Annotated in this window: 46 protein-coding genes (1 of these 46 running past the window's edge); 27 read left to right on the forward strand and 19 right to left on the reverse strand. The window is 70.5% G+C overall.

All coding sequences use genetic code 11. From position 1 onward, the window contains the following. Positions 1 to 123 precede the first annotated feature (123 nt). From BIU91_RS04500 to BIU91_RS04540, 9 genes are all read right to left on the reverse strand, one after another. Positions 124 to 1,488: an NAD-dependent succinate-semialdehyde dehydrogenase gene (locus BIU91_RS04500; protein ID WP_071404400.1), complete on the reverse strand. Its 1,365-nt coding sequence runs from the start codon at positions 1,486 to 1,488 to the stop codon at positions 124 to 126. 22 nt (positions 1,489 to 1,510) lie between these two features. After that, complete coding sequence (locus tag BIU91_RS04505; protein WP_051597034.1) at positions 1,511 to 2,923, reverse strand: APC family permease; 1,413 nt, start codon at positions 2,921 to 2,923, stop codon at positions 1,511 to 1,513. 133 nt (positions 2,924 to 3,056) lie between these two features. Beyond that, on the reverse strand, positions 3,057 to 4,067 hold the full coding sequence (locus BIU91_RS04510; RefSeq protein WP_071404401.1) for an agmatine/peptidylarginine deiminase: 1,011 nt from the start codon (positions 4,065 to 4,067) through the stop codon (positions 3,057 to 3,059). Next, entirely contained in the window at positions 4,064 to 5,098 is a 1,035-nt protein-coding gene (locus BIU91_RS04515; protein WP_071404402.1) for a nitrilase-related carbon-nitrogen hydrolase, read from the reverse strand. The genes BIU91_RS04510 and BIU91_RS04515 overlap by 4 nt, the downstream gene beginning before the upstream one ends. 448 nt (positions 5,099 to 5,546) lie before the next feature. Beyond that, positions 5,547 to 6,200, reverse strand: coding sequence for a DUF1345 domain-containing protein (locus BIU91_RS04520; RefSeq protein WP_071404403.1), 654 nt, complete (start codon positions 6,198 to 6,200; stop codon positions 5,547 to 5,549). A 43-nt stretch (positions 6,201 to 6,243) separates the two neighbouring features. Beyond that, positions 6,244 to 7,587, reverse strand: a complete 1,344-nt coding sequence (locus BIU91_RS04525) for an NAD(P)/FAD-dependent oxidoreductase (protein ID WP_071404404.1) — start codon at positions 7,585 to 7,587, stop codon at positions 6,244 to 6,246. Continuing rightward, a complete protein-coding gene (locus tag BIU91_RS04530; protein WP_071404405.1) occupies positions 7,587 to 8,951 on the reverse strand; it encodes an FAD-dependent oxidoreductase in 1,365 nt (454 codons plus the stop codon). Before BIU91_RS04530 ends, BIU91_RS04525 begins: the two co-directional genes overlap by 1 nt. A 2-nt stretch (positions 8,952 to 8,953) precedes the next feature. Next, positions 8,954 to 10,285: an aspartate aminotransferase family protein gene (locus tag BIU91_RS04535; protein ID WP_231495734.1), complete on the reverse strand. Its 1,332-nt coding sequence runs from the start codon at positions 10,283 to 10,285 to the stop codon at positions 8,954 to 8,956. Between the two features lie 122 nt (positions 10,286 to 10,407). Next, on the reverse strand, positions 10,408 to 10,878 hold the full coding sequence (locus BIU91_RS04540) for an Lrp/AsnC family transcriptional regulator (RefSeq protein WP_027466949.1): 471 nt from the start codon (positions 10,876 to 10,878) through the stop codon (positions 10,408 to 10,410). A 145-nt stretch (positions 10,879 to 11,023) separates the two neighbouring features. Between BIU91_RS04540 and BIU91_RS04545 the strand changes: the two genes are divergently transcribed. From BIU91_RS04545 to BIU91_RS04585, 9 genes are all read left to right on the forward strand, one after another. Continuing rightward, positions 11,024 to 12,478 (forward strand): gamma-aminobutyraldehyde dehydrogenase, encoded by a 1,455-nt coding sequence (locus tag BIU91_RS04545; protein WP_071404406.1) that lies wholly within the window; start codon positions 11,024 to 11,026, stop codon positions 12,476 to 12,478. Positions 12,479 to 12,502: 24 nt separating this feature from the next. Next, the gene (locus tag BIU91_RS04550) at positions 12,503 to 13,690 is read left to right on the forward strand and encodes an ABC transporter ATP-binding protein (protein ID WP_139196605.1); all 1,188 of its coding nucleotides are present in this window, start codon (positions 12,503 to 12,505) and stop codon (positions 13,688 to 13,690) included. Then, positions 13,687 to 14,907, forward strand: a complete 1,221-nt coding sequence (locus tag BIU91_RS04555) for a spermidine/putrescine ABC transporter substrate-binding protein (protein WP_216099642.1) — start codon at positions 13,687 to 13,689, stop codon at positions 14,905 to 14,907. Before BIU91_RS04550 ends, BIU91_RS04555 begins: the two co-directional genes overlap by 4 nt. After that, positions 14,904 to 15,854 (forward strand): ABC transporter permease, encoded by a 951-nt coding sequence (locus BIU91_RS04560; protein WP_139196604.1) that lies wholly within the window; start codon positions 14,904 to 14,906, stop codon positions 15,852 to 15,854. Before BIU91_RS04555 ends, BIU91_RS04560 begins: the two co-directional genes overlap by 4 nt. Next, positions 15,851 to 16,729: an ABC transporter permease gene (locus BIU91_RS04565; protein WP_027466954.1), complete on the forward strand. Its 879-nt coding sequence runs from the start codon at positions 15,851 to 15,853 to the stop codon at positions 16,727 to 16,729. Before BIU91_RS04560 ends, BIU91_RS04565 begins: the two co-directional genes overlap by 4 nt. 544 nt (positions 16,730 to 17,273) lie before the next feature. Continuing rightward, the gene (locus BIU91_RS04570) at positions 17,274 to 19,838 is read left to right on the forward strand and encodes a carboxylate--amine ligase/circularly permuted type 2 ATP-grasp protein (RefSeq protein ID WP_071404409.1); all 2,565 of its coding nucleotides are present in this window, start codon (positions 17,274 to 17,276) and stop codon (positions 19,836 to 19,838) included. Beyond that, a complete protein-coding gene (locus BIU91_RS04575; RefSeq protein WP_071404410.1) occupies positions 19,838 to 21,649 on the forward strand; it encodes an N-acetylglutaminylglutamine amidotransferase in 1,812 nt (603 codons plus the stop codon). Before BIU91_RS04570 ends, BIU91_RS04575 begins: the two co-directional genes overlap by 1 nt. After that, positions 21,646 to 23,592, forward strand: coding sequence for a prolyl oligopeptidase family serine peptidase (locus tag BIU91_RS04580; protein WP_071404411.1), 1,947 nt, complete (start codon positions 21,646 to 21,648; stop codon positions 23,590 to 23,592). Before BIU91_RS04575 ends, BIU91_RS04580 begins: the two co-directional genes overlap by 4 nt. A gap of 180 nt (positions 23,593 to 23,772) precedes the next feature. Continuing rightward, positions 23,773 to 24,690: a GNAT family N-acetyltransferase gene (locus BIU91_RS04585; RefSeq protein ID WP_216099643.1), complete on the forward strand. Its 918-nt coding sequence runs from the start codon at positions 23,773 to 23,775 to the stop codon at positions 24,688 to 24,690. A 20-nt stretch (positions 24,691 to 24,710) separates the two neighbouring features. Here BIU91_RS04585 and BIU91_RS04590 read toward each other — a convergent pair whose 3' ends face one another. Next, on the reverse strand, positions 24,711 to 25,520 hold the full coding sequence (locus BIU91_RS04590; protein WP_171907777.1) for an aminoglycoside phosphotransferase family protein: 810 nt from the start codon (positions 25,518 to 25,520) through the stop codon (positions 24,711 to 24,713). Between the two features lie 280 nt (positions 25,521 to 25,800). On the opposite strand from BIU91_RS04590, the gene BIU91_RS04595 reads away from it, so the two are divergent. The 8 genes from BIU91_RS04595 to BIU91_RS04635 all read left to right on the forward strand — a co-directional run bounded on the left by BIU91_RS04595 (position 25,801) and on the right by BIU91_RS04635 (position 39,477). Continuing rightward, on the forward strand, positions 25,801 to 30,306 hold the full coding sequence (locus BIU91_RS04595; protein WP_171907778.1) for an RHS repeat-associated core domain-containing protein: 4,506 nt from the start codon (positions 25,801 to 25,803) through the stop codon (positions 30,304 to 30,306). Between the two features lie 1,614 nt (positions 30,307 to 31,920). Then, a complete protein-coding gene (locus tag BIU91_RS04605; RefSeq protein WP_017887786.1) occupies positions 31,921 to 32,637 on the forward strand; it encodes a GntR family transcriptional regulator in 717 nt (238 codons plus the stop codon). A gap of 93 nt (positions 32,638 to 32,730) precedes the next feature. Next, positions 32,731 to 33,753, forward strand: a complete 1,023-nt coding sequence (locus BIU91_RS04610; RefSeq protein ID WP_071404414.1) for a TIM barrel protein — start codon at positions 32,731 to 32,733, stop codon at positions 33,751 to 33,753. Continuing rightward, complete coding sequence (locus tag BIU91_RS04615; RefSeq protein ID WP_071404415.1) at positions 33,750 to 34,703, forward strand: 3-hydroxyacyl-CoA dehydrogenase family protein; 954 nt, start codon at positions 33,750 to 33,752, stop codon at positions 34,701 to 34,703. Before BIU91_RS04610 ends, BIU91_RS04615 begins: the two co-directional genes overlap by 4 nt. Before the next feature lie 15 nt (positions 34,704 to 34,718). Next, the gene (locus BIU91_RS04620) at positions 34,719 to 35,504 is read left to right on the forward strand and encodes an SDR family oxidoreductase (RefSeq protein WP_071404416.1); all 786 of its coding nucleotides are present in this window, start codon (positions 34,719 to 34,721) and stop codon (positions 35,502 to 35,504) included. A gap of 120 nt (positions 35,505 to 35,624) precedes the next feature. Then, positions 35,625 to 37,016 (forward strand): MFS transporter, encoded by a 1,392-nt coding sequence (locus tag BIU91_RS04625; protein ID WP_071404417.1) that lies wholly within the window; start codon positions 35,625 to 35,627, stop codon positions 37,014 to 37,016. Next, a complete protein-coding gene (locus tag BIU91_RS04630; RefSeq protein WP_071404418.1) occupies positions 37,013 to 38,719 on the forward strand; it encodes a dihydroxyacetone kinase family protein in 1,707 nt (568 codons plus the stop codon). The genes BIU91_RS04625 and BIU91_RS04630 overlap by 4 nt, the downstream gene beginning before the upstream one ends. Then, the gene (locus BIU91_RS04635) at positions 38,716 to 39,477 is read left to right on the forward strand and encodes a triose-phosphate isomerase family protein (protein ID WP_071404419.1); all 762 of its coding nucleotides are present in this window, start codon (positions 38,716 to 38,718) and stop codon (positions 39,475 to 39,477) included. The genes BIU91_RS04630 and BIU91_RS04635 overlap by 4 nt, the downstream gene beginning before the upstream one ends. Here BIU91_RS04635 and BIU91_RS04640 read toward each other — a convergent pair. Continuing rightward, positions 39,470 to 40,312 carry an NAD(P)H-binding protein gene (locus BIU91_RS04640; RefSeq protein WP_071404420.1) on the reverse strand — a complete coding sequence of 281 codons (843 nt, stop codon included), beginning with the start codon at positions 40,310 to 40,312 and terminating at the stop codon, positions 39,470 to 39,472. The genes BIU91_RS04635 and BIU91_RS04640 overlap by 8 nt on opposite strands. 79 nt (positions 40,313 to 40,391) lie before the next feature. On the opposite strand from BIU91_RS04640, the gene BIU91_RS04645 reads away from it, so the two are divergent. Beyond that, positions 40,392 to 41,144 carry a TetR/AcrR family transcriptional regulator gene (locus BIU91_RS04645; protein WP_071404421.1) on the forward strand — a complete coding sequence of 251 codons (753 nt, stop codon included), beginning with the start codon at positions 40,392 to 40,394 and terminating at the stop codon, positions 41,142 to 41,144. Here the strand turns inward: BIU91_RS04645 and BIU91_RS04650 are convergent. Together BIU91_RS04650 and BIU91_RS04655 are read right to left on the reverse strand one after the other, a co-directional pair. Next, positions 41,141 to 41,812, reverse strand: coding sequence for a response regulator transcription factor (locus tag BIU91_RS04650; protein ID WP_071404422.1), 672 nt, complete (start codon positions 41,810 to 41,812; stop codon positions 41,141 to 41,143). The two genes, BIU91_RS04645 and BIU91_RS04650, sit on opposite strands and share 4 nt — an antisense overlap. Next, complete coding sequence (locus BIU91_RS04655; RefSeq protein WP_253183688.1) at positions 41,809 to 43,020, reverse strand: histidine kinase; 1,212 nt, start codon at positions 43,018 to 43,020, stop codon at positions 41,809 to 41,811. Before BIU91_RS04655 ends, BIU91_RS04650 begins: the two co-directional genes overlap by 4 nt. A 342-nt stretch (positions 43,021 to 43,362) precedes the next feature. On the opposite strand from BIU91_RS04655, the gene BIU91_RS04660 reads away from it, so the two are divergent. Next, complete coding sequence (locus BIU91_RS04660) at positions 43,363 to 44,244, forward strand: manganese catalase family protein (protein WP_071404423.1); 882 nt, start codon at positions 43,363 to 43,365, stop codon at positions 44,242 to 44,244. An 81-nt stretch (positions 44,245 to 44,325) separates the two neighbouring features. Here the strand turns inward: BIU91_RS04660 and BIU91_RS04665 are convergent, their stop codons facing one another. The 4 genes from BIU91_RS04665 to BIU91_RS04680 form a co-directional block, all read right to left on the reverse strand. After that, entirely contained in the window at positions 44,326 to 44,652 is a 327-nt protein-coding gene (locus BIU91_RS04665) for a hypothetical protein (protein ID WP_071404424.1), read from the reverse strand. 11 nt (positions 44,653 to 44,663) lie between these two features. Continuing rightward, positions 44,664 to 45,122 (reverse strand): Hsp20/alpha crystallin family protein, encoded by a 459-nt coding sequence (locus BIU91_RS04670; RefSeq protein WP_071404425.1) that lies wholly within the window; start codon positions 45,120 to 45,122, stop codon positions 44,664 to 44,666. Positions 45,123 to 45,231: 109 nt separating this feature from the next. Further along, positions 45,232 to 45,885, reverse strand: a complete 654-nt coding sequence (locus BIU91_RS19155) for a helix-turn-helix domain-containing protein (RefSeq protein WP_253183689.1) — start codon at positions 45,883 to 45,885, stop codon at positions 45,232 to 45,234. Continuing rightward, positions 45,882 to 47,399 carry an APC family permease gene (locus BIU91_RS04680; protein WP_071404426.1) on the reverse strand — a complete coding sequence of 506 codons (1,518 nt, stop codon included), beginning with the start codon at positions 47,397 to 47,399 and terminating at the stop codon, positions 45,882 to 45,884. Before BIU91_RS04680 ends, BIU91_RS19155 begins: the two co-directional genes overlap by 4 nt. Before the next feature lie 193 nt (positions 47,400 to 47,592). On the opposite strand from BIU91_RS04680, the gene BIU91_RS04685 reads away from it, so the two are divergent. From BIU91_RS04685 to BIU91_RS04695, 3 genes are read left to right on the forward strand one after another with little or no spacing between them, the layout of a single operon-like run. Next, the gene (locus BIU91_RS04685) at positions 47,593 to 49,086 is read left to right on the forward strand and encodes an APC family permease (protein ID WP_027466974.1); all 1,494 of its coding nucleotides are present in this window, start codon (positions 47,593 to 47,595) and stop codon (positions 49,084 to 49,086) included. Between the two features lie 49 nt (positions 49,087 to 49,135). Continuing rightward, complete coding sequence (locus BIU91_RS04690; RefSeq protein ID WP_071404427.1) at positions 49,136 to 51,175, forward strand: primary-amine oxidase; 2,040 nt, start codon at positions 49,136 to 49,138, stop codon at positions 51,173 to 51,175. A gap of 1 nt (position 51,176) precedes the next feature. Further along, complete coding sequence (locus BIU91_RS04695) at positions 51,177 to 51,737, forward strand: hypothetical protein (protein WP_071404428.1); 561 nt, start codon at positions 51,177 to 51,179, stop codon at positions 51,735 to 51,737. A gap of 42 nt (positions 51,738 to 51,779) precedes the next feature. On the opposite strand, the gene BIU91_RS04700 is transcribed toward BIU91_RS04695, so the two are convergent. Next, positions 51,780 to 52,514, reverse strand: a complete 735-nt coding sequence (locus BIU91_RS04700) for an alpha/beta hydrolase (protein WP_071404429.1) — start codon at positions 52,512 to 52,514, stop codon at positions 51,780 to 51,782. Between the two features lie 50 nt (positions 52,515 to 52,564). Between BIU91_RS04700 and BIU91_RS04705 the strand changes: the two genes are divergently transcribed. The 5 genes from BIU91_RS04705 (at position 52,565) to glgX (ending at position 56,661) form a co-directional block, all read left to right on the forward strand. Next, entirely contained in the window at positions 52,565 to 53,026 is a 462-nt protein-coding gene (locus BIU91_RS04705) for a MarR family transcriptional regulator (protein ID WP_071404430.1), read from the forward strand. 70 nt (positions 53,027 to 53,096) lie between these two features. Next, on the forward strand, positions 53,097 to 53,279 hold the full coding sequence (locus BIU91_RS04710) for a hypothetical protein (protein ID WP_071404431.1): 183 nt from the start codon (positions 53,097 to 53,099) through the stop codon (positions 53,277 to 53,279). An 18-nt stretch (positions 53,280 to 53,297) separates the two neighbouring features. Beyond that, positions 53,298 to 53,834, forward strand: a complete 537-nt coding sequence (locus tag BIU91_RS04715; protein WP_071404432.1) for a MarR family transcriptional regulator — start codon at positions 53,298 to 53,300, stop codon at positions 53,832 to 53,834. A gap of 134 nt (positions 53,835 to 53,968) precedes the next feature. Then, positions 53,969 to 54,583 (forward strand): TetR/AcrR family transcriptional regulator, encoded by a 615-nt coding sequence (locus BIU91_RS04720; protein WP_027466979.1) that lies wholly within the window; start codon positions 53,969 to 53,971, stop codon positions 54,581 to 54,583. Positions 54,584 to 54,642: 59 nt separating this feature from the next. Next, complete coding sequence (gene glgX / locus BIU91_RS04725) at positions 54,643 to 56,661, forward strand: glycogen debranching protein GlgX (protein ID WP_071404433.1); 2,019 nt, start codon at positions 54,643 to 54,645, stop codon at positions 56,659 to 56,661. Between the two features lie 107 nt (positions 56,662 to 56,768). Here glgX and BIU91_RS04730 read toward each other — a convergent pair whose 3' ends face one another. After that, positions 56,769 to 57,671, reverse strand: partial view of a Gfo/Idh/MocA family oxidoreductase gene (locus BIU91_RS04730; RefSeq protein ID WP_071404434.1) — the 3' portion only. 213 nt of this gene lie beyond the right edge of the window; the window shows 903 of its 1,116 coding nt (coding positions 214–1,116); its start codon lies beyond the right edge, outside the window — the gene reads right to left on this strand; its stop codon occupies positions 56,769 to 56,771.

Raw genomic sequence — 57,671 nt, forward strand, 5'->3', positions numbered from 1 at the left:
CGCGCCTCCCGTCCGTCGTGGGCCGGCTGCAACACACCGGCGTCTTGATCGGACGCCGTCCCGTCAGCGAGACGCCGTCGTATTCGGCGGTGTCTGGCGGAGACGCCGGCGTCTCCGCGCCGGTCAGCCGATGCGGATCAGCTTCTTGTTCACGAACTCGTCGGCCCCCAGGGGGCCGAGCTCGCGGCCGAAGCCGCTGCCCTTGACGCCACCGAACGGCAGCTCCGGGCTGTCCGCGCCGACGATGTTCACGTAGACCATGCCGGCCTCGATCCGGTCGGCGACCCGGAGTGCCTGGTCGGCGTCGGTGGTGAACAGGTACGAACCGAGGCCGTACGGGGTGTCGTTGGCCAGGGCGATCGCCTCGTCCTCGTCGGCGACGCGGTACACGGTGGCGACGGGGCCGAAGAACTCCTCGCGGTAGGCGTCGTTGTCCGGCGTGACGTCGGTCAGGATCGTCGGCAGGAAGGCGTTGCCCTGGCGGTCGCCGCCCGTGACGACGGTCGCACCCTGCTCGACGGCGGACGCGAGCTGTTCCTGCAGCCGATCGGCTGCGGCCGGGGACGACAACGGACCGAGTTCGGCACCGGGCACGCTCGGGTCCGTCGGTTCGACCGCCGACATCGCCGCGGTGAACTTCGCCAGGAACTCGTCGTACAGGCCGTCGACCACCAGGAACCGCTTCGGGGCGTTGCAGACCTGACCGTTGCCCTCGAGCCGGGTGGTGACGGCGGACTCGACGACGGCGTCCAGGTCGTCGGTGGACAGCACGATGAAGGGGTCCGAGCCGCCCAGTTCGAGCACCACCTTCGTCAGGTTCCGGCCGGCGATCTCGGCGACCGCGGCACCGGCGCGCGCCGAACCGGTGAGCGAGACGCCCTGCACGCGCGGGTCGGCGATGACGTCGGCGACCTGGTCGTTCGTCGCGAACACGTTCGTGTAGGCCCCGGCCGGGAAGCCGGCGTCGTGGAAGATCCGCTCGATGGCCAGGGCGGACTCCGGGCACTGCGGTGCGTGCTTCAGCAGGACGGTGTTGCCGATGGCCAGGTTCGGGCCGGCGAACCGGGCGATCTGGTACGCGGGGAAGTTCCACGGCATGATGCCGAGCACGACGCCGATCGAGGCCTTGCGGATGAACGCGGACCCCTCGGACCCGTCCGCCAGGGTGATCGGCTGGTCCGCCAGGAACTCCGACGCGTGGTCGGCGTAGTAGTCGTAGATGTCGGCGCAGAAGTCGACCTCGCCCTCGGCCTGGTCGATCGGCTTCGCCATCTCGCGCACGATCGTGGCGGCGAGTTCTGCGTGCCGCTCCCGGTACAGGTCCGCGACCCGGTGGAGCAGGGCTGCGCGGTCGGCGACCGTCGTCGTCCGTGACCACTCGGTGTGCGTGCGGTCGGCGGCTGCGACGGCGTCGCGCAGCTCGGCGTCCGTGATGGTCGGGTAGGTCTCGAGGGTCGTGCCCGTGGTGGGGTCGGTGACGGCGTACATGGCGTCCTCTCGTGGTGGCCGGTCAGGCCTGGTCGGTCAGCTGCTTGTTCACACCGGTGACGGGCTGGTTCTCGTCGAAGCCCTTCGGTGCGACCCGGAAGCCCTTGGTGATGACGAGCAGGTAGACGAACCCGATCGCCGCCCACACTCCTCCTGCGATCAGGGCGTCGGCATGGAGCTGTGACCAGAGCACCCCGGTCAGGAGCATCGCGACCCCCGGGAGCACGATGTAGCGCCAGCGGTCGCCCGCCGTGTGACGGCGTCCGTTCCGGATCGCGAAGTGCACGATCACGGTGGCGTTGACGAAGGTGAACGCGATGAGTGCGCCGAAGTTGATGTAGGCCGCGATCGTGTCGAGCGAGAAGCTCATCGCCAGCAGGGTGACGGCGCCGACGAAGACGACGTTGAACACCGGGGTGTGCGTGCGGGGGTGCACGTAGCCGAAGACCCGCTTCGGCAGCACGTTGTTCCGGCCCATCACCATGAGCATGCGGGCGACGCTGGCGTGCGATGCGAGACCCGAGGCGAGTGCGGCGACGAACCCGGCCGACACCAGGACCGCCTGGAACACCGGGCCGCCGACGAGCAGGCCGATCTGGGGGAGCGGGTCGTCGGTGAACTCGCCGAACGGTGCGTTGGTGGGGAAGCGGAGCTGGGCGAAGTAGGCGGAGACCAGGAAGATCGCGCCGCCGAGCAGGACGGTCAGCATGATCGCCTTCGGCATGATGCGGATCGACTTCGCCTCTTCCGTGTACATCGTCACGGCGTCGAAGCCGATGAACGAGAAGCACACCACCGTCGCCCCGGTGAGCAGGGCGGACATCGTCACGCCGTCGTGCACGAAGGGTTCTGCGCTGACGATCGTGCCCGCACCGGCACCGTGGGTGAGCTCGATGACGGTGAAGACCACGAACGCGATCATCGCCAGGACCGCACCGATGAGCAGCACCATGTTGAGGTTCGACGTGCCGCGCATCGACAGGCAGATCACCGTCGTCACGAACACCGTGTACACGACGACGGTCACCCACGGGGGCAGCCCCGGGAACACCTGCTCCAGGTAGAGCCGGATGATCAGGGCGTTCACCATCGGCAGCAGCAGGTAGTCGAGCAGTGACGCCCAGCCGACCATGAAGCCGAGGTTCGGGTGCATCGACTCCCGGACGTACGTGTACGCCGAACCGGCGGCGGGGTAGACGCGCACCATCTTCCCGTAGCTGATCGCGGTGAGCGCCATGATGACCAGGGCGATCAGGTACGCGCTCGGCACCGCGCCGTCGGTCTGCCCGGAGACGATGCCGAAGGTGTCGAACACGACCGTCGGGGTCATGTAGCCGAGGCCGAGTCCGACGATCGCCCAGAGCCCGAGGCTCCGCTTCAGCGACCCGCCGCGCACCGGTGCTGCCGGCGCGGTGACCGCGATCGGTGATGCCATGTGACTTCCCTGCTCTTCGGGGCCGGGCAGCGTCGCCCGGATCAGTTCGGAGCACCATACCGACGGGTCGGCAGTGGGCGGACCGGCCGCGGTGTACAGGTGATCGGCACCCGCTGTACACCGCGGCAGTGGTTCAGGCAACCGGTTGCTGCTGCGTGATGCAGTGCAGCCCGCCACCGCGCGCGAACACCTGTCGCGCGTCGATCGAGCGGACCCGTCGGCCCGGGTACGCCTCGGCGAGGATGCCCCTGGCGCGGTCGTCAGCGACCGGGTCGCCGAACGAGCAGGCGATCACGGCACCGTTCACCACGACGTGGTTCACGTAGTTCCAGTCCACCGGTCCACCGTCGTCCGACAGCGTCGACGGGGCCGGCAACTCGATGATCGTCGCGTCGGTCGCCTGCTCGAGCGCTCGCCGGATCTGGGGCATGACCAGGTGGTCCGGGTGGCCCGCATCCGTCTGGGCGTGCAGCAGGACCGTGCCCGGATCGGCGAAGGTCGCCACCATGTCGACGTGGCCCCGGGTGCCGAAGCCGTCGTAGTCGCGCGTCAGGCCGCGGGGCAGCCAGACCACCCGCGTGGCGCCGATCGTGCGCGCCAGCTCCAGCTCGACGCGTTCCCGGTCGGCGTACGGGTTCCGGCGCGGGTCGAGCTGCACCGTCTCCGTCACCAGGACGGTGCCGGCGCCGTCGACGTGGATCGCCCCGCCCTCGTTGACGAGCAACGACGGGATCCGCGTGGCTCCCGCAGCACCGGCGACCGTGGCGGCGACCTCGGCGTCACGCGTCCAGGTCGACCAGGAGTTCGCGCCCCAGCCGTTGAAGACCCAGTCGACGGCGCCGAGCGCACCGGTCACGTCGTCGACGACGAACGTCGGGCCGATGTCGCGCATCCAGAAGTCGTCGAGCGGCGCCTCGAGCACGTCCACGCCGGACGACAGCAGGCGCCCGGCATCCGCCCGTGCGACCGGGTCCACGACGACGGTGACCGGCTGGTGCTCACTGATCGTGTTGGCCGTGGTCGCCCACGCCTTCCGCGCGGCCTCGGCACTCGCCGCGTCGTCGCCGAGCGTTAGGCCGGGGCGCGGGAACGCCATCCACGTGCGTTCCTGCGGAGCCGTCTCGGGAGGCATCACCCACGTCATGCGCGCGCCCCGCGTCCGGTGGTGGCCGGTTCCACGGCCAGGGCTGCGTCGATCGCGTCGCGTGCGCCGTACGCGTGGCGTTCCTCGTCGACGGGGTCGACGAGCCCGGCGTACAGGTCGGGTCGCCGGGTCAGGTAGAAGGGGAACAGCCGGAGCCACTCCGTCCGGGCGTCGAGGTCGAGGTCGGCGACGAGCACCACGCTCGCGTCACGGGGAGCCTCGACGAGCACGCGGCCGAACGGGTCCGAGATGAAGGACGAGCCGTAGAAGGTGATGTCGCCCTCGTCGCCCCACCGGTTCGGCACGACCATGAACTGTCCGGCGGTGATGCCGTTCGCCACGATCACCCGCTGCCAGATCGGCGCGGTGTCGAAGTCGGGGAAGGTCGGTTCGGAGCCGATGGCCGTCGGGTACACGAGCACCTCGGACCCGGCGAGGCCGTAGGACCGGGCCACCTCGGGGAACCACTCGTCCCAGCAGGTCGGCAGCCCGAGGCGCGCGCCGAGTCCGGCCGGCTCGTACACCGGGAAGGCATCGTCGTCGGTCCCCGGGCGGAAGTACGTGTCCTCGTGGTAGCCGGCGCTGATCGGGATGTGGGTCTTCCGGGTCCGGCCGACCAGGGTGCCGTCGGGGGCGACGAGGACGGCGGTGTTGTAACCGCGGGGGTCGTCGGGCTGGTCGTCGTCGTCCGGTCGCTCGTACAGCGAGGCGTGCACGAGCACCCCGTGCTCGATCGCCTGGGCACGGGCGAAGGTGATTGTCGGGCCGTCCTGCAGCGACTCGGCGAGGTCCTTCGGGGTCCCGCTCGCCGGGGTGTCGCCCGGGTAGCGGCGCAGCGTGAGTTCGGGCAGGAACACCGCGGTGGCTCCGTGCGCTGCGGCGGTCGCGATGCCGTCGGCGAGCTCGGCCAGGTGCTCGTCCGGGTCGGGGAGCCACCGCATCTGCACGAGGGCGACGCGGAGTGATCTGCGGGGTGCGCCGGTGTCGGCGTGCAGCGGCGACGGGAGCGAGGGTGTGGTGACGACGTCCATGCCGCCATTGTTGATCACGCGGTCAATTGAAGCAAGACCCCGGATCGGTCGTCGAATATCAGTATGCTGGTTCCGGGTTCGTGTCGTCGCCGGGACGTGGGCCCGGGCAGAGAAGAAGCCCACCACTGCAGCAACAGTGGTGGGCTTCGATTTGTCCTCCGAGTGGAGAACGAGGGACGAACTGGGTCCCGAGCCTGAAACTCGGAGCCAGTGTAACGCGCTCGTCGAGCGAGTTGCATCCCTCGGCCTGCACTTCTCGTGTCCGCCGGCGCTGACACGAAGGTGGTCCGATGTCGAACGACACCGAACCGCGTCGCGGCCGTCCGGTGCCGTGGCTGGGGATCGCGAGCTTGCTCGTGACCGTGGCCCGGTTCCTGGTCGAGCTGTGGCGCAAGGGCTGAGCCCCAGGGCACCCCGCGCATCTCGCGCGGGGTGCCCGTCGGGTGGGTCAGCTGATGATGTTGACCGCGCGCGAGATGACCAGCGCCAGCAGGATGAACCCGCTGAGCGCCTGGTAGGCCATGATCATCTTCGCCCGGACGGTCATCGGCATCGTGTCCGTCGGGCTGAACGCCATCATGTTCGTCATCGCCACGTAGAGGTAGTCGAGGTAGACCGGCCGCCAGTCCGCGGTCTTCGGGTCGGTCTCCTGCGGGAACTGGAAGTCCGCCTCGGCCGTCGACCACAGTTCGGGGCGCCGCCGTGCCACCGGACCCCCGCGGTCGAGCTCCCAGTAGACGAGCCCGAACACGATGATCGTGCTCACCCAGACCTGCAGCGCGGTGAGCAGCACGGCCGCACCGTCCGCGTGGCCGCCGAGCAGCTCGGTGATGGTCCGGATGACGGTGAGCTGACTGGCGACGGTGAGCAGGGCCGCCAGTGCGAACGACAGCCACCGTGACCAGGTGGTCTCGCGCGTCAGACGCCGCGGGTTGAAGACGATGAGCGGCGTGAGCAGCAGGACGCCCAGGACGGGCACCACCCACGACGGGAAGAACAGCACCTCGTCGGGCAGGAACAGGCTCAGCGCCAGGTTCACCAGGACCGCGACGGCGACCGGTGCCCGGTGTTCGTGTCGCGGTCGGGTCCTCGTCGGGGTCACGGAGCGAGTGTCGCACGGGCCGACACCCGCGGGGGTGTGGCGCTCAGGGCGTGGACAGCGGGTCGGCGAGCGAGAGCGGCTCGACCTGGGTGCCGAGCAACCGCCCGGCTGCCCGCAGCCCGGACAGCAGCGCACCGTGCACCGTCGCCGGGTCGTCGCTCCAGGTGGCCTCGCCGGCGAGCTGCACCCGGCCGGACGGGGTGCCGAGCAGGTCGTGGTCGTCGGGTGACGCCCCGACGTGGAGGTACGAGTACGAGCCCCGCGAGAACGGGTCCTCGGCCCACCGGGTGATCCGGAACGCCTCGGGCTGGGGGACGGACGGGCCGAACATCTTCCGCAGCGCCGCCACCCCCTCGTCGACGACCATGGCGTCCGGCAGGGTCTCGAGCCGACGGGCTCCGGCGCCACCGACCAGGGCGGCGAGCACCGGCGCACCGGTCACCCGGGACATGTCGTACCAGGAGTGCCAGTCGACGCCGGCGGACCCCTGCTGCCGGACCACCCACGAGTCGCCCCAGAACCGTGTGGGGAACCGCAGGAACACCTTGTCGTAGGTGCCCATCCCGAGCCGGTCGAGCGCTCCGGTCACCGGCGTGGACAGGGGCGGGTCGAAGACCACGTCGCCGGCCTGCAGCACCCCGAGCGGCACGGTGACGACCACCTGCGGGGCGGCGACGGTGGTTCCGTCGGCGAGCCCCACGGTCACCGAGTCGCCGGCTTGGGTCACCGACCGCACGACCGACGACAGCCGGACGTCGAGACCCTCGGCCAGCGCGTGGGCGTACTGGGCGTAGCCGCCGGGGAACACCACCTCGTCACCGGGGACGTGCTCCTCGTCGAGTCCGTGCGCGTCGAGGACGGTCACGGGGGCACCGCAGAGGTCCTCGGAGCGGTGGGCCGCGTACTCGCGGACGCGTGCCGCTCGGTCGCCCTGCCACCGCAGCGAGCGGAGCACGGTGTCGACGGCGGCCGCGTAGGTCGAGGGCGGGGGCGCTTGCGCGACGACGGCGTCGAGGGCCGCGTCGACGGTGTGCAGGTCCGCGACGAACGCCGACGTGTCCTCGGCGGAGAGTGCGGCGCCGGACGGGTCGTGCCACGCGATCGGCCGGCCGTCGAACTGGAAGCTGCCGACCGTGAACTCGACGGTCTCGATGCCGAACCGGGGTGCCAGGGCCCAGAGCGGGTTGCCGTCGACCCCGTGGATCCACGAGGCGCCGAGGTCGACCGGCACCCCGAGTGACGAATCGGTCCAGGTGCGCCCGCCGATCCGGTCGCGGGCCTCGAGCACGACGACCCGCTGCCCGCCCAGTGCGAGCGCCCGGGCGGCGGCGAGCCCGGCGACCCCCGCCCCGACGACCACGACGTCGGCGTCGAGACCAGCAGCCATCAGTGCCCTCCGGTCAGCGGTGCCATCAGCCGAGCGGCCAGACTCGGCCGCCCGGTCAGCGCTTCTTCGCGGTCGGCCAGGTCGGTCGCGACGAGTCCCGCGTTCGCGCCGAGGAACCGCAGCGGCTCGGGCTCCCAGTCGGGCGACCGGTGGTTCACCCACGGCAGCGCGGTCAGTGCCGTCGACTCCCCGCGCACGAGGTCGGCGAGGGTCCGTCCGGCCAGGTTCGTCGTCGACAGACCGTCCCCGACGTACCCGCCGGCGCTGCCGACGTGCCCGTCCCAGGTCACCGAGGCGCACCAGTCCCGCGGGACCCCGAGCGGTCCGCCCCACGTGTGGGTGACCGGGGCGTCCGCGACGACGGGGAACAGGTCCACCAGGGCACTCCGCAGGTGCTCGAACACCCGCGGCACCCGGTCGTACCCGGGCGTGATCGAGGACCCCCAGTGGTAGCGGGCTCCGCGGCCGCCGAACGCCAACCGGTCGTCGGCCGTGCGCTGCCCGTACACGAGCAGGTGCCGGTAGTCGGAGAACGTCTGCCCGTGCTCGAGCCCGATGCGCTCCCACGCGGACGCCGGCAGCGGGGCCGTCGCGATCATGAGCGAGTACAGCGGCAGGATCCGCCGCTTCGTCTGCTCCAGCTGGGCACCGTAGCCCTCGACCGCGATCACGACGGCGCCCGCCGTCACGGTGCCACGCGACGTGACCACACGCCCGCGGTCCCAGGACGAGACGGGCGTGTGCTCCGCGATCCGGACGCCACGGGCCTCCAGGGCGGCCGCGAGGCCACGCACCAACGCGGCGGGCTGCACGCGCGCGCAGTCCGGGGTCCACGCGACCCCCGCCGATCCGGCGGCGTCACCCGGTCGAGCGGCCCGCCACGTCATGTCGTCGCCCCAAGTCGCGGAGGACGCGACCTCGTCGTGGGCGGCGCGCTCCTGCACGGCGGAGCGTGCGTACAGGACGGTCCCGCCCTTCACGTAGTCGCAGTCGACCTCGGCTTCGGACGCTGCGCGGCCGACCTCGTCGACGGTGTCGCGCATGGCGGCCCGCAACGCGAGCGCGGCGTCGCGCCCGTGCTCCTCGGCGATCGCCGAAGCTGACCGCGGGAACAGCGCCGAGCACCAGCCGCCGTTCCGACCGGACGCGCCGAAGCCGGTGATCTCGCGTTCCAGGACGACGATCTGGAGGCCCGGGTCGGCCTGGTGCAGGTACCACGCCGTCCAGAGACCCGTCAGTCCACCGCCCACGATTGCGACGTCGGCCGTCGTGTCGCCGTCGAGCGGCGGCCGGGGTGTCAGGTCGTCGCGTCCGGTGGACGCGAGCTGGTCGAGCCAGAACGAGACGCCCCGATAGCCGCTCACGGTCAGATCTTCGTCCAGGCCTCGGACAGGACACTGCGCAGGATCGACGTCATCTCGCGGAACTCCGGCTGCCCGATGGTCAGCGGCGGTGCGAGCTGCACGACGGGGTCACCGCGGTCGTCGGCCCGGCAGTACAGCCCCGCGTCGAACAGCGCCTTCGACAGGAACCCGCGCAGCAGCCGCTCGGACTCGTCGTCGTCGAAGGTCGTCTTGGTGGCCTTGTCCTTGACGAGCTCGATGCCGTAGAAGTAGCCGTCTCCGCGGACGTCCCCGACGATCGGCAGGTCGAGCAGGGTGTCGAGCTCGGCGCGAAAGAGCGGGGCGTTCTGCTGCACGTTGGCGAGCAGCCCCTCTTCCTCGAAGATGTCGAGGTTCTCCATCGCGACGGCGGCCGACACCGGGTGCCCGCCGAACGTGTAGCCGTGGTAGAAGGTCGTGTCCCCCTTGGAGAACGGCTCGAACAGCCGGTCGCTGATGATCGTCGCGCCGATCGGGGAGTACCCGGAGGTCATCGCCTTGGCGCACGTGATCATGTCCGGCACGAAGCCGTAGGTGTCGCAGGCGAACATCGTGCCGATCCGGCCGAAGGCGCAGATGACCTCGTCCGAGACGAGCAGCACGTCGTACTCGTCGCAGATCTCGCGCACCCGCTGGAAGTACCCGGGCGGCGGGGTGAAGCAGCCGCCGGAGTTCTGCACCGGCTCGAGGAACACCGCGGCGACGGTGTCGGGGCCCTCGAACTCGATCATCTCGCGGATCCGTTCCGCCGCCCAGAAGCCGAACTGCTCCTCGGTGCCCCCGGGGAAGCCCATCTCCTCGGCGCGGTACGAGTTCGTGTTCGGCACCCGGAAGCCGCCGGGGGTCAGGGGCTCGAACATCTCCTTCATCGCCGGGATACCGGTGATCGCCAGGGCGCCCTGCGGGGTGCCGTGGTAGGCGACCGCACGGGAGATCACCTTGTGCTTCATCGGCTTGCCCTGGAGCTTCCAGTAGTACTTCGCGAGCTTGAAGGCGGTCTCCACCGCCTCGCCGCCGCCCGTGGAGTAGAAGACCTTGTTGAGGTCACCGGGGGCGTGCTCGGCCAGCCGGTCGGCGAGCTCGATCGCGGCGGGGTGCGCGTACGACCAGATCGGGAAGAAGCTCAGCGTCTCCGCCTGCTTCGCGGCCATCTCGGCCAGGCGCTTCCGCCCGTGCCCGGCGGCGACGACGAACAGGCCGGACAGCCCGTCGATGTACTCCTTGCCGTGGCTGTCGTAGACGTGGTGGCCCTCGCCGCGCACCATGATCGGCACGTCGGCACCGGCCTGGTTCGCGCCGTGCCGGGCGAAGTGCATCCACAGGTGGTCCCGGGACTTCCGCTGCAGGTCGGCGTCGTCGACCGGTGCGAACGGGTCGTAGGAGTGGAGGCGGGCGGCCGGGCCCGTCGTGGTCCGGCCTGTGGCCTGTTCGGAGATGGTCATCGCGTTCCCCAGTCGTAGAGCTGTTTGCGGAGTTGCAGGTAGACGAAGGTCTCGGTGCCGGCGACGCCCGGGATGGCCCGGATGGTGCCGTTGAGCAGTTCGATCAGGTCGTCGTCGTCCTCGCACACGACCTCGACCATCAGGTCGAAGCTGCCGGCGGTCATCACGAGGTAGTCGACCGCCGGCAGCTGCTCCAGGGCATCGGCGACGGTTCGGGTGTCGCCGCTGACCCGGATGCCGATCATCGCCTGGCGGTGGAAGCCCAGTTGCATCGGGTCGGTGACCGCGACGATCTGCATGACGCCGGTCTCGGTCAGCTTCTGCACACGCTGCCGGACCGCCGCTTCACTGAGACCGACGGCCTTGCCGATCTCGCCGTACGGGCGGCGCCCGTCCGCCTGGAGTTGTTCGATGATCCGCTTCGAGGTGTCGTCGATCGGTCCCGGACGTCGTGGTGCTGCCGCCATGCCGGACAGCATGGCAGCGCGGTTCGGGGTGCGCAAGGGATTCCGTTGTGAACTCCGTGTTTCGCGACGATTTCCGTTGTTACAGTTCTCCACAACCTCCGGATCCTTCTTCCGCACCGCCGGAATCCGTGTCAGTATCACCGCCATGCTGGACGCACAGAGCACGGCGACGGCGGACACCGACACCCGGGTCCTGCGGAACTTCGTCGGGGGCGCCTCCGTCGAGTCGACCGCCGACACCACGTTCGACCTGGTCGACCCGACAGACGAGCACGTCTACGGCACGTCCCCGGTGTCCACCCCCGCCGACGTCGACGCCGCCTTCGGTGCGGCCGCGACCGCGTTCGAGACCTGGCGCCGCACCACCCCCGGCGAACGGCAGCTCGCCCTGTTCCGGATCGCCGACGCGATGGAGCAGCGGGCGTCGGAGTTCGCCGACCTCGAGTCGCTCGACACCGGGAAGCCCCGCGCCACCCTGGTCGAGGACGAGATCCTGCTGTCCGTCGACCAGATCCGCTTCTTCGCCGGGGCCGCCCGGAACCTCGAGGGCCGGAGCGCCGGCGAGTACATGACCGACCACACCTCGTTCGTCCGGCGTGAGCCCATCGGGGTCGTCGCCCAGGTCACCCCGTGGAACTACCCGCTCAACATGGCGGTGTGGAAGTTCGCGCCGGCGCTCGCCGCGGGGAACACCACCGTGCTCAAGCCGAGCGACACGACGCCCCTGTCGACCCTGCTGCTCGCCGAGGTCGCCGCCGAGTTCCTGCCGCCGGGGGTCCTGAACGTCGTGGTGGGGGACCGCACCACCGGCGCCGCGATGATCGACCACCCCACTCCGCAGCTCGTGTCCATCACCGGGTCCGTCCGCGCCGGCATGGAAGTCGCCCGTGCCGCCGCCGGTGACCTCAAGCGCACCCACCTGGAGCTCGGCGGCAAGGCACCCGTGATCGTGTTCGACGACGCGGACATCCCCTCGGCGGTGGCCGGCATCGTCGCCGCCGGGTTCTTCAACGCCGGACAGGACTGCACCGCCGCCACCCGGCTGCTCGTGCAGGACGGCATCCACGACGAGTTCGTGGCGGCGCTCGCAGCAGAGGCACGCGTCAACGCGAGAACCGGGACGGACGGTTCCTTCGGCCCCGTCAACAACGCGAACCAGCTCGCGCACGTGCAGTCGTTCCTGGACACGCTGCCCGACCACGCGACGATCGAACTCGGCGGCGCTCGACAGGGCGACCGCGGGTACTTCCACGAGGCCACGATCGTCGCCGGCCTGCGTCAGGACGACCGTGCCGTGCAGCAGGAGATCTTCGGCCCGGTGCAGACCGTGCAGCGGTTCTCGACGGAACAGCAGGCCCTGACGTGGGCGAACGGCGTCGAGTACGGCCTGGCGAGTTCGGTGTGGACGACCGACCACGCGCGGGCGATGCGCTTCGCCCGCGACCTGGACTTCGGCTGCGTGTGGATCAACACGCACATCCCGATCGTCGCCGAGATGCCGCACGGCGGGTTCAAGCACAGCGGCTACGGCAAGGACCTGTCCCAGTACGGCTTCGACGACTACACACGCATCAAGCACGTCATGTCCTACATCGGCTGAGGCCGACCACCCCCTGGAGGCACCATGGCAATGACCGGAACGTTCGCCGAATCGGGAGCCGATCTCCGGCTCGACCAGATCACGAAGTCCTTCCCCGGCCACACCGCGGTGGACAGCCTCGACCTGACGGTGCCCGCCGGCTCGTTCTTCGCGTTGCTCGGCCCGTCGGGCTGCGGCAAGACGACGACCCTGCGGCTCGTCGCCGGGCTCGAGGAACCCACGAGCGGCACCATCACCATCGGCGGCCAGGACGTCACGGAGACGAAGCCGTACCAGCGGCCCGTCAACACGGTGTTCCAGAACTACGCGCTGTTCCCGCACATGAGCGTGCTCGACAACGTCGCGTTCGGGCTGAAGCGGCGCCGGATCCCGGACCCGATGACGAAGGCGAAGGAAGCGCTCCGGCTCGTCGAGCTCGAGGGGTCGGCGTCGAAGCGCCCCGCCCAGCTCTCCGGTGGCATGCAGCAGCGCGTCGCCCTGGCCCGCGCGATCGTGAACCGGCCGGCCCTGCTGCTGCTCGACGAGCCCCTCGGCGCCCTCGACCTGAAGCTCCGCCACCAGATGCAGCTCGAGTTGAAGACGATCCAGGCCGAGGTCGGGCTCACGTTCCTGCACGTCACCCACGACCAGGAAGAGGCGATGACGATGGCCGACACGGTCGCCGTCATGAACGGCGGCCGGATCGAGCAGATGGGCAGCCCGCAGGACCTGTACGAGCTGCCGCGCACCGCGTTCGTCGCGAACTTCCTCGGCCAGTCGAACCTGCTCGAGGGCGAGGTCCGCGGCACCGACGCAGGCCTGCTCGTCGTCGCCACCGCGGCCGGCTCCATCGCGGTGCCGGCCGACCGAGCCGTCGCCACCACCGGTCGCGTCGTCGTCGGCGTCCGGCCCGAGAAGCTCAAGATCCGCACCGCCGAACCGACCCCCGAGGCCGGACGGAACATCCTCGGCCCCGGTCGCGTCGTGGACGTCTCGTTCTCCGGCGTCAGCACCCAGTACCTGGTCGACGTGCCGGGCGCCGGTCGCGTCTCGGTGTTCGCGCAGAACTCGAAGGGCGGGCCGCGGATCGCGACCGGTACCGAGGTCTGGCTCACGTGGGGCGTCGACCACGGTTTCGGTCTGGAGGCGCACCCCGCGTCCGACGCGACCGTCACCACCCAGGACGACCCGGGCCTCCAGGCCGTCCCCGCCACGGCAGGATCTCTCGCGTGACCGGCGCGGTGCCCGGTCCGGACCTGCTGCGCGGGCTGACGTCGGCCCGCGTCAGCCGACGCGGCCTGCTGGCCGGCGGCGGGGCCGCCGCGCTGGCCGCCCTGCTCACCGGGTGCAGCATCAAGGGCTCCGCCGCCGCCGGCGCCGAGGACACCGTCGACTGGGCGGCGTTCTGGAAGGACGCGAAGGCGACCGGCACCCTGAACTTCGCGAACTGGCCGCTGTACATCGACTCCGACCACGGCAAGTCCGAGTCCCTGGCGCTGTTCAAGAAAGAGACCGGCATCGCGGTCGACTACCAGGCGGTGATCCAGGACAACGCGACCTTCTACGCGACCGTCTCACCGATCCTGCGGGCGCACGGTGCGACCGGCTACGACCTCGTCGTCATGACGAACGGGTTCGAGCTGACCCAGATGATCAAGAACGGGTTCGTGTGCGAGCTCGACCACTCGCGGTTGCCGAACTTCGCCGCGAACGCCTCGGATTCCGTGAAGGACCCCATCTACGACCCGGGCAACAAGCACTCCGTCGTGTGGCAGACCGGGTTCACCGGGCTCGCCTATAACCCGAAGTACACCGGGCGGAAGATCACCTCGCTCAAGGACCTGCAGGACCCGGCGTTCAAGGGCCGCATCGGGCTGATGAGCGACAACACCGAACTCGGGTCGCTCGGACTGCTCGCGCTCGGCATCGACCCGGAGACCTCGGCGCCCGCCGACTGGCGGAAGGCCCAGGCCTGGCTGCGCGAACTGCGGCCGAGCGTCACCGGCTTCTACGACCAGAGCTACATCAACCGGTTGGAGAACGGCGACACCTGGATCACCCAGGCGTGGTCGGGCGACGTGTTCCAGGCGCAGCAGTCCGGGTTCCCCGACCTGGAGTTCGTCACGCCGGAAGAGGGGCAGATGACCTGGCACGACAACATGCTCATCCCACGGCAGGCCGAGAACCCGGTGTCGGCGCTCGAGTGGATGAACTTCTACTACACGCCGAAGATCGCCGGGATCGTCGAGGACTGGGTCAACTACGTCTGCCCGGTGCCCGCTGCCGAGGACTACGTGCGGGACGAACTCGACGACGCCACCGTGGCGGACAGCCCGCTCGTGTTCCCCTCTGCCGACGTGCTGGAGCAGTCGCACGAGTTCCGGGTGTTCGAGAACTACGACGAGTACTCGGAGTGGAACGGCATCTTCAACGCGGTGGTGCAGTCGTGAGCGCGGTCGGAGTGGCACCGGGGCTCGGTCCCGGTGGTCCCGGTGGTTCCGCCGGTCCTTCCGGTTCCGCGCCGGTGCGGCGGGGACGCCGTCGGAGCACACCGTTCTTCCTGGCGCTCGTCGGCACCGCGTACCTCTGCGTGTTCTTCGTCATCCCGCTGGTGTCCGGGCTGATCGTCTCGCTCATGACCGGCAACCCGGACGACGGCTACACGTTCACCTGGAACTTCGGGATCTACGGCTCGCTGTTCGTCGACCCGCAGGTGCCCTACCTGACGTTCCTGCTCCGGTCGCTCTGGTACGGCGCCGCCGCCACGATCGCCTGCATCGTCGTCGGGTACCCGGTGGCGTACTTCATCGCGTTCCGGGTGTCGCCGCGGTGGAAGAACCCGCTGCTCATGCTGGTGTTCATCAGCTTCCTGGTGTCGTTCATCATCCGGACCGACATGTGGGCGTTCGTGCTCGCGTCGCAGGGGCCGGTCGTCACGACGCTGCAGGCGCTCGGGCTGGCCGGCAAGGACTTCCACATCCTCGGCACCGGGGGCGCGGTGATCTTCGGTGACGCCTACAACGACCTGGCCTTCATGGTGCTGCCGATCTACGCCGCCCTCGAGCGCATCGACCCACGACTCGGCGAGGCCGCGAACGACCTGTACGCCGGCAAGTTCCGGGCGTTCTGGCACACCACGCTGCCGCTGTCCCGCTCGGGCATCTTCGCCGGGGTGTTGCTCGTCTTCATCGACAGCGTCGGCGACCCGGTGAACTCGGCCCTGCTCGGCGGCACGAACACGTACACGATCGGTCAGGCGATCCAGGACGCCTACTCCGGCAACCAGCAGTACAACGTCGCCGCAGCCCTGTCGACCGTGCTCATGGTCGTGCTCGGCATCATCCTGTTCATCTACGCCCGCGTCTCCGGCACCGACGACCTCGAGGACCTCGTATGACCGCCGTCGCACCGTCCCGATCCGCCGCCGCTCCGGCCTCGCCCGTGACCGGTTCCGTCGCCGGCCGTCCGCGTCGTCACGGCGTGAACCGTCGTGGGCCCTGGCTCGCCATCGTGTACTGGGTGACGATCGCGATCACCCTGGTGCCGATCGTCTACATGATCGTGTACTCGTTCAACGACGCCCCCACCAACCGGCTGTCGTTCGCCTGGAACGGTTTCACGACCTACTGGTACGCGAACCTGGTGAACGTGTCCGGGCTCGGGGCGGCGTTCGTCACCTCGGTGCTCGTCGCGTTCCTCGCCGCGATCATCTCCGTCGCGATCGGGCTGCCCCTCGCGCTGGCGCTGGAGCGGTACCGGTTCCCGGGTCGCGGTGTCGTGAACACCGTCGTGTTCGCCGACATCGCTGCGCCGTCGATCGTCGTCGGTTCCGCGTCGCTCTCGTTCTTCCTGTCGGTGGGGCTCGGCACCGGGTTCCTGACCGTGCTCATCACGCACGTGGCGTTCGACGTCGCCTACGTGGTGGTCGTGCTGCGGGCCCGGATCGCGGGGACCTCGCGGGCGCTCGAGGAGGCCGCGGGTGACCTCGGGGCGACACCGTTCCAGGCCTTCCGGCTCGTCACCCTGCCGCTGCTGGCGCCGGGCATGCTCGCCGCCGGGTTGCTGGCGCTCGCCATGTCGATCGACGACTACGTGATCACCTCGTTCGTCGCCGGGCCCGCGGTCACCTTCCCGCTGTTCGTGTACGGAGCCGCGAAGGCCGGGATGCCGCCGCAGGTGCTGTGCTTCGGGACGCTCGTGTTCGCGGTGGGGCTGCTCGTCGCGCTGCTGAACGGGGCGCTCAACCGGCGGTTGGCGCGCACGCGGGGGTAGGGCTCCGCGCGCCGGCGCTCTGGTGCGAGGTTCCGTCCTCGGTGCGAGCCCGCGCGCGTCGCACCGAGCACGGAACCTCGCACGGGATGACGAGGCCGGGTGATCAGGACGCAGTGTCGGCGAGCTGCGGGCCGAGTGACCGGCGTCGGGCCTGCAGCACGGGGTTGACGGTCGCGACGAGCATGATCAGCAGGCCGATCGCGATGACGAACGGCACCGGCCGGAGTGGGGTCGCGGGCGGGCACCGGCATGGCGTCGGGTGCGCGCTTGTAACCGGGCACGGTGCTTGGAAGCTCGCACGGGGTGAATAGGTACGCACGGTGCGGACGGGAGGCGCGTGGCGGGCTGGCGCCGTGCCTCCAGACTGCGGGTGGTGCGTCCACAGCACGGTGCGGCTTTCGCGAGCCGGTGCGCGATCGGCGCGCCTCGCACGGTGCGGGCGGGAGTTCAGTGCTCGTGACGACCGGTGGACGGGAGTGTTACGGGCACGAGTCGGGCGGTGTGCCGCGGTGCGCACCACAGCCGCCGCGCGTAGGTTCCAGCCATGAGTGCAGAGCTGACGCTCGGCGCCGAGGAAGAGCTGCACCTCATCGACCTCGAGTCCGGCCGACTTTCCGCGAAGGCCCCGCGCCTTCTGCCCAAACTGCCCACCGACCGTTTCGGCGCCGAGCTGCAGCGCACGACGATCGAGACGAACACCCCGGTGGTGCGGACCCTCGACGACCTGCGGCGGGTGATCGTCGACCTGCGCAGTGAGCTCAGCGCCGCGATCGCCCCGGCCGGCGTCACCATCGCGGCCGTCGGCACCGCGCCGAGGTCGGAGTACGCCGACTTCGAGCTGAGCTCCGGCGGTCGGTACGGCCGGATGCAGGAGCAGTACCGGATGCTCGTCGACGAACAGCTCATCTGCGGCCTGCAGGTGCACGTCGGGGTGAGCGACCGCGACCTGGCGGTGCTGATCGCCCAGCGGGTGGCGCCGGTGCTCCCGGTGCTGCTCGCCCTGAGCGCGTCGAGTCCGTTCTGGAACGGGCAGGACACCGGGTACGCCTCGTTCCGGAGCATCATCTGGCAGCGGTGGCCGTCGGCCGGCAGCTTCGGGCCGGTGGAGGACGCTGCCGAGTACGACCGGGTGCTCGACGACCTGATCGCCTCGGGCGTGATCGCCGACAAGAAGATGGCCTACTTCGACGTGCGGCCGTCGTCGCACGCTCCGACGCTCGAGCTGCGGGTCTGCGACGCGACCCCGGTGGTGGACGACGCCGTGCTCATCGCCGGACTCTTCCGCGCTGCCGTACGCAAGGCGGAGAAGTCGGTCGTGTCGGGCGCCGAGTGGCACCCGCGCAGCGAACCCCTGCACCGTGCAGCGATGTGGCAGGCCGCCCGCTCCGGGTTGAGCGGGGAACTCGTCGGCCTCGGACAGCACCCCGAACGGCTGCCCGCCGAGGTCGCGGTGCGCCAGCTCGTGTCCCGGCTGCGTCCGGAGCTCGAGGAGCTCGGCGACTGGGGCACGGTGACGGAGCTGCTCGACGCGACCCTGGCCCGTGGCAACTCCACCGACCGGCAGCGCACCGCGTACGCCGAGCGCGGGGAGATGGACGATGTCGTCGCCCTGGTGGTGGAGGACACCGCGGGGCTCCCGTCCGGACGCGACGAGGACCCGGTGGTCCCGATCCCCGGGTACCGCGTCCGCGCCGGCGACGAGGCCGTCGGCCCGGGGGCGCGCCCTCGTCCGGCGTTCCGTGACCTGGCGGCGTTCTTCGACGGCTGGGACGCCGAGACCGCGATCGAGCGCTGCACCGCCCGCGACGTCTGGACCCGCGAGCACCACGTCGGCTTCGTGGTGGACGGCGGTGCGCAGGCGTTCGGCTGCGACCTGGTGCCCCGGACGATCAGCGCGTACGAGTGGTCGCAGCTCGAGCGTGGCCTGGGGCAGCGTGCCCGCGCGATCGAGCTGTTCCTGCGTGACGCGTACGGCGACCGGCGGATCGTGGCCGACGGCGTGCTGGACGCGGAGCACTTCGTCGGCGCGAAGGGCTGGGACCCGGATGCCACCCGGCTGCCGGCGACCGCCGTCCGTGCGCCGGTGCTCGGGTTCGACCTGGTGCGCAACGAGTTCGGCGGCTGGCGGGTGCTCGAGGACAACGTCCGCTCGCCCTCGGGCGTCGCGTACGGCATCGCCCTGCGCGAGCTGATGGACGACGTCGTGCCGGACGCCCCACGCCCGGCGCACCTGCGCGACCCGCACGGCGTGATCGACCGGCTGCACCGGACCCTCTGCGCGAACACCACCGCGGTGACGGGCGCGACCGATCCCGTGATCGCGCTGGTCAGCGACGGCCCCGCCGCCGGCGCGTGGTTCGAGCACCGCAGGCTGGCCGACGGGGCCGGGTTGCGCCTCCTGTCCGGGTCGGACCTGGACGTCCGTGACGGACGCGTGGTCGACGCGACGACGGGTGACGTGCTCGACGGGCTGTACCTGCGGATCGACCGCGACGTCAGTGCGCTGACGGCGGAGCACGCTCCCGACCTCGGTGCGCGGATCCTCGACGCGGCGGAGGCAGGCCGCGTCTACCTGGCGAACGCGCCGGGCAACGCGCTGGTCGACGACAAGGCGATGTACGTCACCGTGCCGGACCTGATCTGGTACTACCTGGACGAGAAGCCCCTGCTGGCATCGGTGCCGACGTACCGCACGAGCATCGAGGTCGAACGGCTGTCGGTCCTGGACCGCGTCGGGGAACTCGTCACGAAGCCGGTCGACGGTGAGGGCGGACGCGGGGTCCTGATCGGACCGAGCGCGAGCGCCCCCGAGGTGGCCGAGCGACGGCGCGAGATCGCGGCCGACCCCGCCGGGTGGGTGGGGCAGGAGGTGGTGCAGCTGTCCTCGCACCCGACGATCGGACCGGCCGGACTCGACCCGCGGCACGTGGACCTGCGGGCCTTCGTCTACGCGACGGGGACCGGACCGGACGACGTGCACCTGGCCGACGTCGCCCTGACGCGTGTCGCGCCCGAGGGCAGCATGGTCGTCAACTCGTCGCAGGGCGGCGGCGCGAAGGACACGTGGATCGTCGGGAACGCCCCGGCGGACACCGAGGGAGAGCGCTGATGTGTGGACTCGCGGGTGAGATCCGGTTCGACGGCCGAGCGCCGGACGTCGGGGCGGTCGCCCGGATGACCGGCTGCATGACGCACCGCGGCCCGGACGGCGACGGCCTGTGGGCTCGCGGCCCGGTCGCGCTCGGGCACCGACGGCTGTCCATCGTCGACCTGTCCACCGCGGGCGCGCAGCCGATGGTGCTGGCCGAGGCCGGGCTGACGATCGCCTACAACGGGATGGTCTACAACTACCGGCAGCTCCGCGACGAGCTGCACGGCAAGGGGCACCGGTTCGCGTCGACGTCGGACACCGAGGTCATCGCCCTGGCGTACGCCGAGTGGGGCACCGCGTTCGTCGACCACCTGATCGGGATGTTCGCCATCGCCATCTGGGAGCACGGCAGCGGCCGGCTGGTGCTGGCGCGGGACCGGCTCGGCATCAAGCCGCTCTACGTCGCACCCGTACCCGGCGGGCTCCGGTTCGCGAGCTCCCTGCCCGCGATCCTGGCGGGGGACGGCGGCGCGAGCGGCACCGGCACCAAGGAAGTCGACACGTCCATCGACCCCGTCGCCTTCGCCTCGTACATGAGCTTCCACTCGATCGTCCCCGCACCCCGCACGATCCTGTCCGGCGTCGGCAAGCTCCCGCCCGCGACCGTCCGCGTGATCGACCCCGACGGCGCCACACACGACACCGTCTACTGGGAGCCGCGCTTCGAGCGCGACCCAGCCAAGTCCGACTGGTCCGAGCGGGACTGGGAGCAGGCGTTCATCGGCTCGCTCCGCACCGCCGTCGAGCGCCGGATGGTCGCCGACGTCCCCGTCGGGGTGCTGCTCTCCGGCGGGATCGACTCCTCGCTCGTGGTCGGGCTGCTCGCCGAGGCCGGGCAGCAGGACCTCGCCACGTTCAGCATCGGGTTCGAGGCGGCGGGCGGTGAGTCCGGCGACGAGTTCGAGTACTCCGACCAGGTGGCGAAGCACTTCGGCACCGACCACCACCGCATCCACATCCCCTCGTCGCGCCTGCTCGACGGCATCGACGGTGCGGTCGCCGCGATGAGCGAGCCGATGGTCAGCCACGACTGCGTCGCCTTCTACCTGCTGTCGCAGGAGGTCTCGCAGCACGTCAAGGTGGTGCAGTCCGGCCAGGGCGCCGACGAGGTGCTCGCCGGGTACGACTGGTACCCGCCCCTCGCCGACGTGCCCCGCGACCAGGCCGCCGAGGCGTACCGCTCCGTGTTCATGGACCGCCGCTGGCCGGCGCTGCAGGGCCTGCTCGGGGAGCGGTGGAAGAGCGACGACGACACCCCGTCGGCCTTCGTGGACCGCCAGTTCGCACGGCCGGGCGCGGAGACGAGCGTGGATGCCGCGCTCCGCAGCGACACCACGATCATGCTCGTCGACGACCCGGTGAAGCGCGTCGACAACATGACGATGGCGTGGGGGCTCGAGGCCCGCGTGCCGTTCCTGGACCACGAGTTCGTCGAGCTCGCCGCCGCGATCCCGCCGTCGATGAAGCTCACCGACGGCGGCAAGGGCGTGATGAAGCGCGCCTCGCGCGGGATCGTGCCCGACGCCGTGATCGACCGCAGCAAGGGCTCGTTCCCGGTCCCCGCCATCCGGCAGCTCGAGGGCCCGTACCTGGAGCGCGTCCGCGACGCGCTGCACGCACCCGAGGCGCGGGAGCGCGGGCTCTTCGACCCCGCCACCGTCGAGCGGATGCTGCAGGACCCGAACAGCACCAGGACCGCGATCGGCGCGAACGCGCTCTGGCAGCTCGGCCTGATCGAGATGTGGCTGCAGCAGCAGGGGGTGCGGTGACCGTGGGTTCCGTCCGGACTGGAGGCACGCAGGGCGTCGCGTCGTCGGCCACCGTCGAGCCGTCGGTCACCACCAGGGCCGCGGCCGACCTGGGTGCGCGGCTCACCGCCGCCTGGGGGTCGTGGGGACCGACCATGACCCGGAACGCCCGGCGGGTGGCGTTCGTGAGCGACCGGCACGGCACCCCCGAGGTCTTCGTGCAGGACGTCGTCGTCGACGGCGAGCTGCCGGAACCGGTGCGGATCGCGCTCTCCGACGACCCCGTGATCCGGGTGTCGTGGTCGTCCGACGGGGAGTGGCTCGCCGTCGCCATCGCGACCGACGGCGGCGTGAAGCAACAGGTCTGGGTGGTGCGGCCGGACGGCTCCGACGCCGCGCAGATCGCCGGCTCGCGGTACCAGCACGCCGAACTCGGACCGTGGAGCCGCAGCGGACACCGGGTCGTCATCACCCTGCCCTCGACCGAGCCCGAGCAGCCGGCCCGTGCGTACCTGGTCGACCCGGTCACCGGTGATCGCGACGACCTGGCCGTGGGGGAGCTCATCCACATCCTGGACCTGTCGGTGGAGGAACGGCTCGTCGTGCTGAGCGACGGCCAGCGCGGCCAGGAGTTCGTCGTGGTCGTCGACCGGCTGACCGACGAGAGCCACGCCCTGTTCGCCGACGACCCCGACGGGTCCGCCGAGATCGCGTTCCTGCGACCCTCGCCCGCGAGCGAGACCAGTCCGCTCGTCGCCTACGTCGCCACCGAGGCCGGACTGCCCCGCCGCGGCCTCGTCGCGCAGCCGGTCGGCCCGCACGGCTGGCGCGGCACACCCCGGCGGATCGTCGAGCGCGACGACGCCGAGCTCGAGTACCTGGACGCCGACGACGCCGGCCGCACGCTGCTGCTCGTCTGGAACGTCGACGGTCGCAGCGAACTCGACCTCATCAACACGCACGACGCCTCGCGCACCCCCGTGCCGGACCTGCCCGGGTACGTCGTCACCGACCCCGTGCTCAGCCGTGACGGCCGGAGCGTGCTGCTCGCCGTCGAGGGACCGACCCGGCCGCGCGAACTGTGGCGGCTCGACACGAACGCGCTGACCTGGAGCCGGGTCACCGACGTGCCGGTGCTGCCCGACGTGCAGCTGGTCGAGCCGACGCTCGAACGGTTCGCCGCCCGTGACGGGCTGGAGCTGACCGGGTGGCTGTACCGGGCCGTGGAGCCGACCGCGTCGGTGGCGGGAGCCGACCCTGGTGCTGGTGCCGTGCCTCCCGGCCGCGCAGCGCTCGTCCACCTGCACGGCGGACCGGAGTCGCAGGAGCGACCCACGTTCTCGCCGCAGCACCAGGCGCTCGCCGCCGCCGGGGTGACCGTGTTCGCGCCGAACATCCGTGGCTCCAGCGGGTACGGCCACGAGTTCGTACACGCCGACGACCTGGCGCTGCGGTGGAACGCGCTCGCCGACGTCGTCGACTGCGCGCGGTTCCTGGTGACCAACGGGTACGCCGATCGCTCCCGCCTCGCCGTCGAGGGGCGCTCCTACGGCGGGTACGCGACCCTCGCGTCGTTGGCGTTCACGCCCGAGGTGTTCGCGGCCGGGGTCGCGGTGTGCGGGATGAGCGACTTCGCGACCTTCTACCGGGACACCGAACCGTGGATCGCGGCTGCTGCCGCGACGAAGTACGGCCACCCCGTCGAGGACGAGGCCCTGCTCGCAGCACTGTCGCCGATGCGCGCGATCGACGACGTCACGGCGCCGCTGCTCGTCGTGCACGGGGAGCTCGACACGAACGTGCCGATCGGTGAGGCGCACCAGGTGGTCGCGGCGCTGCGGGAGCGGTCGCACGACGTGGAGTACCTGGAGCTCGAGGGCGAGGGGCACGAGTACCGGCGGGCGGCGTCGCAGGCGCTGCTCGTGCGGCGGATGGTGGAGTTCGTGGCGGCGCGGCTGGGGTGAGGCGGGGCGGGGCGCTCGGTCTGGTGCGAGGTTCCGTCCTCCGTGCGGCGCACGTGCCCCCGCACCGAGTACGGAACCTCGCACGGGCCGTGGGCCCCCTCGCACCGTGCGAGCCGCGGCACGGCGTCACCGGGTGCAACGATGCGCCGGCGGCGCTCGCCGCAGGCGGAGAATGGTGGGATGACGACGACTGCGCCGACCTCGACCGCGCTGCCCCGACCCGGAGAGGTCCTCGTGGCCTCGGCAGCGGACGTCGAGCTGGTCGTCCACCGTGCCGCGAACCACTACGCCTCCGGTGTCGTCGCGGACACCGCCGGGTGGGCGGACGGCGATCGACGGCGGATCGAGGACCTCGGGTTCCGCGGCGGAGACTCCCGCGGCGAGGCACTCCGGACGCTCGACCTGACCATCGCCGACGACGGCACCCCGACACGCATGCTCGACGCACCCGCCATGGCCGCGCTGAACAGCCACCACGCGCGGTTCGCCGAGCGGCGCGGCGACGTCGTCCGCTACCAGACCGACGTGTCGGTGTGGACGGGCATCCCCGAGCGACCCACCGCGCAGGACTGGGAGGACGTCCGGTCGCTGCTCGGGTCGGGAGGGATGCTCGGCGTCGGTGCGGCTGCCGTCCTGCCCGAGGGGTGGGAGCTCGTCGAGGGTGCCGGCGGCGTGCAGCTGACCGGCGAGGCGATCGAGGGTGCGCCGGATCCCGAAGCCGTCGTGCTGACGCCCGACGACGTGCCGGAGATGACCGCCCTGGTGGAGCGGACGAAGCCGGGGCCGTTCCTGCCGCGGACGATCGAGCTCGGCACGTACCTGGGCATCCGGCGGGACGGACGGCTCGTCGCGATGGCGGGGGAGCGCCTGCACCCGCCGGGGTGGGCCGAGATCAGCGCGGTGTGCACGGACGAGGCGTACCGGGGGCAGGGGTTCGGTCGGCGGCTCGTGCTCGCCGTCGCGCACGGGATACGGGAGCGTGGGGAGACCCCGCTGATGCACGCGGCCGCCGGGAACACCGGGGCGATCGGGCTGTACCAGCACCTGGGGTTCCGGTTGCGGGACCGTGGGGCGCCGCGGTTCGTGCGGGTGCCGTGAGCGGCGTCCGGGCCTGACCGTCAGAAGGCCGCGAGGGCGCGGCGGAGCATGTCGTGGCCCTGGGCCTCGAAGCCCTCGTCGCCGACCGCGTAGGCCCAGGTCGCGGTGCCCACTGCTTCGCGGAGTTGCAGCCAGCGCCACGCGTCCGCAGTGCGCGGGTCGTCGCCGTACCCGTCGAAGAACGCCGCTCCGAGGGCGGGATCGTGCTGCCAGTGGAGCACCGCGAGGCGGGTGAGGTCGAAGGACGCCGGGCGCCAGCCGAACCGGCCGAAGTCGATGACGCGGAGCCGTCCGTCGTCCACGATCCAGTTGCGCGGGTGGAAGTCGCCGTGGGTCGGGACGAGGGACTGCGTCGTGTGGTCGGTCGGGAGTGCGCGCAGTGCTGCTCGCGCGCGGGCGACCACGTCGTCGGGGATCCGGTGCGGGGCGTCGAGCGCGGCCAGTGCCTTCGCCTGCTCGTGCTGCAGGAACGTCGGGTCGTGGCGGGTGTCCTGGTCGTGCAGCCGTCGGAGCAGTGCTCCGGCCTGACGGTGGACGTCGGTGTCGTGCTCGTCCGGGGTCCCGAGGGCGAGGTGCCCGGGGACGCGTTCGAGCACGAGGACGCGGTGCTCCTTGTTCGCGGCGACGAGGGCACCGGTGTCCCCGCTGGCTCGGAGTGCGGCGGTGGCGGTGCGGTGTGCTTCGAGCTCGCGGGGGAAGTGGGTGTTGGTCGGGCCGGAGGCCTTCACGGTGAAGCCGTCGTCGCCAGCGCGGACGTGCAGGACCCTCGTGTCGAGGAGCCCCCAGGAGTCATCGGCCACGACGACGGCATCGGGGAGCGTCTGCTGCACGAACGCGATCTGCTCGTCGTCGAGTCCGGTGTCCCCCCAGTGATGGCGGCACGCTACCGTCCTGCTCCGCAGGGGGGTGGGGTGCAGGACCGCATCGGTTTCGTCCTGCAACTTTCGACCCCCCTATCTGGGGGAGCGAGCGTGAGGGATGCTCCGTACCGTTCTGATTGGTTGCACAGCGCCGTCATGGGGACTGCTGAGCTGGTGTGGCCATGAGGGGTTTTACCGCGTGTTCGCTGCGTCGTTGTCTGGTCGTGTTCGTGGAGTGATGCTGGCGGTGGTGACGTTGGTCGCGCTGCTGGGTTCGTTGCTGGTGGTGGTGTCACAGCCGACGCCAGCGCAGGCGGCGGTGACCGGGACGGGCGGGCAGTACGTGCCGATGCCCTCCAACGCCCGCGTGTTGGGTGGTGCGACGGAGAAGGGCGTGTTCCGCACCGTCAAGGTCGCCGGAGTCGCCGGACTGCCGTCGTCGGGGATCGGCGCGGTGACGATGATGGTCACGATCGCTGACCCGTCGGGGTCGGGGCAGCTGCAGATGCGCGCCGACGATGCCGACACGACGACGCTGATGATGATCTACAACTCCGGTGTCGGCGGGAACACGTCGAACACGGGTCTGCTCGCGGTCGCGGATGACGGCACGATCCAGGTGCGGACCGAGACGGCGCAGTCGAAGGTCATCATCGACGTCACCGGGTACTACACCTCGACGAAGAACGGTGTCTCCGCCGGTGGGTTCGTGGCGATGTCTCCCTCCCGTGTCCTGGACTCGCGTGGCGGCATCGGTGCCGCGCCGGGGCTGATCCCTGCTGGTTCGCAGCGCACCATCCAGGCGACCGGCTCGAACGGTATCCCGGCGGGTGCTGCGGCGGTCGCGGTGAACATCATCGTGATCAACCGTGAGGCCAAGGCCGGCTACGTCCGTCCCACCCCGACCGGTGAGACCCGCAGCACGGGTGTCCTCAACTACAACTCGAACGAGGGCCAGACGACCGCGATGAACGCGCAGGTCGCGTTGAGTGCTGACGGCAGGTTCAGCATCGACACTGCCGCGGAGGGCGGGAAGATCGACCTCGTCGTCGACATCCAGGGCTACTTCCTCAAGTCGAACCCGGGCGGTGGGTTCACCCCGCTGAACGGTCGCCTCATCGATACCCGCAACGGCTCGAGCATCGCCTCGGGCGCATCGTTCACGATCCAGGTCGGCGGCGTCCAGGGCGCTCCCACGGTCGAGGGCGGCCTGTCCGCGGTGGCCGTCACGTTCACCGCGGTCAACGACAGCGGTGCTGACTCGTACGCGAAGATGTGGGCCGACGGTGCGGCGGAGCCGGAGTCGTCTGCGATCAGCAGCGACGCGACGTCCAAGATGACGAACACGGTGGTCGCTCCGGTCGGTGCGAACGGGAAGATCCGCATCAAGAACATGGGCACGGCGGCGATGAACTACCTCGTCGACCTGCAGGGCGCGTACAACTCGCTCCCTGGTGGCCCGGGCAACACGAACCGGACCGGTCAGCGGACCTCGGCGACGACGTTGCCGTTCCCGATCACGGACCAGACCAACGCTTCCGTCGACGTTGGAACCGGCAACCTGCTGGTCACCACGTCGGCTATGTCATTGCCTGGGGCGACGAGCTCGACGCCGATCGGCGTCGCGTACAACTCGCGCAGCACCACGGTCGGGGACGTCAACACGATGGATGCGAACCGGTGGCAGTACAGCCTCGCCGGGGCGGGGGATCTCACCGCGAACGCCGACGGTGTCATCTACACCGACGCCGTGGGGACAGCGTGGCAGTTCCGGCCGTCGGGGGCGCAGGGTGCGTTCATCAGCCCGGCCGGTTTGCAGCAGACCCTGACCCGGGTGACGCCGGCGGGGGAGAGCTCGCAGTACCAGCTGAAGGGTTGGACGACGAACCAGGCCACGGTGTTCAACCTTGCGGGGCAGCCCACCAAGGTGAAGGACCGTAATGGCAACATCGTCGACTTCACGTTCGACACCGATGACCGCTACAAGCTGACCAGCCTCGTCTCCACCGCTGGCACGGCGGCGCAGAAGACCGCGACGTCGTCGTACGCGAACCGAACGCAGACCTTCACGCAGGGCTCCGGGTCGAGTGCCCGGTCGGTTTCATGGGCGAAGAACAGCACCGGCGACATCGCCACCTACACGGACGCCACCGGCAAGCAGACCACGTTCGGATACACCAACGGCGACCTCACCTCGATCACCGCACCCGAGGGTGGCGTGACGATGTTCACGTACGACTCGTCCGACCGGATCACCAAGGTCGAGCAGCGCAACACCACAGCCGGTTCCCCGGGCACCGCCGTGACACGGTTCTCCTTCAAGGACGACAACACGACACTGGTTGCAGACCCGCGCTCTGATCAGTCGGCAGCGATTGCGGACGCCAAGCACACCACGTACACGCTCTACGAAACCGACCTGGTGAAGAAGGCCGTTGATCCGGCGGACCGGGAGCGGGGCCGCGAGTACAACTCGGCGAACAACGGAGTCACCACTGCAACCGTCGGTAAGGAAGACGGCACGGGAGACTCTGCGCAGTCGGAGTCGACGAACGAGTACGGCAAGAACGAGAGCCAGTCGCTGACGAAGAGCACGAGCAGCTCCGGTTCGTCGTCGTCGGCGACCTATGACGCGCCGGGGGCTGCCAACAAGTACCTTCCGTCCTCGACTACCGATTCCGCTGGCGACAGCACGTCGTATGAGTACAGCGGTGTCGGCAATCAGACCTCGACCAGCACCGGTTCGGGTGCGGATGCGGCGAAGGCGGAGCTTGAGTACAACTCCGACGGAACCGTGAAGACCGCGACGGCACCCGGCAATGGCGGTAACCCTACGAAGTACGAGTACGAGAACAAGCAGCTCAAGAAGGTCACCGCACCGAACAACCCCTCGAGCAACACTGACATCGTCGGCGCGAAGGAGTACACGTACGACGCGTTCGGACGTGTCCGGACCCAGACCGACGGGCGCGGCAACACGACCACCTACGGGTACGACAACGACGACCGGACCACTTCGATTGCCTTCAGTGACGGCACCGCAACGGTGACCAGGTCGTACGACGGCAACGGCAACCTCCTCTCCGAGACTTCCGCAACCGGCACCATCACCAACACGTACGACCAGCGGAACCGCCTCACCTCCACGGTGAACACCGCCGGTGGCGGAACGGTCTCCTACGCTTACGACCTCGCGGGCAACACCGTCACGGTGACGGACGCGCAGGGGCAGGTGACCCACGAGTACGACCCGTCGAACGTGCTCACCGCGACGACGTACCCGACCACTGCGGGCACGGCGAAGCAGATCTACAAGGTCGACGACCACGGCCGACGCACCAATACATGGCTCGGCGCTCCCAGCAACGCGACCCCCGGTGTGGAACCGGCGTCGTGGACGGGGCACCAATGGGTTGAGTACGACTCCTCCGGCAAGATCACCCACATCAAGGCGTGGACCGGTAAGGACACCACGCTCGAGGTGAACACGAAGTACTGCTACCAGTTCGAGGCACCCTCTGACGGCACCTGCGACGACAGCGACAAGTCCAAGGACCGCAGCAAGCTGCAGTGGATCCGCGACGGTTCCGGGCAAGCCACGAAGTACGAGTACACCTCCGGCCGACTGACGAAGATCACCCAGTCCGGCGGCGACACCCCCACCAACTGGGCCTTCACCTACGACAAGGCCGGCAACCGCACCCGCGTCACCGCAACCAACGCCACGACGGAGGCGACGGTCAGTGACCAGCAGCTGAGCTACAACGCGCTCGGCCAGATCACCACCACCGGGTACGCGTATGACAAGACCGGCAACATGACTGCTTCGCCCGGTGCGACGTACACGTACAACGGTGCGCAGCAGATGACGTCCTCGACGAAGGACGGCAAGAAGACCACGTACGAGTACGCCGGTGCGGACATGAACAAGCTGCTTCACCAGGCGACTGAAGGGGGAGCGGAGTACGGCTATACCTATGGCACATCTGACTCGAACGGTGTCCCCGTGATCAGCAGCCGCGAGCTCGTCGGCACCGGTACGGCCGCGGTGATCAGTGACCCGACTACCGGTCAGCCGCTGGACTTGCGGACCACGGACGGTACGACGAGCATGTACGTCCTCGACGGGATCGGGAACCCGGTTGCATCCCTCAAGGACACTGGGACTGTCGCGTACAAGGTGACGTACGACGCATACGGCAAGGAGCAGGTCGCCGCCGACGGCGACAGCAGCGCGCAGTGGCAGCAGAACCCCTACGGGTACAAGGCCGGCATCCGCGCCAGCAACACCGACACCGGACTCACCAAGTTCGGTTACCGGTGGCAGTCCGCCACCACCGGCGCCTGGATCGAACGCGACACCCTCGACGCACCCCTCAGCCCGAGCAACGCGAATCGTTACGCATACGCAGGCGATGATCCGATCAACTCGATCGATCCGTCAGGCCGATTTGCATTCACAGGGGGAGTGACGGGTTGCTATTACGCCTGCCTATCGTTGGGCGTGGAGTTTGACCCGCAGGGTAACGTCGCTCTAACCGGCGGGTTCGGCGTCGGCTCTCCCGGTGTCTCAGCTTCAGGTGGGGCAACCAGCGGTGACGTCGGCACCGGGCATGGAGCCAGCGCTTCATGCTCCCTGGGGATCGGAAGCGCTAGTGTCTCTGAGAGTGGAGATGTCTCCGCGTCGTTTGGATCGAGTTACTCAACAGGCTTCTGTGCAGCGGAGTACGGTGGCAGTGTTCAAATTGCTGGCTGAGACTTGGGAAGGTTGATATGTATAGCGGAGATGGCGTCAATCCCATTGCTATGGCAATAATCGTGATTGTAGTGATTGGGATTATTGGCTATTTCATAACAAAGGCGCGTAGTAAAAAGTAGGCTATGCCTTCCGTTATGGCAATAGTAATTGCAGGATGGGCTCTTGGGGTAATCCTCCTGGGTGTTTCTGTCGTGTCCTTTGTGGTCGACTACCGGCGCACCGGTATCCTTTTTCGAAAGAAGATGCCAATGATGCTTGTTGGTGCTTTGGGTGGGTTACTAGGAGTCATAAGCGTATTCTCAGGAATCGCGTTGCAGGGCATGTGAGTGAAGCCCCTACCTTGTTGGGAGGGGCTTCGTCTCTTCTAACTAGACTGGCGCTCCGGCAGTTATTTAATTTCAGAGGCTGTCTGGTCCCACCTTTAATCTTGGGGGCTGGAGCGCTAACGCTTGGTATTATATCGATTGTCGTTCCAGGAGGGAGTCATATTGGAAGCGCTGGCTTACCAATATGGATGGTCGGCTTTGTCGTAGTGATTTTCTCTCTTTGGAGATTAGCTAGCGTTGCAATCGCGTACGTTAAGCGTCGGAGGTAGGGAAGTGGACATGCAGTCACAACGATCGCAGTCGGGTGCAGCCTCATTATTTGGTTTCGGTGGGTTGGTCCTTGCGGTGATTGGCGGCTACGTCGGCTTGCCTCTCTGGTTAGCAGCCTCCGGTGCCATCCTTGTTTCCTTTACGGCTTGGCTGATTTTCTTCGTGGTGACTCAACGCCATAGTTCGTCTGGACCCTCGGATTCAGATGGTAGCAATTTTGGGGACATTCCACCGTCTAATTGAAGAAGCTGCGTTGGCGTCGATCGACATGAACAATGGCGAGGAGCGTTAGACGTGGCACATCTCGGTGGTCAGCCGCCACCGAACGAGATCTGATGGCGCTCGGTCGTCGCCGGCGGTGAGGCGTGCGTGTTCTGCGGTTTCGGTCTGATGCCATCCGTAGTTCGCGACGACGACGTAGCTCTCGCCGCCGCGATCTTCCCGGATGCGTCCCCGTCCCAAGCCGTCGGTGAACACCTCTTCATCGATCCGAGTGAGGAGTTGCCCGACCCAGCCGGCAGCATCCTCCGGGCTACGAAACGTCCGCCGAAACCACCACCCGCACCGAGGTGGAATGGACCGAACACACTATCTAGCACATCAAGCGCCGTACCCCTAGTCCTCTTGGTGCTGTCCGTTGAGCGGTCCTCCACCGCTGCACGTTCCGGCTCCGACAACCACCACAACTCGGCAGTGTCCTACTTGAACAGGGCATTCCGGTATACGTGTCCGGCGAAGATTCCCAGTGAGGGGCGTCAGGCGCTACGCGCTCGAGCGGCCTCCGCAAGCCGCCTCGACCAGAGAGGGGGTGAAGTGGAACGATCGCATCCAACCGGCAGCCGTAATCTGACATAAGGGCGCCATATCGGCGCGCTAGGAGCGGCATTCGAGCAGGCCCATGGGCGACATGAGCGCGTGGTCGAGGCGACGTCAAAGCGGGTGACGGCCGTGATGGTGCAGCGTGGGCCGGGGGCCTCCCACCGAGCCCGAGTCGTGGATTCTCTAGGATCGACCCATGTCCACGACCATGCCCGGCTTCGGGACGGAGCGCATCACGCAGCTCGGCCTGCGCGACCGCGTCTACGACCGGGTGCTCGAGGTCCTGATGGGCCACGACGTCGAACCGGGCATGCGGCTGTCGATCGACGGACTGGCCCGCTCCCTCGGGGTGTCCCCGACCCCGGTGCGCGAAGCCCTGGTGCAGCTCGAACGCACCGGCCTCGTCACCCGTGAAGCGAACAAGGGGTACCGGGTCTCCCCGCCCCTGGCCGGCGACCAGCTCGAGGCCCTGTTCGACGCCCGGCTGATCGTCGAGAGCGGCGCCGTCGAGCTCGCGGCCCGCGGCGACGTCGACGGCCTGCGCGAGCGACTGGCGGCAGCGCTCGACGAGCAGGCTGCGGTGGCCGCCGAGGTCGCGTCCGTCGGTGCTGCGCACGCTCCGGAAGAACTGATGGCCCGCTTCTTCCGCAGCGACTGGCAGTTCCACCAGCTGATCTTCGACGCGACACGGAACCCGTTCCTCGAGGAGATGTCCGAGATCATCACGACGCGCGTGCACCGCATGCGGCAGATCGTCGAGGGTGGCGGGGACGACACGGATCGTGCGGTCCAGGAGCACCGGGCCATCCTGGAGGCGCTGGCTGCGGACCCGACGTCGGCCGTCGCTGCGATGCGGCTCCACATCGACGCCGTCCGGTTGCGTTCGCGCGCGGACGCGTCCCACACGAGCTGAGGCGGAGGGGTTGCGTTCCGGCGGCGTGCGAGTATCTTTCCTATAGGAAAGAGGTTCACCGCTGAACCACCACGACATGCAAGGGAGCATTCCGTGACCACTCCACAGGACTGGGTCGACCAGGATTGGGACCCCACCACCTGGACGTCGGGGACCTGGCCGATCGCCGCGTGCCTGCACGGGTTCGCGCAGGTCACCCGTGACGGGACGGCCTTCCACGACGCCCCCGCCGAGGTGTGGGACGAGGTGTTCGGGCAGATCGAGGCCGTCGGCTTCTCGCTCGCCGAACTCGCCGACAGCCACATCCGGCCCGCAGACCTCGAACCCTCGCGCCGCGACGAGCTGTTCGCCGTCGCGAAGGCGCACGGCATCGGCATCCCGTCGGTGCACCTGCAGCGCAAGAGCGTCATCCAGCCCGGGCACGAGGAGGAGAACCTCGCCTACGCCCACCGCACCATCGACGCGGCGGCCGAGTGGGGCATGCAGGTCTTCTCGACCGGGCTGCACCAGCCGTTCACGGACGCCCAGAAGCGCGCGCTGTGGTTCTGGACGGCGCCGGGCCCGAAGGACCCGGACGACCCCGAGGTCTGGAAGGCCGCGGTCAAGCGACTGCGGGAGCTCGGCGAACACGCTGCGAGCGTCGGGCTGCCGATGGCGCTCGAGCTGTACGAGGACACGTACCTCGGCACCGCCGACAGCGCCGTTCGCCTGGTCGAGGAGATCGGGCTCGACAACGTCGGGCTGAACGCGGACGTCGCGAACCTCATCCGCCTGCACCGTCCCGTCGAGGACTGGCGGGAGCTCTTCGCGAAGACCATGCCGCACACGAACTACCTGCACGTGAAGAACTACACGCGTGACGAGGCCGGCGACGGCAGCTGGGCGACGAGTGCGCCGAGCACCATGGAGACGGGCCTCATCAACTACCGCCAGGTCCTGCGCGACGCCGTCGCCGACGGGTTCCGCGGGATCGTCATGACCGAGCAGTACGGCGGGGACAGCCTCGGTGTCTGCGCCACCAACCAGCAGTACATCCGATCCGTCCTCGCGACGACGAAGCTCGACGCGACGGCGACCCCGACTGCAGCAACCAGCACCGAAGGAGCAATCCGATGAGCACCCTCGACATCGCCGTCGTCGGGTCCGGCTACATGGGCGGCGGGATCGCCCAGGTCCTCGCCCTCGCCGGCCACACCGTCCGGATCGCCGACGTCTCGGCCGAGATCGCCGAGCAGAACCTGGAGCGGCTGCTCGGCGAGACCGCGCAGTTCGTCGCCGACGGGCTGTTCCCCGAGGACGCCGTCGAACGGGTCCGCGCACACCTGAGCGCCGCCGAGTCGATCGAGGCCGCCGTCGCCGACGCGGACTTCATCGAGGAGGCCGTGCCGGAGAAGCTCGAGATCAAGCACGCCACGCTCCGCCGCATCAGCGAGGCCGCCCGCCCCGACGCCGTGATCGGCTCGAACACCTCGACGATCCTGATCGAGTCGCTGGCCGAGGCGGTCGTGGGCCCGGAGCGGTTCCTCGGGGTGCACTTCTCGAACCCGGCACCGTTCATCCCCGGCGTCGAGCTCATCCCGCACCCGACCACGAACGAGCACGCGATCGAGGTCGGCGAGACCGTCGTCGCCGCGACCGGCAAGCAGTCCGCACGGGTGAAGGACTCGACCGGGTTCGTCCTGAACCGCCTGCAGTACGCGCTGTTCGAGGAGGCCACGAAGATCGCCGACGAGGGCATCGCGAGCCCCGACGACATCGACACCATCGTGCGCACCACGTTCGGGTTCCGCCTGCCGTTCTTCGGCCCGTTCGCGATCGCCGACATGGCCGGACTCGACGTCTACGCGTTCTGCTTCGAGTCGCTGCAGACCCGCTGGCCCGAACGCTTCGCCACCCCGCCGTCGCTGCAGCAGCACGTCGACGCCGGTGAGCTCGGCACGAAGTCCGGCGCCGGGTACCTCGAGGTACCCGCCGACCGCACGCCCGAGCTCGTCGCCTACCGGAACAAGGCGTACGTCGCGATGCAGAAGCTCCTCGACGAGCTCGGCCCGGCACCGATCCACTGAGGCGGGAGGGACACCATGAGCGACCAGAACCAGTCAGCCGGCCAGCACCGGGACCGCACCGTCGTCCTCACCGGGGCCGCCTCACCACGGGGCATCGGCCGCGCCACCGCCCACCACCTGGCCGAGGCCGGGTGGGACGTCGGGATCATCGACCTCGACCAGACGGCGAGCGAGCAGGTCGCCGCCGAGATCCGCGAACAGCACGGCGTGCGGGCCGTCGGTGTCGGTGCGAACGTCGCCGACGAGTCCGCCGTCCGTGCGGCCTTCGACACGATCGAGGCCGAACTCCGGCCGATCACCGCGCTCGTGAACCTGGCCGGGGTCTCCTCCGCGCACGCCTACCTCGACCTGCCCGAGGGGGAGTGGCACCGGGTGCTGTCGATCAACCTCGACGGTGTGCACTTCGCCAGCCTGCGGGCGGCGGAGTCGATGGTGCGGTCCGGCTACGGGCGCATCGTGAACCTGTCGTCAGTCTCCGCCCAGCGCGGCGGCGGCACCTTCAGCAAGACCCCGTACACGGTGGCGAAGGCCGGCGTGATCGGCCTGACCCGTGGCCTGGCGCGCGAGCTCGGCCCGCGCGGCGTCACCGTCAACGCGATCGCCCCCGGTCCGATCGACACCGACATCATGGGCGGCACCCTGTCCGAGGAGCGGAAGGCCGCGATGGCCGCCGACGGCGTGCTGCCGCGCATCGGCACCCCGCGGGACATCGCCGCCGCGATCGCCTACCTGATCAGCGAGGACGCCGGGTTCGTCACGGGCCAGACGCTCAACGTCGACGGTGGCCTGTACATGCACTAGGGCCAGCCGCCCACGGAACGCGCGCCGACCGGGCGACGCGATCCGTGCCTCCCGTCCGGACGACCGAACCGACCGCCGGACGCCAGAACGACCGCACCGTGCTCGCAAAGGAGCGAACCCGTGTCACTACCCCCTGCCCCCGCGCTCGGGTCGACGAACGACCCCGGCCTCAAGTCCGCCATCGGCAAGGCGACGAAGCACCTCATGCCGATGCTCGTCATCCTGTACTTCGTCGCGTTCCTCGACCGCACGAACGTCGGCTTCGCCGAAGAGGCCCTGCGCGTCGACCGCGGCATCTCCGACGCCGCCTTCGCCCTGGGCGCCGGCATCTTCTTCATCGGCTACGCGATCTTCGAGATCCCGTCGAACCTGCTGCTCAAGCGGTTCGGTGCGCGCTTCTGGCTCGCCCGCATCGCCGTCACGTGGGGCATCGTCGCCGCACTGTTCGCCTTCACGACGAACGACACGATGTTCATCGTCCTGCGGTTCATCCTCGGAGTGACAGAAGCGGGGCTGTTCCCGGGCGTGATCATGTACCTGTCCGAGTGGTTCCCGAACAAGGTGCGCGTGCGCATGTTCGCGATCTTCTACCTGGCGCAGCCGTTCTCGCAGATGATCGGCGCCCCGCTGTCCGGCGGCCTCATCAGCGTCGGTGACCAGGTCACCCCGTTCCACGGCTGGCAGGTCATGTTCGCCGGCGAGGGGATCCTCGCGGTGCTGGCGGGCATCGCGGCCCTGGTGTTCCTGACGAACAGTCCGCAGCAGGCGAAGTGGCTCGAACCGGGCGAGAAGGCGTCGCTCACCGCGGCCATGGAGCGCGAGGACACCGCCCGCAGCGAGGACGGCCCGAAGGGCATCTGGCGCGCGATGGCCAGCGGGCGCGTCTGGTACTTCACGATCATCTACTTCTGCCTGCAGGTCGCGGTGTACGGCACGACGTTCTACCTGCCGCAGCAGGTGTCCTCGCTGCTCGGGCAGGACGTCGGCTGGCAGGTCGGTCTGGTGTCCGCGATCCCGTGGCTCGTCGGACTCGTCGCCTGCTACCTGATCGGGTCGCGTGCGGACTCCGTCGGACGTCGTCGTCGCTGGGGCACCCTGTTCTACGTCACGACCGGCCTGTCGATCCTCGGCTCGGCGTGGGCGGGTGCGAACGGGCAGCCGGTGCTCGGCATCCTGTTCATCACCCTGGCCGTCGCGAGCTTCCTGGCCGTCGGCCCGATCACCTGGGCGTACCCGACGGCGTTCCTGACCGGTGCCGCAGCCGCAGCGGGCATCGGCCTGATCAACTCGCTCGGCAACCTCGGCGGGTTCGTCGCCCCGATCATGCGCACCGCGATCAACGAGGTGGTGCCCACCGACAGCGGTGCGTTCGGCATCGTCTCGCTCGGCGTCCTGGCGTTCGTCGCCGCGGTGATGATCTTCTGCACCAAGTTCTTCCGCGGGGCCAAGGCCGACGAACTGCTCGACACCTCGCACGTCCGCACCACCGACCCGAAGGGCAGCAAGCGATGACCAGACTGTTCAACGACCCGGCGGACTTCGCCGACGAGGCGACCGACGGCTTCGTCGCCGCGAACGAGCGGTGGGTGCGGAAGGTGCACGGCGGGGTCGCCCGCTCCACCACGAGTCCCGACGGCACGGTCGCCGTCGTGATCGGTGGCGGCTCGGGGCACTACCCCGCGTTCGGCGGACTGGTCGGACACGGACTGGCCGCCGGTGCCGCGATGGGCAACCTGTTCGCCAGCCCCAGCGCCCAGCAGGTCACCGGGGTCGCGAAGGCCGCGGAGCACGGTGGCGGGGTGCTGCTCAGCTACGGCAACTACGCCGGTGACGTCCTGAACTTCGACGCCGCGGCGCGCACGCTCGAGGCCGACGGCATCCCGGTCCGGACGGTCCGCGTCACCGACGACGTGACGAGCGCCCCGGCCGACGACCGCGCGAAGCGCCGCGGCATCGCGGGTGACCTCTGCGTCTTCAAGGTCGCCGGCGCCGCCGCCGAGCGCGGGGACGACCTCGACACGGTCACCGCCGTCGCCGAACGGGCGAACGACCGGACGCGCAGCTTCGGCGTCGCGTTCTCCGGGTGCTCGCTGCCGGGCGCCGAGGAACCCCTGTTCACGGTGCCCGAGGGCCGGATGGCGGTCGGCATGGGCATCCACGGCGAGCGTGGCATCGACGAGACGGACGTGCCCACCGCCGACGGGCTGGCCGAGCTGCTGGTGTCCCGGCTGCTGGACGAACTGCCCGACGGCGTGACGCTCGAGGGCCAGCGGGTGGTCCCCATCCTGAACGGCCTGGGTTCGGTCAAGTACGAGGAGCTTTTCGTCGTCTACCGCTCGGTGCAGCGGCGCCTGGCGGACGCCGGCGTCGTCATCGTGGAGCCCGAGGTCGGCGAACTCGTCACAAGCTTCGACATGGCCGGGGTCTCCCTGACGCTGTTCTGGCTCGACGACGAGCTCGAGGAACTCTGGGCAGCACCCGCGGACACCCCCGCCTACCGCAAGGGCGGTGCGGTCGCCGAACAGCGGGTCGACCCGTCCATCGTGGCGGCGGACGCCGAGGGCGTCGGCATCGGCCCGGCGACCGACGAGTCCCGTGCGGCCGCCGAGCAGGTCGCCGCCGGGTTCGCCGCGGTCCGCGCCGTCCTCGACGAGCACGCCGACGAACTCGGGCGCATCGACGCCGTGGCCGGCGACGGTGACCACGGCATCGGGATGCAGCGGGGATCGCACGCCGCCGACGGCGCAGCCGCGGACGCGGTCAGCCGTGGTGCCGGTGCCGGCACCGTCCTGCTGGTCGCCGCGGATGCCTGGTCCGACAAGGCCGGCGGCACGTCCGGTGCGATCTGGGGTGCCGCCCTGGAGGCGCTGGGTCGCGTGGTCGGGGACGACTCGCGTCCGTCGGGCGCCACCGTCGCGCAGGGGGTCCGCGCGGCCACCGAGGCCGTGCTCGCGTTCGGCGCCACCGTCGGTGACAAGACGATGGTGGACGCCCTGGTGCCGTTCGAGGAGGTGCTCCGCACCCGGCTCGACGCCGGGGCGGCGCTCGCCGAGGCCTGGGGCGACGCCGTCCGTGCCGCCCGCGAAGCCGCCGACGCCACGGAGTCTCTGGTGCCGAAGATGGGCCGGGCGCGCACCCACGCCGACCAGGCCGTCGGCACCGCGGACCCCGGTGCGCTGTCCTTCGCCCTCGTCGTGGAGACGGTCGCGCCGTGATCACCGTCGGGGTGTCGCTGAAGACGTACTTCTCGCATGCCCGGACGCTGTCGTGGGCGGCCGAGGTCGCGGACATCGCCCGGCGACACCCCGCGGTGCGCTCGGGTGCGGCGTCGCTCTTCGTGGCGCCGACGTTCCCGGCGCTCGTGCCCGTCCGCGACCTGCTCTCCGGGTCGGGAGTGCTCCTCGCCGCGCAGGACCTGTCGTGGGCCGACGCGGGCGCGTTCACCGGCGAGGTCTCCGGCGCCGAACTGCGGGAGATCGGCGTCGACCTGGTCGAGATCGGGCACGCCGAACGGCGCTCCCTGTTCCACGAGGACGACGCGACGATCGCGGGGAAGGTGCACGCGGCCTTCCGCAACCACCTGCGTCCGCTGGTCTGCGTCGGGGAGTCGGACCGGGCCTCCGATCCGACCGAGGCCGTGGCGGCGGTGACCGCGCAGCTCGACCGGGCCGTCTCGACCGCCGTCGCGGACGGTCTCGCCGGACCCCTGACCGTCGCCTACGAACCGGTGTGGGCGATCGGCGCACCGGCACCCGCACCGGACGACCACATCGTGGCGGTGCTCGCCGGGATCGAGCAGCACCTCGCCACCCGGCCCGAGCTGCACGGCAGCACCGTCCTCTACGGCGGCAGTGCCGGACCCGACCTGCTCACGCGGGGGCAGGGCCGGATCGGCGGGCTGTTCCTCGGACGGTTCGCGCACGACCCCGCAGCGGTCCAGGCGATCCTCGACGAGGTCGCGGCGCTCAGCTGAGCTGGTCGCGCACCGGCCGTGGGGCGCGACCGAGCAGCTCGCCGAGCAGCGGATCGGTGCCGGCGAACAGGCCCCGCTCGGCGGCCTGGTACATGCCGAGCAGGAACCCGACCATGTGCGGGTCCTGCCCCGCGGCCAGCGCACGGGCACGCCACTCGTCCTCGCCCAGGGCTTCGAACCCGATCCTCCGACCGGACACCTCGGACGCCTGCCGAGCCAGGTCGGCGAAGGTCGGCGCGTCCGGAGCGGTGAGCGTCACCGGCCCGTCGAACGGCTGATCGGCGAGCAGGATCGCGGCGGCTGCCTCGGCGGCGTCCTCGCGGGCGGTCCACGACACCGGGCCGTCGACGGGGACGGACACCGTGCCGGTCTCCTGCCACGGGCCCGTCATCCAGGCGGCGCTGTGCGCGTAGAAGCCGTTCCGCAGGCTCGTCCACGGCAGCCCGGAGTCGCGGAGCAGGTCCTCGGTCGCGGCGTGGTGCGCTGCGGGCACGAAGGGCGAACCGTGCGCGGCGCCCTGGTGGCTCGTGTACAGGACCCGGCCGACGCCGGCGTCCACGGCTGCGTCGACCGCGGCACGGTGCAGCGCGACGGCGTCGGCGGCCGGGTCGCTCGACGAGACGAGCAGGAGCTGATCGGCGCCCGCGAAGGCTGCCGGCAGGGTCTCCGGTTCGGCGTAGTCGCCGCGGCGGACCTCGACGCCGCGGTCGGCGAACCGCTGTGCTCGGGCCGGCTCACGGGTCACCACCGCCAGGTCGGACGGCGCGAGGTGCTCGAGCAGGTGGTCGGCGGTCGCGCCGTTGAGGGCTCCGGTGGCCCCGGTGATGACGATCATGACTTCTCCGTATCGGTGGAAACAGCGCATCGGTATCGCTGGTAACACAGTGATAGCACAGATCCGTTATCGTTGTTCCGTGATCGAGCAGGGAAGCCAGCGCGACGAGACGCGTGCGCGCATCGTCGAGGTCGCCGGCACCATGCTGCGTGAACGCGGCGCCGCGGCGGTGACCACGCGGGCGGTCGCGGACGGCGCAGGCGTCCAGGCACCGACCATCTACCGGCTGTTCGGCGACAAGGACGGTCTGCTCGAAGCGGTCGCCGAGCACGCGATGGCGACGTTCTCGGCGATGAAGGCCGACGCTGTCCGGGCTGCTCGTGACGAGGCGACCGACCCCGTCGAGGACCTGCGCACCGGGTGGTCGATGACGATCGGCTTCGGGCTGGCGAACCCCGACCTGTTCGTGCTGTTGAGCGACCCGGAGCGCGGCCGTCGGTCGGCAGCCGCCCGCGCCGGTACCGCGCTGCTCGCCGAACGCATCCGGCGGGTGGCCGAGGCCGGACGACTGGCCGTGCCGGAACACCGCGCGGTCGAGCTCGTGCACGCGGCCGGCACCGGTGCGGTGCTCGCGATCCTGGCCGCTCCGGCGGGCGAGCGGGACCCGTCACTCGCCGATGACGTCCTCGACGCGGTGCTCGGGCGGATCCTCGTGCCGAGCGGGCCGACCAGGGACGACGGCGGCGCGGCCCCGGGTGGTCGCGGTCGGGGGACTGACGCCGTGACGAGCGCCGCGATCACGCTCCGTGCCGCAGCGCCCCGGCTCGATCGACTGTCGGCAGCCGAGCGGACGATGCTCGCGGAGTGGCTCGACCGGATCGCCGCGGACTAGTCCTCGCGGGTGCCCGCCAGCCCGTGGTCGTGTGCGTAGACGACGAGCTGCACCCGGTCGCGCAGTGACAGCTTGCCCAGGATGCTCGAGATCTGGGTCTTCACCGTCGACTCGGTGACGTACTCCCTGGTGGCGATCTCGGCGTTCGAGAGCCCGCGGGACGCCCACCCGAACACGACGCGCTCCCGCTCGGTCAGTGTCGCGAACTCCGGCGGCTGCGGTGCCGGGGCCCGCGCCACGTCGGTGCCGAACAGCTGCGCGAGGTCGTTCGGCGCGATGACCGAGCTGCCCTCGTGCACGGCCCGCACCGCGGCGAACAGGAACGGCGGTGTGGTGTCCTTGAGCAGGAACCCGCTGGCGCCGAGCCGGATCGCGGTCGCCGCCGCCGGGTCGAGCCCGAAGGTGGTGAGCACGACGACGCGGGGCAGCGGGCCCGGGACGGCGCCGGAGTAGAGCTGCCGGACGGTCTCCACGCCGTCCATGCCGGCCATCCGCATGTCGAGCAGCACCACGTCGGGGCGCACCTCGGGGATGAGTGCGAGCGCTTCGGCCCCGTCGGAGGCCTCGCCGACCACGCGCATGTCGTCCTGGGCGTCGAGCACCACCCGGAGCCCGGCGCGGAACAGCGCCTGGTCGTCGGTGAGCAGGATCCTGATCGGTTCGGTCATCGGACGGGTCCCCCTTGGACGTCGAACGGGATGCGGGCGCGTGCCGTGAACACGTCGTCCAGCACGGCGGCGTCGAACGACCCACCGAGGGCGCCGAGGCGCGAGTCCATGCCGTCGATCCCGCGGCCCGAGCCGGCGGTGGTGCCGTCGCCGGCGACGTTCTCGACCTCGAGCACCAGGTCGGCGTTCCGCCAGGTCTCCCGCACGACGACCGGGTTGCCGGGGGCGCCGTGGCGCAGGGCGTTCGTGAGCATCTCCTGCAGCACGCGGCGGGCGGCGGTGCCGGTGTCCGGGCGCAGGGCCAGCGGGACCCCGCGCACCGTGCGGTCGACGTCGACCCCGGCGTCGCGGATGCCCTGCACGATCTCCTCGAGCGAGCCCGGGCCGGTCGCCTCGGCGGAGCCGTCGATGTGTCCGAGGACCTGTCGGACCTCGACCAGGGAGCTCCGGGCGGTGCTCGCGATGGTGGCGCTGACCGCTCGGATGCGCGCCTCGTCGTCGAGGAACGGCACCGAGTCGGCCTGCGCGATGATGACCGCGAGCGAGTGGCCGACGACGTCGTGCACGTCGCGGGCGATGTCCGCGCGGATGCGTTCGGACTCGGCGACGTCGATCGCGCGGGTGGCGGTGGCCTCGGCCTCGGTGGCGACGGCCTCGGCACGTGATGCTGCGGCCTCGGCGTCGGCACGGCGCTCCGACTCGCGGTCGCGCGAGCGGAAGGCCCGGACGGCGACCCCGCCCGCCCAGACCCCGAGCAGCGCGGTCACCGGGGCGGCCATCGCCAGGAACGCCTGGTCGCGCGGGCCGTTGATGAGCACGAGGAACCGGAAGCCGGTTGACGCCAGGTAGACCGTCGCACCCGCTCCGGCGACGACCGCGAGCACGCCCGAGACGACGACCTCGGTGCGGGTGCCCACGACCGCGGCGGTGCCGATCACGACGAACAGCGCGAGGTCCACCAGCGACGGGCGCTCGCCGCCGCCGACCTGGATCACCCCGAGGACGACCACCATCGCCATCGCGGCGGACGGGGAGATGCGACGGAGGGCGATCGCCACCGAGGCCGACAGGACCGCGGCGAGGCTCGCGTGCTCGAGCTCGAGGTCGATGGGCAGCAGGAACACGAACGCCGCCAGGGCCGCCCAGGCCACGTCGATGACGATCGACCGGGTGGCGAGCGGCCGGAGGAACCTGCCCCGTTCGGTCACGAGAGCGATCCTCCCATGCCGTACCGGCGTCACGCGGGCGGGGCCATGGCCATCAGTGCGATGACGGTGGCGACCACGATCGCCGCGCAGAGCAGCAGGGTGGCGATCGTGTGCTTGGTCGAGGTCTGCATGCTCCCAAGCCTGCGCAACCGGACGGCCGAGGGCATCGGGCGGTCGACCGAAGGGCCTCGTCCTGCCGGGTGAAGCCGACGGTTGATCCGGATCCGTGGAACGGCGCATCCGGGACACCCTCTGCGTGATCCGGCCACCTTGGACGGCCGCTCAGTGCCCCCGGCGAACCATCGGCCGTGCAATCGCTCGATCGAGACGAAGGAGCACGATTTGTACTTCCACAAGCAGGAACTCCAGTTCAAGGCAACGCCCGACAAGCCCGACGCGATCTACGCCCGCAAGCTGCAGGAGGTGCTCGGTGGCCAGTACGGAGAGATCTCCGTCGCGCTGCAGTACCAGTTCCAGGCGTGGAACATGCACATCCCCGGCAAGTACCGCGACATGGTGTTCGGCATCGGCGCCGAGGAGATGGGCCACGTCGAGATGCTCGCGACGATGATCGCGCAGCTGCTCGAGAAGTCCCCGCTCGGCATCACCGAGGACGCGCTGCAGGACGACCCCACGGTCGCCGCGATCGTCGGTGGCACCGACGTCCAGCACGCGATCGTCGCCGGTGCGGGCGCCCGCCCGGTGGACAGCAACGGCAACCCCTGGCAGGGCTCGTACATCACCGCCAGCGGCAACCTGCTCGCCGACTTCACGGCGAACGAGAACGCCGAGATGCAGGGTCGTGTGCAGGCCGCCCGGCTCTACCACATGACCGACGACCACGGCGTGCGGGACCTGCTGTCGTTCCTCATCGCCCGCGACACCATGCACCAGAACATGTGGGCGACCGCTGCCGCCGAGCTGCGCGAGAAGGGCGTCGAGGGCTTCCCCGTGCCGAGCAACTTCCCGCAGTCGAAGGAGAACCAGGAGGTCAACTACCAGTACCTCAACTTCTCCGACGGTGCCGAGGCGAAGAACGGCCCCTGGGCGAGCGGCCCCTCGTTCGACGGCAAGGGCGAGTACTCGTACCACGACGGCCCGACGACCTCGGTCCCGATGCCCCCGCCCACGCACCCCGACGTCCGGCTCTACGGCACCACCGAGCTGCCGAACGTCGTCGAGAAGACGGCCGGCCTGGTGCAGGACAAGCTGAACAAGGAGTAGTCCCGACGGTCGCCCACGCGACCGACGGATGACAGGAGGCCCGGCGCACGACGTGCACCGGGCCTCCTGTCCGTCAGGCGGTCACCGCACCGACGGGGCGGACCCGCCCACGGTCATCAGTGCCCCCGTCTCGGGTTCTTCGTCGCGCGGTGCCTCGAAGATGCCGGAGTAGGCGCGGACAGCGCTCCACCCCGCGATCAGCAGGGCCGTGCCGAGGACCGCCGCGACCCAGGGCGCCAGGAGCGACTGCTCGAACAGCCGGGGCGCGGCGACCCACGTCAGGAACGTGCCGGTCAGGCTGCCGGTGGCCCCGAGGAGCAGGGCGGTGCGCCGGTCCAGGCTCGTCAGCGCGAGCGCCGCGGTGACGACGAGGACCGCGACCACCGCGTTCAGCAGGACGGACGTCATCGCTCAGCTCCTCACTCGGCGGCGGCGCCGGAACCGGCGGCACCGGAGCCGACCGCGAGCTGCTCGGACGCGCCACCGACGGTGACGGCGATCTTGCGCGGCTTCGCGGACTCCTTGACGGGGATCGTGACGCTCAGCACACCGTTGTCGTACCCGGCGGTGATGCGCTCGGCGTCCAGGCCGTCGCCGAGCGTCAGCTGCCGGACGAACGTGCCGGGCTGGCGCTCACGGGTGAGCCACTGCGAGCCCTCGGGCGCGCCCAGGGTGCGCTCGGCGCGGATGGTCAGGACGGAACCGTCCACGTCGATGTCGACGGAGCCCGGGTCGATGCCGGGCAGGTCGACGTCGAGGACGTAGTGGTCCCCGGTGCGGTACAGGTCCATCGGCATCGAGCGCGGGCCGGCGGCGGTGCCGAGGAGCGAACCCGCGAGTCGGTCGAGCTCGCGGAACGGATCGAAGTTCATCGTCATCGAAATCAACTCCTTCGTGGTTCTCGTTGAGTCCCCTCGACTCAACTGCCACCGTTTTAGCACTCGACCCTGGTGAGTGCCAAAAGATCGCTCGGAGGACGCCGAGAACTCAGCCGAGCAGGGGCTCGAGCCGCGCGACCGCCGTCCGCAGGTGCACCAGGGCCTGGCCAGGGGACTCCACCCGGGCCGCGGGCGCGGACAACGTCAGCCCCGCCACGAGCTCACCGCGCTCGCCGCGGACGGGCAGTGCCAGGCACCCGAAGCCCCGCACGAAGGCACCGACCTGCGACGCCGAGGCGCCGCCGGCCGCGTGCAGCCGCCCCATCGCGCTCGACCCGGGTGCCGATCGCAGGGCGGTCGCGTCGAGGAGCGGGAAGTCCGGGTCGACGTCGACGTCGCAGATCCCGTCGGCGTCGTACCGGGCCAGGTGCACCCCGGCGCGGACCGCCGAGCGCACGTCGGCCAGCACGGACCGGACGGCGCGGGGGAGTGGTGGGACCGACGGGGCCGCGGCCGGGGCGACACCGGCGAGCTCCGAGACCTTGTGCCCCAGCGCGAAGCCGCGCAGGTCCGGCAGCCGCACCAGGTACTCGTCCTCCACGAGCAGCGTGATGAGCCGGTAGGTGGTCGCCCGCGGCATCCCGAGCGCGTCCGAGATCTGCTGGGCGGTGACGCCGGGCCCGGCGTGCGCGACCGCCTCGAGCACCGCGAGGGCGTTCTGGATCGCCTTCGGCTGCCGCGCGCGGAGACCGGGTTCGCTCACCGCACCCCCGTCCCGTGACCGGGTCCGGCGGACGGCCTGGAGGCGCCCAGCAGGTCCGCCTCGACCGGCACGTCGTACACCGCCCGGCTCCGACCCCGTCGCCAGGGTCGCCGACGGGTCGCCACCAGGAACGCCACGACGACCGCGGTGACCGCCCCGACGGCGAGGACGACGGCCGGCCACCGGGGCGATGCGGCCTCGACCCCGGCGTAGGTGAGCAGCACGGCGGTGAGCAGGACACCGGTCGTCACCGCGGTGGTCGCCACCCCGGTCGTCAGCTCGCCGATGCGGCGCAGGAACACCGGAGCCGCGAAGCACGTCGTCGCGTACGCCGTCAGGTACCCGAGTGCCGCGACGACCAGTTCGGCCTCCATCAGGGACCAGGTCGGGATGCCGGTGAGGAGCCCGAGGACCGGCAGTGCGGTCAGCAACGAGCACGCCAGCACGCCCGCGACGAAGGGTGTCCGGAACCGTGGCGACGCCCGCCCGAGCGCTGCGGGCAGCACCCCTTCACGGCCCATCGCGAACAGCACGCGGACGAGCGCCGTCGTCGAGGCGATCGCGCACGCGGCGAACGAGGCGGCGATCCCGAGGTCGAGCGCCCACCCGACCCACTGCATGCCGAAGGCCGTGGCGAGCTCGTTGACCGGCGACGCGCTCGTGGCGAGGTCGGCGCCGATCGCGGCGAACCCGGTCTGCTGGGCGGCAGCGCTCACGACGTAGAGCACGCCCGCGACCAGGACGGTCCACGAGATCGCGCGGGGGATCGCCTGGAACGGGCGCCGGGCCTCCACGCCGAGCACCGACGCGCTCTCGAACCCGACGAAGGCGGTGACCGCGAGCGCCGTGCCCACCGCGAAGGGCGCCGGTGCGGTCGGGCCGAGTGCGAGGGCGGACGTGTCGACGGGCTGCAGCCGTGCGACCAGGGCGACGATCAGCACGACGATGACGGCGACGGACAGGGTCTCGACGAGCAGGGTGAGGCGCGTCGACAACCGGACCCCGAGGGCGATGACGGCGAACACCGCGGCACCCATGGCGGTGACCACCACGACCGTGACCAGGGAGCCGGTGCCGGCCGTCGGGACGAACCGGGACAGCAGGTAGTCGAGGTAGTAGCCGCTGCCGGTGAGCGAGAACATCGCGATGAACCCGTAGCCGAGCAGCAGTGCGGCGCCCGCGACCACACCGGCCACCGGCCCCAGGCCGAGCGAGACGTAGGTGTAGAGCGAGCCGGTGCCCGCCACGCGTCGGACGAACTGGTTCACGGTGCGTCCGACCAGGAACGACAGCGCCATCGCCGCGAGCAGGGACCACGTCGCGCCCTGCCCGGCGACGGTCGCGACGAGCACCGGGATCGTGGTGGCCGCCGCCGACGGTGCGACCGCCGACACCGACTGCGCCAGCACGTCGACCGGGCCGACGCTCCGCCGGGACAGCCCGTCGACGGGGGAGCGCGTGCCGATGCCCGGCACCCGGGGCGGGTCGGCGATGGCACGGTCGAGCGCGGTCATGCGGCAACGGTACGGGCGCTGCGTTGCCCCGGTGTCTCGGTCGTGTTTCGCGGTGGTCTCGGGCAAATGAGACGCCTCGTCCGGGCCGTCCCATTCGGGTGCGTGCGGGTTTCACACCCGTGGAACGGGGGCGCAACGGCAGCGCGGGACCGTGGTCCCACCCCGACCCAGTCACCCGAACCGGAAGGCCACGATGTCCAGCATCACGAAGGACCCCGCGTCACTCGGAGCCGTACCCGCACCCCAGCGGACCATGCGCGGCTCGCTCGGCGTCACCGCGATCGTGTTCATGGTCGTCGCGGCCGCCGCCCCGCTCACCGTCGTCGGCGGTGCCGCCCCGCTCGGCATGCTGCTCGGCAACGGCGTCGGGTTCCCGTCGCTCTACGCCGCGTCCGCCGTGATCCTGCTGCTGTTCTCGGTGGGACTGGCGGCGATGACCCGGCACCTGCCACGACCCGGCGCCTTCTTCACGTTCGTGGGTCACGGGCTCGGTCGTCCGGCCGGTGCGGGGGCGGCCACCCTGGCGCTGCTGACCTACACGACGATCCAGGTCAGCGTGCACGGCTACATCGGGTACCTGCTCGGGGTGACCGTCACGGGCCTCGGTGGACCGGACATCCCCTGGTACGTGTGGTCCCTGGTCGTCGTGGCGCTCGTCGGGGTGCTGGGCTACCGGCACATCGACCTGTCGAGCAAGGTCCTCGGCGTCCTGCTCGTCGGCGAGGTCGGGATCGTGCTCGTCCTGGTCGCCGCGATCGTGTTCCGCGGCGGTGCCGACGGGCTCTCGCTCGCGCCGTTCGAACCGACCCACGTCATGTCCGGCTCGCCCGGCGTCGGCCTCATGTTCGCCATCGCGGCGTTCATCGGGTTCGAGGCCACCGCGATCTTCCGCGACGAGGCGAAGGACCCGGAGCGCACGATCCCACGGGCCACCTACACCGCCGTCATCGGCATCGGGGTGTTCTACACGTTGGCGTCGTGGGGACTCGTGATGGCCTGGGGGCCGGACGGCGTGCTCGCCGAGGCCGCGAAGGACCCTGGCGCGCTCATCCTCACCACGGCGGCGCGGTACATCGGCACCGCGGGCGAGGCCGTCATGAACGTGCTGCTGCTCACGAGCATGTTCGCCTGCGTCCTGTCCTTCCACAACGTCATCACCCGGTACCAGCACTCGATGGCGAACGCCTCGCTCCTGCCCGGTCGTCTCGGCACCGTGCACCGCAAGCACGAGTCCCCGCACACCTCGAGCGTCGTGCAGACCGTCACCGCGGCCGTGCTCATGGTCCTGTTCGCCGTCCTCGGCCTCGACCCGGTCCTGCAGGTCTTCAGCTGGTTCGCCGGGGTCGCCACCCTGGGCGTGGCGATCCTGATGGCCGCGACGAGCCTCGCCGTCATCGTGTACTTCCGCCGGAACCGCGCCGACCGCCGCATCTGGAACACCGTCATCGCCCCGGTCCTGGGGTTCGTCGGGCTCGTCGCCTCGGCCGTCCTGATCTGGGCGAACTTCCCGACGCTCGTCGGTGACGTCGACGGTTCCGGAGCGAGCGTCTTCGGTGTCGTCAGCACCGTTCTCACCGGCCTCGTCGTGGTCGTGCCCGCCGTCGGCGTGCTGCAGGCCGTGGTGCTGCGCCGGCGCGACCGCCGCCGCTACGACCAGATGCTCGACCGTCTCGCCAGCGACGGCTGACCGACCCACCCGACCCGCGCCTCCAGACCGAACCGAAGGAACCACCAGCATGACCCTCACCGATCCCGTCACCGCCACCACCCACCCGCTCGCGAACCTGAGCCCCGACGAGTTCACCGCCGTCCGCGACGTCATCACGGCGCAGCCGGACTGGACCGACACCACGCGCTTCGTCTACGTCGGCCTCGACGAGCCGCACAAGCAGCAGGTCCTGGCCTGGCAGGCCGGCGACGGTCCCCTGCCGGACCGCCGTGCCCGTGTGATGCTCCTCGACATGGCGACCGGACGCTCCACCGACGGCGTCGTCTCGATCACCGACCGGATCGTCCTGTCCACCGACGTGCTCGACGGGTCCCGTGGACAGCTGCCCGTCCTCATCGAGGAGTTCGACGCCGTCGGCGAGATCGCGAACGCGGACGAGCGCTGGGTCGCCGCCCTGGCGAAGCGCGGCCTGACGCCGGACGAGGTGAAGTGCGTCCCGCTGTCGGCCGGGTACTACGACTACCCCGAGGAGGAGGGGCGCCGGATCCTCCGCGTGCTCGCCTTCCGCCAGGACCACCCCGCCGACCACGTCTGGGCGCACCCCGTGGACGGCCTGTCCGTGTACGTCGACGCCGCCAACCGCGCGGTGACCCGCATCGTGGACGTCGCGGAGATGCCCGTGCCCGCCACGTCCGGCAACTTCGACGACCCGGCGGTGCAGGGCGAACCGCTCGACCTCAAGCCGATCGTCATCACGCAGCCCGAGGGGCCGTCGTTCTCGGTCGACGGCGAGTTCGTCGAGTGGGCGAACTGGCGGTTCCAGGTCGGGTTCGACGCCCGTGAGGGGCTCGTGCTCCGGCAGCTGTCGTGGCAGGACGGTGCGCGGCTGCGGCCGATCGTCTACCGGGCCTCGATCGACGAGATGCTCGTGCCCTACGGCGACCCGTCGCCGGTGCGGTTCTGGCAGAACTACTTCGACACCGGTGAGTACCTGTTCGGACGCTTCACCAACTCGCTCGAGCTCGGCTGCGACTGCGTCGGCGAGATCAAGTACTTCGACGCCGTCCTGGCCGACGAGCTCGGCAACCCGCAGACCATCCGGAACGGCATCTGCATGCACGAGGAGGACTTCGGCACGCTGTGGAAGCACGGGGACATCTACACCGGGTCGCAGGAGGTCCGGCGCTCCCGTCGGTTGGTGATCTCGTTCTTCACCACCGTCGGCAACTACGACTACGGGTTCTACTGGTACCTGTACCTCGACGGCACGATCGAGTGCGAGGCGAAGCTCACCGGCGTCCTCTTCACCTCGTCGTACCCGGGTCGGACTGAGTCCGGTGCGGACTACCCGTACGCCTCCGAGGTCGCGCCCGGACTCGGCGCCCCGTACCACCAGCACCTGTTCTCGGCGCGGCTGGACATGATGGTCGACGGGCTGTCGAACGCGGTGGACGAGGTCGACGCCGTCCGGGTCCCCGTCGGCCCGGGCAACGAGCACGGCAACGCGTTCACGAAGTCGGTCACCCGGCTGTCGTCCGAGTCGACCTCCGGCCGTCTCGCCGACGCGTCGAAGGCCCGGACGTGGTTCATCTCGAACACCGAGGAGCGCAACCACCTCGACCGCCCCACCGGGTACGTGCTGTACCCGCAGGACGCCCCGGTGCTGCTCGCGGACGACTCGTCGTCGGTGGCCGCCCGCGCCGAGTTCGCACGGAAGCACCTGTACGTGACGCAGTACGACCCGGCCGAGCGCTTCGCCGCCGGGGACTTCGTGCACCAGAACCCCGGCGGGGACGGCGTCGCCCGGTACGTGCAGGGGGACCGTCCGCTCGACGGCGAGGACATCGTGCTGTGGCACACCTTCGGCCCCACGCACTTCCCCCGGCCCGAGGACTGGCCCGTCATGCCCGTCGACTACGCCAAGTTCACGCTCAAGCCGTACGGGTTCTTCCCGCGGAACCCGGCCCTGAACGTGCCGGCGTCGATCGGGGCATCGGCCGGGTCGCACTGCTCGCACCACGTCTCCGGCGCCGTCGAGGCCGCACACGACGCAGCCGAGCACCAGCACGACCACGGGCACGGGCACGACCACGGGGACGGGCACTGACGTGACCGATCTGCTCGGGCTCGCGGCCATCGTGCCGGCGTCGGCCGGGGCCTGCTGCACGGTCGGGGCGTGGCGCCCCGGCCGTGCGGTCGACGTGGTCGCCGCGGTCGCGATGGTGGCGGCGATGGTCGACGGGGCGTTCGGACCCCGGGTCCTGCCGGGTGTCCTGTGGTTCCTGGTGCTGGCGTTCCTCGCCGTGGTGGTCGCCGGGGTGCACCGGTTGCAGTCCACGTCCGCCTGGAGGCGCGGGCCGGCTCAGCCGCGGGGCGCGGCCTCCGCCCACGGCCGGTACGGGCGACTGCACGCTGCCCTGGGCCTGCTCGTGATGGGCGCGATGGGTGTCGGCATGGCGCACGACGCCGGCGCCGCGGGGATGCACCAGCACCTCGGGGTGGTCGCGGTGACGTGGCAGGTGGTGCTCGGCGGGTTGACCCTCGGGTACCTGGTGCTCACCGTCCACATGCTCCGTGACGGCGTCCGGCGACGTTCGCGTCCGCTGCCGCTGGTCGAGACCCTGGCGATGGGGGTCGCGGTCGCGGTGATGTCCGCGGCGATGGTCTGAGGCGCGTGCCGCGAGCCGCGTGCCGGTGGTGGTCCGTCCTGCTCAGCGCGCGAGGAACGGGTCGATGACCGCCCACGTCGCGTCGGGGGCCTCGAGGTGGGGAAGGTGCCCAGCCGCCGGGACCTCGGCGAACACCGCACCCGGCACGGCCGCGGCCACCGCGCGACCGTACGCCGGGGTCACGACCCGGTCGCTCGCACCGAACACGACGAGCGTCGGCACCCGCACGGTCCCGAGTCGATCGAGCAGGGTCGGGTCGCTCATCGACCGGCCGGCGACGACCGCCATGGTCTGCCCGTTCGACCGCTGCACCGCCCGCTGTTCCTCGGTGACGGACGCCGGGTCCTGGTACCCCCGCTCGGGATCGTGCCAGGCGACCTCGGCCAGCCCGCGGGCGTCGAGGGCGAAGAAGTCGGCGATCGGTTCGCCCTCGACCACCGCACCCACGCCGTCGATGTCGACGACGGCACCGACCACCCCGGCGAACCGGTCGTCGGCAGCAGCCTGTACGGCCATCTCGAGGGCGATCCAGCCGCCGATGGAGGACCCGACCACCACGACGTCCTGCTCTCCGGCGGCGAGGAGCTGCTCGAGGTACGCGGTCGCCAGGGCCGGGACGGAGTCGATCCCGTCCGGGCGCGGGGTGCCGTCCCACCCGGGGTGCGTGGGGGCGACGACGTGGAAGGCGGGTGCGAGGAGCGCGACGATCGGTGCGACGGTCCGGGGGCCGCCGCCACCGTGCAGGACGAGCGCGGTGCGGGTGTGGGTGTGGGTCATGGGGACTCCGTATCAACATGTTTATCTACGAGTGTTGATACCGTAGCACCATGCCGACCGACCTCGAAGCCCTGGGCCACGCCGTCAAGCGGGCGCAGTACCGCAACCACCGCACGATGGACGCCGCCCTGCGCGACCTCGGCGTGACGCTCGTGCAGTGGGACGCCCTGCGCGCGATCGACCGGATGCCCCGCGCATCGGGGCACGACCTCGCCGTCGCGACGTTCCAGAGCGACCAGGCCTTCGGCACCCTCGCCAACCGGATGCTCGACCGCGGGCTCATCACCCGGACCGCCGGTCGCGGGAGGCGGATCGAGCACGCGATCACCGAGGACGGTCGGCGGGTGCTCGACGAGGGACACCGCATCGCCGAGGGGGTGCTCGACTCCCTGTTCGCACCGCTCGACGAGCAGCGACGGGCGGCGCTCCTGCAGCTCCTCACGACCCTGACGGATGCCGTCGAACCGTTCGGCGCGCAAAACGTACACAGTGCGAATGGTTCGTTGAACTGACCGTTCACTTCGTGAAAGAGTTCAGGCGTCCGCAGGGGACACACGGCAAGCAAGAAGGGCGGGACACGACATGCACAGCACGTACTCCGGGATGCCTCGGACGGCACGGATCGGTGGCAGCCACACGCGCGTCGGTCTCACCGACCCGGCGATCATCGACGCGTACGTCGAGCGTCGCATCCAGGACCCCTCGCTGCTCGCCGGTCGTTCCGAACCGTCCTACGCGGACTTCTTCACCACGCCTGCCGTTTAGCAAGGAGCGCATGACCCCATGCCGTTGACCGTCGTCCGTCGAGAGCACGTCCACCTCTACGCCCGCGAACCCGAGTCCGGGGTCGCGAAGACCGCCGTCGACGCGCTGCTGCGCCTGCAGCACGCCGAGGACCAGCAGATCGAGTCCGCCCGCATCGAGAGCGGCCTGTCGAAGAACGAGTTCCTCGCCGTCCGGTACATGCTCCAGGCGCACCGGGACGGCCGGACGATGGGCCCGAAGGACCTCGCCGTGATGCTCGCCGTCTCGAACGCCTCGGTCACCAAGATCGTCGACGGGCTCGTGCAGAAGGGCCTGCTGTCCCGCACGGCGCACCCCACCGACCGTCGTGCGCAGGTGCTCGCCCCGACCGACCAGGCCGCCGACAAGATCGACGCCTCGTACGCGCGCTTCCACGCGGCCGTCGTCGAGGTGCTCGAACAACTCCCCGACGCGGACAACGCCGTCCTCGCCGACTCGCTCACGAAGATCGTCGACGCGCTCGCCGCGGGCACGCCCGCGCCGGTCGACGAGTACACGGTCGACGACCAGGACTGACGCGAGCGCGCCCGGCTGACGCGACCCGGCGGGTGCGACGCGACCCCGACACGGACTGGAGGCCCGTGGTGCGCCCGCCACGGGCCTCCAGTCCGGACGGTGGCGAGAAAACCTTCCAGCGGTAAGTTGGGTCCATGACCCACCCCGCGGACGACGCCGACGCGGCCCAGCCGCGCCGCGGCGGGTACCGCAAGGGCGCCGAGCGGCGCACGCAGATCCTCGACGAGATGATCCGCATGGTCGCCGAGCAGGGGGTCGACGCATCGTCGCTCCGCTCGGTGGCCGAGGCCCTCGGGATCACGCACGCGGCACTGCGCCACTACTTCCCGAGCCGTGACGAACTGCTGCTCGCCGTCTACCGGGAGCACGAGGTCCGCGAGCAGGGCGCGCCCGACCGGATGAAGTCGGCGATCGGCGACATGCGCGAGAGCGCGTCGCGCAACCGGGCCGTGCCGGGGCTGGTGCAGCTGTACACGACCCTCGCGGCCGACGCCGTGCAGGAGGGCCACCCGGCCACGCGCGACTTCATGCGCGAACGCTTCGCCCGGCTGCGTGCTGAACTCGCCGAACTGATCGAGGCGGACCAGGCGAGCGGCCGGATCCGCGCCGACCTGGACCCGGTCGACCTGGCGAGCCTGAGCATCGCGGCATCCGACGGGCTGCAGGTCCAGTGGCTGCTCGACCCCGACGCCGTCGACGGCGAGCGGGTGCTGCGGCTGCTCGAGCAGCTCGTCCCGCCGGTGCGCTGAGCGGCCAGGGGTACGCCCAGACCGCCGGTGGCACAGCGACCGGCCGGTAGAAGGGCAGCATGACCACTTCCACGCGCACCCCGCTCGGCGTCACGCTCGTCGACGGGGGCGCCAACGTCGCCCTGTTCTCGAGCACCGCCGAGCGGGTCGAGTTCTGCACCTTCGACGACGACGGCACCGAGCACCGCACCGAGCTCCGCAACCGCACCGGCTACACCTTCCACGACGTCGTCCCCGGCGTGACCGTCGGCACCCGCTACGGCTTCCGCGTGCACGGCGCGTGGGACCCGGCGAACGGCCTGCGCCACAACGGCGCGAAGCTCCTGCTCGACCCCTACGCCACCGCGATCGACGGCGAGTACGAGTGGGGCCAGGCGCTCTTCGGTCACGACATGAACGAGCCCGAGCAGATCGACGAGACCGATTCGGCCAGCGCGATGCCCAAGTCGGTCGTCGCCGACCGGTCCTTCGACTGGGACGGTGACACCCTGCTGCGGACCCCGCTCGCCGACACCGTCGTGTACGAGGTGCACGTCAAGGGCTTCACGAAGCAGCACCCGGACGTCCCCGAGGAGATCCGCGGCACCTACTCCGGCATGGCCCACCCGGCGGCGATCAAGCACCTCACCGACCTCGGCGTCACCGCGGTCGAGCTGCTGCCGACGCACCAGTTCGTGCAGGACTCGACGCTCCTCGACAAGGGGCTCCGCAACTACTGGGGCTACAACAGCATCGGCTTCTTCGCACCGCACGACGAGTACTCGTCCGCCGGCACCGCCGGGCAGCAGGTCGCCGAGTTCAAGGAGATGGTGAAGGCCCTGCACGCCGCGGGGCTCGAGGTCATCATGGACGTCGTCTACAACCACACCGCCGAGGGCAACCACATGGGCCCGACGCTGTCGTTCAAGGGGATCGACAACCAGTCGTACTACCGGCTGGTCGAGGGTGACGAGGCGAACTACTTCGACACCACGGGCACGGGCAACAGCCTGAACGTCGGGCACCCGGCGGCCCTCGGACTCATCATGGACTCGCTCCGCTACTGGGTCGAGGAGATGCACGTCGACGGCTTCCGGTTCGACCTGGCCACGACGCTCACCCGCCAGGACGGCGAGGCCGAGAAGCACTCCGCGTTCCTCGACATCATCCACCAGGACCCCGTGCTGCGTGAGGTCAAGATGATCGCCGAGCCGTGGGACACCGCCGGCTACCAGGTCGGCGGGTTCCCGGCCGACTGGTCCGAGTGGAACGGCAAGTACCGCGACGACCTGCGTGCCTTCTGGCGCGGCGACGAGGGCGCCCTCGGCGACGCCGTCCAGCGGGTCCTGGGCAGCCCGGACGTCTACGAGGGCTCACGGCGCTCCCCGCTGTGCTCGATCGACTTCGTGACCGCCCACGACGGTTTCACCCTGGCCGACCTGACGATGTACGCCGACAAGCACAACGAGGCGAACGGCGAGGACAACAACGACGGTGAGAGCGACAACACCTCGTTCAACGGCGGCATCGAGGGCCCGACCGACGACGGCGCGGTGAACGACTACCGCGACCGGCAGCGCCGCAACTTCCTCGGCACCCTGCTGCTCTCCGCCGGCGTGCCGATGATCCTGGGTGGCGACGAGCTCGCCCGGTCACAGGGCGGCAACAACAACGCGTACTGCCAGGACGACGAGATCTCGTGGTTCGACTGGGCCGCCGCCGACCAGGACCTGCTCGCCTTCACCACGGCGGCCATCGCGTTCCGTCGGCAGCACCAGGCCCTGCGTCCGGAGTGGTTCCGCACCGCGCCGGGTCACTCGGAGTCGACGGTGACCGTGCTCCGTGCCGACGCCGCCGGGTTCGAGGACGGCGACTGGGCGGACGGCGGCAACCGGGCCGTGACGCTCGTGCTCCACCAGGGAGACGACACCGTGGCCGTGCTGCTGAACGCGTCGGACACCACGGTGGAGTTCACGCTGCCGGAGCGTCCGGGTGGGGGCAGCTGGTCCCTCGGGCTGTCGAGCGACCCCGACCAGGCCGTGGTGGGCGACGCGGCGACGCTGCTCGTGCGCGACGCGTCCTTCACCGCGCTGGTCTGAGGCGCGGGCGGCGCGGTTTCGCTTGGTGAGCAGCAATGGTCGGGTCCCCGTTCGGGACCCGACCATTGCTGCTCACGAAGTGGTGCGCGTGGCGCTCCTGGGCGCTCCTACGCGTTCGCGCCCGCGGTCAGCACGGCTGCCGCGGGGTCGAAGTCCTCGGGGAGCGGCGGGATCGCGTCCACGGTCGACGTGATGTCGACGGCGGAACCCGACTCGGCGGCGTCACGGATGCCGAGCAGCACGTCGAGCACGTGCAGCGCGACGGCGCCGGAGGCACGCTCGGGGCGGTCCTCGGCGATGGCGCGGGCGAGCTCGACGACACCGGTGCCACGACCCCAGGTGGAGCCGACCGCCTCGAGCGTCTCGGGCTCGTCCTGGCCGTAGCGCCAGAGCTGCGACGAGCCCTCGAACGTGTTCGGGTCCGGCAGCGAGATCGTGCCGAGTGTGCCGTTGATCTCGACGAAGCCCATGCGCGGCAGGGCGTGCTGGAACGAGAACGTCGACTGAGCGGACTGCCCGCCGGCGAACTCGATCAGGGCCGCGTGGTGCGTCGGGACCTCGACCGGGAACGTCTCGCCGGCGCGGGGGCCGGACGCGATCGTGCGACGGTCGAGCGACTTCGACGAGACGGCCTGCACGCGGGAGGCGGTGCCGAACGCGTGCACCAGGGTCGTCACGTAGTACGGGCCCATGTCGAACAGGGGGCCGGCACCGGTGGCGAACAGGAAGTCCGGGTTCGGGTGCCACGCCTCGGGTCCGGGGACGTGGAACAGCGTCGTCGCGGAGAGCGGCTCGCCGATGTCACCGCGGGCGATGGCCCGGAGCGCCGTCTGGATGCCCGCGCCGAGCACGGTGTCCGGAGCGGTCGCGACGCGCAGGCCCTTGGCCTTCGCCGACTCGAGCACCGCGGCGGCCGACGCGTGGTCGGTCGCGATCGGCTTCTCGCTCCAGACGTGCTTGCCGGCGTCGATGATCTGCTGGTCGACCTCGGCGTGTGCGGCCGGGATCGT

This window comes from Curtobacterium sp. MMLR14_002 (assembly GCF_001864975.1).
In the GTDB taxonomy this organism is placed as follows: Bacteria; Actinomycetota; Actinomycetes; order Actinomycetales; family Microbacteriaceae; genus Curtobacterium; species Curtobacterium flaccumfaciens.

Excerpts from the sequence above, each read along its gene's own strand:
- BIU91_RS04500 (WP_071404400.1), bottom strand. The coding sequence starts at position 1,488 with ATGTACGCCGTCACCGACCCCACCACGGGCACGACCCTCGAGACCTAC.
- BIU91_RS04505 (WP_051597034.1), bottom strand. The coding sequence starts at position 2,923 with ATGGCATCACCGATCGCGGTCACCGCGCCGGCAGCACCGGTGCGCGGC.
- BIU91_RS04510 (WP_071404401.1), bottom strand. The coding sequence starts at position 4,067 with ATGACGTGGGTGATGCCTCCCGAGACGGCTCCGCAGGAACGCACGTGG.
- BIU91_RS04515 (WP_071404402.1), bottom strand. The coding sequence starts at position 5,098 with ATGGACGTCGTCACCACACCCTCGCTCCCGTCGCCGCTGCACGCCGAC.
- BIU91_RS04525 (WP_071404404.1), bottom strand. The coding sequence starts at position 7,587 with ATGGCTGCTGGTCTCGACGCCGACGTCGTGGTCGTCGGGGCGGGGGTC.
- BIU91_RS04535 (WP_231495734.1), bottom strand. The coding sequence starts at position 10,285 with ATGCACTTCGCCCGGCACGGCGCGAACCAGGCCGGTGCCGACGTGCCG.
- BIU91_RS04540 (WP_027466949.1), bottom strand. The coding sequence starts at position 10,878 with ATGGCGGCAGCACCACGACGTCCGGGACCGATCGACGACACCTCGAAG.
- BIU91_RS04545 (WP_071404406.1), top strand. The coding sequence starts at position 11,024 with ATGCTGGACGCACAGAGCACGGCGACGGCGGACACCGACACCCGGGTC.
- BIU91_RS04550 (WP_139196605.1), top strand. The coding sequence starts at position 12,503 with ATGGCAATGACCGGAACGTTCGCCGAATCGGGAGCCGATCTCCGGCTC.
- BIU91_RS04565 (WP_027466954.1), top strand. The coding sequence starts at position 15,851 with ATGACCGCCGTCGCACCGTCCCGATCCGCCGCCGCTCCGGCCTCGCCC.
- BIU91_RS04570 (WP_071404409.1), top strand. The coding sequence starts at position 17,274 with ATGAGTGCAGAGCTGACGCTCGGCGCCGAGGAAGAGCTGCACCTCATC.
- BIU91_RS04575 (WP_071404410.1), top strand. The coding sequence starts at position 19,838 with ATGTGTGGACTCGCGGGTGAGATCCGGTTCGACGGCCGAGCGCCGGAC.
- BIU91_RS04585 (WP_216099643.1), top strand. The coding sequence starts at position 23,773 with ATGACGACGACTGCGCCGACCTCGACCGCGCTGCCCCGACCCGGAGAG.
- BIU91_RS04605 (WP_017887786.1), top strand. The coding sequence starts at position 31,921 with ATGTCCACGACCATGCCCGGCTTCGGGACGGAGCGCATCACGCAGCTC.
- BIU91_RS04615 (WP_071404415.1), top strand. The coding sequence starts at position 33,750 with ATGAGCACCCTCGACATCGCCGTCGTCGGGTCCGGCTACATGGGCGGC.
- BIU91_RS04620 (WP_071404416.1), top strand. The coding sequence starts at position 34,719 with ATGAGCGACCAGAACCAGTCAGCCGGCCAGCACCGGGACCGCACCGTC.
- BIU91_RS04630 (WP_071404418.1), top strand. The coding sequence starts at position 37,013 with ATGACCAGACTGTTCAACGACCCGGCGGACTTCGCCGACGAGGCGACC.
- BIU91_RS04640 (WP_071404420.1), bottom strand. The coding sequence starts at position 40,312 with ATGATCGTCATCACCGGGGCCACCGGAGCCCTCAACGGCGCGACCGCC.
- BIU91_RS04650 (WP_071404422.1), bottom strand. The coding sequence starts at position 41,812 with ATGACCGAACCGATCAGGATCCTGCTCACCGACGACCAGGCGCTGTTC.
- BIU91_RS04665 (WP_071404424.1), bottom strand. The coding sequence starts at position 44,652 with ATGACGTCCGTCCTGCTGAACGCGGTGGTCGCGGTCCTCGTCGTCACC.
- BIU91_RS04670 (WP_071404425.1), bottom strand. The coding sequence starts at position 45,122 with ATGACGATGAACTTCGATCCGTTCCGCGAGCTCGACCGACTCGCGGGT.
- BIU91_RS04680 (WP_071404426.1), bottom strand. The coding sequence starts at position 47,399 with ATGACCGCGCTCGACCGTGCCATCGCCGACCCGCCCCGGGTGCCGGGC.
- BIU91_RS04685 (WP_027466974.1), top strand. The coding sequence starts at position 47,593 with ATGTCCAGCATCACGAAGGACCCCGCGTCACTCGGAGCCGTACCCGCA.
- BIU91_RS04690 (WP_071404427.1), top strand. The coding sequence starts at position 49,136 with ATGACCCTCACCGATCCCGTCACCGCCACCACCCACCCGCTCGCGAAC.
- BIU91_RS04700 (WP_071404429.1), bottom strand. The coding sequence starts at position 52,514 with ATGACCCACACCCACACCCGCACCGCGCTCGTCCTGCACGGTGGCGGC.
- BIU91_RS04705 (WP_071404430.1), top strand. The coding sequence starts at position 52,565 with ATGCCGACCGACCTCGAAGCCCTGGGCCACGCCGTCAAGCGGGCGCAG.
- BIU91_RS04710 (WP_071404431.1), top strand. The coding sequence starts at position 53,097 with ATGCACAGCACGTACTCCGGGATGCCTCGGACGGCACGGATCGGTGGC.
- BIU91_RS04715 (WP_071404432.1), top strand. The coding sequence starts at position 53,298 with ATGCCGTTGACCGTCGTCCGTCGAGAGCACGTCCACCTCTACGCCCGC.
- BIU91_RS04720 (WP_027466979.1), top strand. The coding sequence starts at position 53,969 with ATGACCCACCCCGCGGACGACGCCGACGCGGCCCAGCCGCGCCGCGGC.
- glgX (WP_071404433.1), top strand. The coding sequence starts at position 54,643 with ATGACCACTTCCACGCGCACCCCGCTCGGCGTCACGCTCGTCGACGGG.